Source organism: Alphaproteobacteria bacterium (assembly GCA_037146715.1).
Classification (GTDB): domain Bacteria; phylum Pseudomonadota; class Alphaproteobacteria; order UBA7879; family UBA5542; genus JBAWWO01.
In genome coordinates this window covers 1-57,671 of record JBAWWO010000005.1, presented here as the reverse complement: position 1 = coordinate 57,671, position 57,671 = coordinate 1, and the positions used below count along the sequence as shown (strand labels likewise).

Below are 57,671 nucleotides of genomic sequence, written 5' to 3'. Positions count from 1 at the left end.
CACCTTATTTAAGGTAGGTTTTGGTCTTTTGATTGGGGCGATGCTTTATACGTTTTGGAATGATTTAGAAAGATTCAAAATCATTCGGTTTATAACAGAAACTTATCAGAAATTTTTTTAAGAAAAACTGGGCTATAAAAACCTAAAAATGGGCTTTTAAAGTAAAGTCTATTCAGTTATCTTGGGGAATCATAAAATTAGAGGATGGTATGTTAATCAGATTTTTTCTTGGTGTATTCTTATTTTTAGGGCTTTTTCTTAACCTTCAGGCGTCCCCCGTGTCAGCTGTTACAGTACAGGGAAATCAGCGCATTGAGACAGGTACAGTTTTAAGTCATGCGCCCTCTTTAAAAGTAGGGAAGGTTGCATCCGCCAAGGAAATTAACGATGCCTTAAAAGATCTTTATAAATCTGAATATTTTTCTGATGTAAATATAAAGCGCAATGGATCTGTTCTTATTGTGGAAGTGGTTGAAAACCCTAGCATTAATCGTATTGCCTTTGAAGGAAATAAAAAAGTTTCAGACAAAATTTTGCATACGGAAATGAAAATTCAACCTCGGCAGCTGTTGAACAAGGCAAAGACGCAGCATGAAGTAGAGCGCATCTTGGCTATTTATCGGGCTAAAGGCTGCTTTGGCGCCAAAGTTATTCCCCAAATTATTAAGCGGGACCAAAACAGAGTTGATATCATCTTTGAGATAACGGAAGGCAAGATTGCCGAAATCAAGAAGATTCTTTTCATAGGGAACAAAAAATTCTCAGACGATCAGCTTAGATCTTTGATGATGATTAAGGAATCCAAATGGTGGCGATTCTTTAGCAGCAGCGATGTATATGATCCAGATCGTTTGGAAGTTGATAAAGACAACTTGCGGAAATTCTATCTTTCTAAGGGGTACGCAGATTTTAAAGTGATTGCTGCAACGGCTGAATTGGTTCCTAACAAAGACGGTTTTATCATTACATTCTCAGTAGACGAAGGCGAAAGATATCGTTTTAACAAGGCGGAGATCAAAACAGAAATTCCCACGCTAAAATTGGACCAAATTCAAGACAAAATTAAGGCCCAAAAGGGTGACTGGTACTCATCCTTGACCATTGAACGGGATACAGAAGTTATTACAGCGATTGCAGGGGATTATGGCTACGCTTTCGTGGATGTGCGCCCCATTCCCAAAAAGAATGAACAGTTGAAAACGGTTGATATTGTCTATTACATTGAAAAAGCCCCTAAGGTTTTCATTAACCAAATTAAGATTTTGGGAAACACTCGAACCATTGATGCGGTGGTGCGTCGGCAGTTGTTGGTGGCTGAGGGTGACGCCTTTAACGCAACAAAATTGCGGGCTTCTGACCGAAATGTTGAAAACCTTGGCTTCTTTAAAAAGGTTGATATGAAGCATGTTCCTGTTCCTTCTGATCCAGAAAAAGCCAACATCGATGTTGAGGTCGAAGAACAATCTACGGGGGAAATTAACTTCTCTATGGGGTATAACACATCGGGTGGTCCTTTTGGTATGATTAAGCTTTTAGAACGGAACCTCTTTGGTCGGGCCTATCAGTTCAATTCGACCCTTTACTATGGTAAAAAATCAAAGAACTTGGATATTTCCTTGGAAAATCCATACTTCTTGGACAAAGATTTACTTGTGGGTCTAGGGTTTGTTAGGGGTGAAGAAAACCAGGAATCTGAAAGCTCTTATAACCATACAGTTACGGGTGTTAGAACGTGGATGGGATATAGTTTGGCAGAATTTTTGACTCAACAATGGTCTTACAGTTTGATGGAAGATCGTATTGGATCTATTGCCTCTAACGCGTCAACCCAAGTTAGGGCGCAAGCGGGGCAAAGAACGGCGTCCATTGTTGGTCATGCGTTGACCTATGATAAAAGAGACTTTAAGTTCAGCCCTACCGAGGGTTATGTTACTACCATGCATAACAATGTTGCGGGTGTTGGCGGTAACGTGAAGTATTTCAAAAACACTGTAGGGGGTGCCTATTATCACACATTATTTGATGATTTGACGTTAAGTGCGGAGTCTGAAGTTGGGGCCATTCAGCCTTTGGGCGGCCAACAACTGCGTATCGTGGACAAGTTCGTTTTGGGCGGAACATCGCTGCGCGGGTTTGAATTTGCCGGTGTGGGCCCTCGTGCAATTGGCGGAAATGCCGACTCTTTGGGTGGTGACCGCATGTTTACAACTTCGTTCCAGGGAACATTCCCCTTGGGGGCTTCGAAAGAAATAGGCCTGAAAGGGGAAGTTTTCTTAGACATGGGAACCGCATGGGATACAAAGTTAGCCGCAAGCAACAGCACCTATAACTATAAAGCTCTTCGTATGGCCTCAGGATTTGGGCTTTCTTGGGCTAGCCCTTTTGGTCTTATTCGTCTCGACTTTGGTTTCCCCATCGTCAAAAAGCCGGGGGATAAAACCAGCGTCATCTTGCTGAACTTTGGTACAGGAAGGTTCTAGTGCGGCAAAAATCTTATCTAGCGCTTGCAAGCCTTGTCCTTTTAGGGGTGGTAGGTTTCCTGTGGCACCATTCTGAGAAAACAACAGTTCAATTTTCCCAGGTGGCTGTGGTGGATTGGGATAAAATCTTGACAGATTTGCCAGGCATGCAAATTTTTAAAAAGAATCTGAACGACACCTTTCAAGCCTATCAAAAAGAGTTTCAAGAAAAAGAACAAAAGCTAAGGGCCGAGCATCAATCTATTGTCGATCTGCAGGAGCGCCTTGATGGAGCCGACAAACAGAAGTCGATTGATTTAGAGAAACGAAGAGAAGTTTTTAGCGATAAAGTTCTACAAGTTCAAAAAGAAGCAGAAGCCTATCAAGAGATGCTCAACACTTTTCACCGGGAAAGTCTGGAAAAATTCCATAAAGAAGTAAACGAAAAAATTAAGATTTTCGCCAAAGAACATAAGATTCATCTTATTGTGCCCAAAGATAAAACATTGTTTGTGGATTCTTCAATTGATTTGACAGATGATCTAATGAAGGTGCTATCATCAGTTGAGCTACCCGTTTTTGTGAAGGAATAGTAATCTAATGGCTTTATCAAAATTTTATCATCCAAAGGGCCCTTTTTCTTTAAAGGTTTTGCTGGAAAAAATTGGGATTGAGGCTGTAGATAAAAAATTAGGTGAAATTCAAATCCACAACATTGACTCTCTTCAACAGGCAGAAAAAGGGGAATTGAGTTTTGTTTACTCAAAGCAAACGGCTGAAACGTTGAAGGCGTCGAAGGCCTCAGCTTGTTTGGTTTCAAAAGATCTTGTAGCCTGTGCTGACTATCAAAACGTTATTGAGGTTCCAGATGCCCATTTGGCCCATGTTCTTATTGCCCAAATTTTTTATCCAGATTTTCAAGATTGTGTCCTGACTAAGGGGGCTGCCCATGTGGATTCCACCGCTCAAGTGCACGCATCTGCCCAGATTGGGAAAGGGGCAAAAATCGGGGCTCACACAAAAATTGGCCCCAATGTCTTGATTGGCGACGGTGTGGAAATCGGTGATTACTGCAATATTCACGCTAATGTGACCATTTCGAATACTCTTATGGGGCATCATGTAAGCATTCACCCCGGCGCTGCTATAGGGCAGCCTGGATTTGGGTTTATTGTGGATAAAGATAAGCGCATTGATATGCCTCATTTAGGCTGCGTAGTGATTGAAGACCACGTCAGAATAGGGGCAAACACCACCATTGACCGAGGCGTTCTTAGCAATACAGTTATTGGGGCCTGGTGTCGGATTGATAACTTGGTTCAAATTGCTCACAATGTTGTTTTGGGCAAAGGCTGCGTCATTGTGTCACAAGTGGGCATTGCTGGAAGCACAACTGTTGGAGACCACAGTATGCTCGCTGGTCAAGTGGGGGTTGCAGATCATCTAAAAATAGGTAAAGGTGTAAAGGTTGCTGCCCAAAGTGGTGTTTCAAGAAATCTTGAAGATGGTATTATCGTGGGGGGTAGCCCCGCTGTACCCATTAGGGATTGGCATAGGCAAATATTTTTGCTAAATAAACTTATTAAGAAGAGAGAAGAATAATGTCGACATCTATTACAATTCAGGAAATTGAAAAATTAATTCCCCATCGTTTTCCCATGCTTTTGGTTGATAAAATTGTGGAATATACTTTGCATGAAGAAGCTGTGGGCATCAAAAATGTGACCATGAATGAATGGTTTTTTCAGGGGCATTTTCCAGGTCACCCCGTTATGCCGGGAGTGTTGATTGTTGAAGCCATGGCCCAAACGGCGGGTATTCTGGTGATGAAGTCCACAGGCAAAACGGCCGCTAATCAGCTGGTTTATTTCATGTCAATTGACGAAGCTCGCTTCCGCAAGCCGGTTGTTCCAGGGGACACTATGAAAATATGCGTGAAAAAAGATAAGGCGAGGGATCCTATCTGGAAATTTTCAGGAAAAGTTTATGTGGGCGACATACTGGTGGCTGAGTCCATTTTTTCGGCCATCATTATGAATAAACCGGAAAGCAACTAATATGACATCTCAAGTTCACCCCACAGCAATCGTTGATAAAGGGGCTGTTTTAGGCAAAAACGTCAAGATTGGCGCTTATGCTCAAATTGGTTCCCATGTGGTTTTGGAAGATGGGGTGGAAATATTCCCCCATGCCATTGTCACAGGTCACACGCGTGTGGGGGAAAACACAAAGATTTTCTCTTTTGCTTGCCTTGGGTATATGCCCCAAGTTACGGGTTTTCAGGAAGTAGATACAAAAATTGAAATCGGCACTAATAATCTTATTCGCGAATATGTGACTGTTCACCCAGGTACTCCTAAGGGGGGCGGCATTACCCGTATCGGAAATAACTGTATGGTTATGGTGGCCTGTCATATCGGCCATGATTGTCAGGTTGGCAACAATGTGACCATGGCGAATAATGCAACCCTTGGCGGGCACGTCATTGTGGGAGATTTTGCGATCATTGGGGGGCTTAGCGGCATTCACCAATACGTTGAGTTGGGGCACGGCTGCATTATTGGGGGCCTTTCGGGGGTTGAGGGGCACGTGGTTCCTTATGGATCCGTTATGGGAAACAGAGCCCGGCTTTCAGGGCTTAACCTGGTGGGACTGAAACGTCGAGATCTTTCCAGAACCACTATTCACGCATTAAGAACAGCTTACCGCCTTTTATTTGCCAATGAGGGCACCTTGTTAGAGCGTATGGATGATGTGCAAGAAATGTTTTCTGAAGAGGCAGAAGTTATGGAAATTATTGCCTTTTTAAGAAAAAATAATGGGGGTATTCGCCCCTTGTGTTTACCGTAAATGAAAAAGACCCTGGGCATCATTGCAGGCGGGGGCGATCTTCCCAAAACCTTGGCAGAATTCTGCCAGAAAGAGGGGCGGGGGTATTATGTTATTGCCATTGAAGGCTGTGCGGCCCCTGAATGGGTGGAAAACCATCCCCACCACTGGAATGCCTTGGGTCAGATAGGATCTTTATTAACGCTTCTAAAAGACAAAAAGATTTCCCAACTTGTATTTGCGGGGGCTGTAAAGCGCCCTTCTTTCAAAACCCTGAAAATGGACGCGCAAGCCTTGAAATGGATTGCTAAAATTGGCATGAAAGCTTTCGGGGATGATGGTCTTTTTAAAGGCTTGATTCAACAGTTTGAAAAAGAGGGCTTCGAAATTGTGGGGGCTCATGATGTTTTAGGCTCTATCCTAATGCCCAAAGGGGTTTTAGGGCGTGTAAGCCCTACAGCTGAAGATTTACAAGACATTCAAAAGGGATTTCAGGTGGCCAAAGCTTTAGGCGGACAAGACATTGGTCAGGCCGTTATTGTGGAAGACGGGGTTGTGTTGTCTGTTGAGGGGACAGAAGGCACCGAACAATTATTGTGCCGGACAAAATCTTTAAAACACCATAAAAATGCAGGGGTATTGGTTAAGGTTTCCAAGCCTCATCAGGAATTGCGGGTTGATTTGCCGACCATTGGACCTGATACAGTGAAATCAGCGGCTGAGGCTGGTCTTAGGGGTATTGCTCTTGAAAAAGGAAAAGGCCTTATTTTGCACCAACACCAATGCATTGAACTGGCGAATGGGTTGGGTCTGTTCTTATTTGGCGTGGAATGAAAAAGAAGCTGAAAATTTTCCTTATAGCGGGGGAGCCCTCAGGTGATTTTTTGGGGGCTCAGCTTATGAAAGCTTTAAAGCGCAGATCTAAACAAGACCTACAGTTTCATGGGGTAGGGGGGGCGCAGATGGCAGCAGAGGGGCTTGAAACGCTTATTCCTCTGTCAGCACTATCCGCTATGGGTATTGTGGAAATAGTCACAAAAATACCAAAACTTTTGGGGTACATTAATACAGTTTACAAGACCATCAAACATACTAAGCCTGACGTGGTCGTGACCATCGATTTTCCAGGATTCAATTTTCGGTTGGGACAAAAGATTAAGCCCTTAGGGATTCCCTTGGTGCATTTTGTGGCGCCAACTGTGTGGGCTTGGAAGCAGTGGCGGGCGGAAAAAATTTCCCATTTTGTGACCCATTTATTGACCCTGTTTCAGTTTGAACCCCCATACTTTGAAAAGTATGGGCTGCCTACAACCTGCGTGGGACATCCCTTGGTGGAAATAGGATTGGATCAGGGGGAGGGAGCCAAGTTTCGGGACAAATATCATATTCCTGAAAAGAGCCCTGTTTTGCTATTTCTGCCGGGCAGTCGGTCCTCTGAACTATATCATCATGTGCCTGTGTTTTTAAAGACAGCAGAGATTCTGGCACAAAAGTTGCCAGATCTTCGAATCGTGGTCCCAACGTTACCAGATCTAAGTGATTATCTGCAGAATATATGGAATACCTCAGCGGAAACTATTTTTATAATAGACCAAGAAGATAAAAAAAATGCTTATGCGGCAAGTTCTTTGGCTTTGGCAGCCTCTGGCACGGTGACTTTAGAGTTGGCATTAGCAAACGTTCCCACAGTCATGACCTATAAGGTTTCTAAGTTAACCGAGTGGATTGCCCGAAGATTTATTAAGATCAAATACGCCTGTATGATTAATATTTTATTGGACGAAGCTGTGATTCCTGAACTGCTGCAACAAGATTGTAACGCGGACACCCTAAGCAAAGAAATTCTGAAGCTCTTAAATTCAAAAGGAAAAAGAGATCTACAAAAAGAAGCCTTTGCGAAAATTAAAAAGCTATTGCACCCGCATAAGGAAAGCCCCAGCACTTGCGCGGCTGAGGTTATAGCTAAGTTTCTATAAGAAGATGCTCCCTATTGTCTTCCTCGGGCCTCGTATCCTTAAAGTAATCTAGCTATGGTGACCTAGAGTTTCGAATAAGTTTGAATCATGTAGGAATTTTCTCTATTAGCCTTGTCAAACACGAACAAGTTTTTCTTAATGGTTGAAAAAGCTATTTTGTCCCCAACCTTCACTGGTTCGCGATGAAGCTTATCTGCGGGAATGACCGCAAAGTCTCTATCAAAGGCTTTTTCAACATTATTGGCACTTTTAATGCTGCCAATAATAGCTCCTCTCTCTGGATCTGCAACTTCAACAGTTCCCACATAGCCTTCGGCAGGCAAAGATCCAGCCGAAGCTTCGTGTGTTGTTGTTGGGGCTGGAGTCGCGGCGTGAGAAGGGGAACTGGCGCCTTGAGAGTGTTGTAGATTTTCTCTTTCTATCACACCTAGTTGCTCTAAAGCGGCGTTCGCAGGGACAATGTTATTGTACCTGGCTTCCTCTAGCCATTTCTTTGCTTCATCAAGGTTTTTTGCAACGCCTTCGCCCTTCATATACATTATCCCTAGTTCATATTGGGCTTGTCCATTATTTTTTTTTGCCTTTGAAAAAACCTCATCAAATAAAGGCTTAGCTTTGTTTATTTGGGGGGTTTCAGCTAATTTGCGCAAAGCTTCTTTAGCAGGCTCAAATCCTTGAGCCGCTGCTTTTTGGAACCATTCTTTTGCTGCTTCAAGATTTTTGAGAACTCCTTTTCCTTGATAGTATCTTGCGCCCAGGTTGTACTGGGCTTTCAGATTGCCGGTTTCTGCCATTTTCAGAAGTTCGTTAAAAGGCAGTTCAGATAGTTTAAGGGATGCAGGGCCATGGGCTGGAGGAGGAGCCATAGGTGTGCCGTGCGCTGGGGAGGCGTGTTCTGATGCAGGCTCGTGGGTGGCCGTAGGTGTTTCATGTCCTGCCCCAGGCACATGAACAGGTTCTTCATGTTTCAATTTTTCTTCTTCCTCAGAAAATGCCTCTTCATCGGGCTCATTTGCCCTTGCTTCTTGCTCTTCAAAACCCTCATCTATATGGGCAAGCTGTCTTTTGGACTCTTCTAGATTTTCATGAGTTTTTTCATAAACAGCTTTTAAATAAGTGTGTTCCATCACCCGTTGACGAATGCGGGCTTCTGTTTGATAGATCATATCGGGTCGCCGGTGTTGTATCCATATTCGCAAAGCATTCTCCAAGGCTACAATGTGGGGTTTGTAGACGTCAAGCAATCCTTTAATCCCCTTTAATCGGGCAAGATCTTTTTTGATCATCTCTTCCAATTCTTCTTTAGTAAGGGGGTTGTAATCATCACCGTAGACCTGCTCCTGATCTGGGTCTTCCTGGCTGGCATTTCCTAAAAATGCCCAGCTGATTAGCAACAGGCATAGGGCAGCAAAAAGTCTGAAATAATTTCTTTTAAGGTCTATCATTATAAAATTCCCTCTAATTTCTATTTTTAATTTTTTCTTATTTCTTTTAATTCTTCTTCTAAGCACATGAGTTGAGATTCAACGCGTCGGATATTTTCTTTAGATCGTGCTATTTTTTCCTTGTTGTTGCGGGTGGTCCATTCTTCTAAAGCCTCTTTAGCAGATCTTAGAACGCCATTTCTGCGTTCCATATCTTCAGAGATTATTAAAATTTTCTGTTCCTTGTTAGCTGTAGCATAAGAGTTTCTCAAAAGCCCTAGAACATCCTGACATGTTTTGGAGGATAAGCGAGAAACAGGTGCTTTGAATGGCACAATGGCTGAAGAAATAGGTGAAGATTCTCCTGGAGATGCTAGGTCATAACCTTGTGCTGTTGCCATTGCGGGCGTTATTTGAGATGATACTGTATTCCTCGCAGCCTTTCTGGCAGCTATAATCTGACGCCATTTATCAAATGATTTGCGCTGCAGTCCCTGTACTTCTTGTTCAGATTTTGGTTTAGAGGCAGATAGAAGCTTTCCGCCTATAATACGCACTCTTGATCTGGCTGCTGCGTCCAGAATATCTTTTTCTAAGGTTACTTGCCCGATTTGCATTTTAGGGGTGGCAGTACGAGCTTGTTTTTCTTTTTCAATTAGAGATTGTTCTAATTCAATCAGGGCATCAATCTGAGTAGTTGTGATTTTTTTGGCCTCAAGAGACCGAAAAGCTGCTCGGTCATTCTCTGTTTCTCTTGAGTCAGCATTGTAAAGAGTTCTTAAAGCCATTAAATTCTTCAGAACAAAACGATGGGTTCCAAAGATTGACCCATTATCATAGATAAGGGGCAATCCAACTTTGCTTTCTAGCAAAATTTTGGGTGTTTTTCTGAAGGTAGAGGCTGCAGGAGTATCCGGGGATCCTAAAGAATTTGAAATTAAAGAAACAAAAGCCAAAGCAAACAAGATATATGATAATTTTCTCATGATTCTCCCTGTATATTTTTTTAAATGCTATCATAATATTTTTGACTTTGGAAATTCTTTTTTCTATGATGATCCATTAGAGAAATTATGAAACAAGCCAAAGAAAAACAAGAATTTCACGTGGGTCAAAGCACCCCCGTTAACCGAGAGGCTGAACAAGCTTTGCTGGGTGGGCTTTTGCACAACAATTTTGCTCTTGAAAAGGTCATTGATTTCCTGAAAGCTGAGCATTTTTCTGAATCCATTCATGGTCAAACCTATAATGCCATTTGCAAAACAGTTGAACAGGGGAATGTAGCAGACCCCATTACACTGAAAGATTTGTTTGAAAAGAACGAGTCGTTTGAGTCCGTTGGCGGTTCAAAGTATTTGGTTGAGTTAGCGGATTCCGTTGTTTCTTTAGGGAATATTCAGCATTACGGTAAGGTGATCTACGATCTTTTCTTGCGTCGTGAGCTTATGAATATTGGAGAAGAAATTGTTGGGGACGCGAAAAACTTTGTTCTAGAGAATCAAGCGACAGATCAGATTGAAGGGGCCGAACACAAGCTTTTTGAGCTTTCTATGAGGGGAGGACAGCAGTCCCGTATGCAAAGCTTTGAAGCATCTTTGTCGGATGCCCTGAAAATTGCCGAAGTTGCCTATAAGCGGGACAGTAAAGTTGTTGGGGTTACAACGGGGCTGCGGGATATGGATAAATGGCTAGGTGGGTTGCACCCCTCAGACTTGGTTATTATCGCTGGTCGGCCTTCTATGGGAAAAACAGCTTTGGCCACCAACATTGCCTTCAATGCAGCTTTGGCTCGTGCTAAAGACCCTAACGAAGGTGGAAATGTGGTTATATTTTCCCTGGAAATGTCAGCAGATCAATTGGCCACCCGTATTTTGGCCCAAGAAGCCCATATTTCCTCAGACCGTATTCGGCGTGGAGACCTTAAAAGCGATGATTTTCCCTCATTGATTGAGGCCAGTCGTCGCATCAGCAACATTCCTTTATACATTGACGATACGCCTTCTTTAAACATTGCAGCCCTTAGAACTCGGGCCCGTCGCTTGAAACGGCAAAAGGGACTGGATCTCATTGTGATTGACTATTTGCAACTTCTGCAAGGAAGCAACGATATGGAAAATCGGGTGCAAGAAATTTCCCAAATCACCCGAGGGTTGAAAGCGTTGGCTAAGGAACTTGGGGTGCCTGTAATTGCGGCCTCACAGCTTTCTCGTGCCGTTGAACAGCGGGATGACAAACATCCTCAGCTGGCGGATTTGCGTGAATCTGGGTCTATTGAGCAAGATGCTGACGTGGTAATTTTCTTGTATCGTGAAGAGTATTATGAATCCAGAAAAGAGCCCGAACCCGGCACAGAAAAATATGCCCTCTGGCAGGAAAAAATGGAATCCATTCAAAATCAGGCTGAAGCTATTATTGCTAAGCAGCGTCATGGCCCCGTTGGAACAGTGCGACTATTCTTTGAATCGCGCTTTACGAAATTTGGCGATCTTGCAAAAAATGTATAGGACGACATGCTTACAAAACAACAATTAAATCTTTTGAGCTTTATGAAGAAATATAAGGAAAAAGAAGGCATTCCTCCGTCTTATGATGAAATGCGGCAGGGGCTGGGCATTAAGTCTAAGTCAGGGATTCACGCTTTAATTTCATCCCTTGAAGAAAGAGGTTTTTTAAAACGGTTACATCATAGGGCCCGAGCCATAGAAATTATAAAAATACCCGAGATATTGCAGTCTGGGCCTGTATTCGTGGCTCGAGAAGAAATGACTTCTGGTGCAAAAACATCTGCTCCTACAGAAAACCCGGGAAGTGTTCGTGTACCCTTTTTTGGTAAAATTCCCACAGTTATTCCTATGGTCCACTTTTTGCAACCTAAAGAAGTTTTAAGAGTGCCTCAATTTTTTATCAACTCCTTTGCGCCCGAAAAGGCATCTCATTATCTAGCCCTAGAAGTTGCGGGTGATTTTCTGAAAGATTCTGGCATTTTGGATGGGGATGTTGTGATTTTGGAAGAATCAAAAGATTTTAAAGAAAATGAAATCTGCCTGGCCATCATTGATCAAAACGAAGTTTATTTAAAGAAAATAAGTCGGCACGATGGCAAAATTCAACTGACAGCCAGCAATAAATATATGATGCCCCTTGTTTTTGAGGCGGAACGCGTAACCCCTAAAGCTTATGTTGTGGGTCTTATAAGGAAGTACTAGCGCTCACTCCCGTCTCAGTCTTGGACCCCACACCGGCTCAGGTCCGAGGAGGATTCCTTCGTCGGGGCTACGCCCCATCCTCTCAACGACGTAAAGAGAAACTAATCCTTCTTACTCAAAACCGCGTGTTGGTAGAATTTGGTGAGGCAGAACATGAGTATGGCTCCCGTAATCTCAACAGAAAAAGCCATAAGTGTTGTAAAAGTCATAAGTGTTGTAAGAGAGCCTGAAAGCAAAGGTTCAGACAAAGGCTTAGAAACGAATGGAATCCATAAAAAGGGTGACATGACCATAAGCATATCTATGCCCCAAAGAACAATAAACAAACCAAAAAGGCGAGCGGAAAAACCCTTTGTTTGCCGCCAAGACAGCTTGAATCCAGTCGCTTCCCCCAAAGAAATAGCAGGCCACATAAATAAGGTTCTAATAATAAAGAGAAAGAGAGGCCAGTAAAATATTGGGAGAATGGCTACAGCTCCTGTTGCCCCAACGAAAAATTTCCTCACAAAAGTTGCTGTTGCACCAGGGAAAAATTTTTCCGCTGTAAAAGATCCTATAAAAACGAACAAGAAACTTACGAGCATACATGCTACAAACACAAGCATCGCAAGCAGTGCCCAAAGTAATGTATATCCCAAAAACTTCCTCTGGATAGAGCCAAGTTCGAAGAGTTTGACTTCTTTTGAAGGGGTGACACAGTGCTGAATCCATTGTGTTCTCCAGCTGCTGTAGGCAAGAAAACCGCCCAATATTCCTAAAGAAATAACGCACAAGTTGAAAGGGGCGGGCAAGAATATGCCGATTACTTGCAATACGGCAAACAAAACCGGCACTACTATCAACTTCCCTAACACTTTCTTATGAGAAAACGTAAAGGCAACAGATTCCTTGAGAACTTTCCAGATAGATAGGTGTTCCATTTTTTTCCCCTAAAAAAATATGGTCGGCCGAAAGCGGGGGTTAAACTAACCCTGGCGCGCTTTGAAGCGTGGCTTAAGCTTGTTGATAACGTACAGACGCCCCTTGCGACGGATGATCCGGCAATTTTTATCGCGGGCTTTCAAAGACTTTAAAGAACTTACAACTTTCATTTTTTTTCACCAAATCTAGGTCTTTCTTTTAACAAGAGGGAAGGCCCCTGTCAACAGCTTTCGCTCATGTTTTTCATTTTTTTCTTCCTTGCAACACTAAAGTGCGTTAAAACCAAGTTATGACAAGGTATATCTCTTTAATTCTAGTTTTACTAGCGCTTACCACCTGTGAGCGCTCAATTCCCGATGATGGGGCCCAAAAAGATTCCATCATTGTGCAGGAAAAAACAGACTTTGGGCAAGGTTTTTATGACCCGGTCACCACCTATTGTGATGTAGATTGCAAACGGTGCGGCTTTAACCCCAATCAATGCTTGAAAGTGTTGAAAGAAAATTTAAGCACTTTATGCAACAACGATGATAAAAATTGTTATCTTATGTGGTTGAAATATGCGGAAGATTGCGCCAATGTGTGTGGGCCGTCCCATAGGACTCTTATTAACGGAAACACTATTATTAACGATCGGGTGCCATGACTTTAACAAATTTACCACAGCATATTAAAGGCCAAGTCCTTGTGACAGGGGCTGCGGGTTTCATTGGTTTTCATGTGACAAAACAGTTGCTTGAGGCAGGCGTTTCTGTTGTGGGGATTGATTGTTTTTCTGATTATTATGACGTCAGTTTAAAAGAAAATCGTACGGCTCTGCTGCAGGCGAAATTCCCCCATACTTATAAACTGTTCAGAGTTCGTCTGGAGGATAAAGAGGCCATGCAGAAAGTTTGGGCTCAGTCTAAAATTTCCCATGTGGTGCATTTGGCGGCCCAGGCGGGGGTGCGTTATTCTATGGTAAACCCTTATGAATATGTGACCTCTAATGTGATGGGGCAGGTGGTCTTGCTGGAATGCATTCGTCATGCCGCTGAACCTGTTGTAAACTTTGTGTATGCAAGCACGTCATCTGTTTATGGGGCGAACCCTAATCTGCCCTTTAAAGAAAGTGACGCAACGGATACTCCTATGTCTTTGTATGCAGCAACGAAGAAAAGTGACGAGTTGATGACCCAGTCTTATTCTCATTTGTTCCGTATCCCAGCCATTGCCTTGCGATTTTTTACAGTTTATGGTCCCTGGGGACGCCCCGATATGGCCTTGTTCATGTTCACTAAAAATATTTTAGCGGGCAAATCTATTCCTGTTTTCAATCATGGCAAAATGAAGCGAGACTTCACCTATGTGGAAGATATCGTACAGGGCATTTTGAAGGCTTTGATTCACCCACCCGTTGACAAGGGCCAGTATGCTCCCCACCGGGTTTATAACCTGGGCAACAGTAAAGCAGAATCTTTGATGACATATATTGAAGAAATCGAAAAACAATTAGGAAAAAAGGCGGAAATGAATTTTTTGCCTATGCAAAAGGCTGACGTACCAGAAACATTGGCTGATGTTACACGTGCCCGCGAAGAACTGGGGTACAGCCCAAAAACGAGCATTGCGGAAGGCATCGCCAACTTTATCGAATGGTACCGAGGGTATTACGGCTAATACTTAATGTGCCCCTAGTGCGGCTCAGGCCCTAGGATTTTGTAAAGAAATCGGTGTCGGGTTGAGCCCTCTACTGTATGAACGTTGAGAAAAAATCTAAAAATGGCGGCAACCCTATTGCTTCCGTCATTATGAACCCCGCAGGGGCATCGTGATCCAGCTTCCTTTTTTCTTTTTCATACAACATGGCGTTCCGCCATGGGTGCTTCGCAACAGCTGGACGTCGGCTTTTCAGGTTTCCCCTAGAGGTTGCCTGGTTTAGGGCGGTAAGTATTTTGAAGAATCGCCCTCATCGCATTCAGTTCGACCCCTTGTGTTTCTTTCCGTGCTTCAGCCTCTTGATAAAGACTAAGAGCTTCAGTGACACAAGCAGCTCTTTGGGCAGCGGGTATCTGATTTAAAATCTTTATAGTATTAGTAGAATAGTTATCTTTATAAGCATGTCCTGGCGTAATAAGGCGGGTAGCAAAAGCAGCCACACTGGCCCTTTCATCAACAGGGGTCTCGTGTAAATCATTTATGATAGTGGTAATATTAAAACTAACATCAAAAAGTTTTAGGCTCTCAGTGAAAGCGCCCGAAAAATCATCTTTATAAGATGTTTGTAGTTTCAAATCAATAAGCTCATTTGGCCATTGCGCAGAGATAAGTTGTTCAAGAGAAGTAAAAAAACTTCCTCTATTACCAGTAGTCTCATCTCTTAGCATAGATACGAGGTAGACAAGGCTCCACCCATGAACTGCTGGATTCGCTAGTTTTTCAACAAGTTTAAGTACACTATCTCTCTCATCAATAGGAGTTTTTTCAATTGCGTACAAAAAGGCGCGATCTGCAGGGGGTTCGCATCTTTCTTTTAAAGAGCCAGAGAGGCTTTGAACAGAAACTGGATAGGTTCCCCAACAAGCCCCAAACGCAAATGGTGTGCCTATTAAAATGATGCTTACCAAAACAAAAAAGATCTGTTTGAATTTTGTCACTGTTACTTCTCTTTTATTTGTATCCCACAAATGTGAGAAATCCTATAACCGAATAATATGCACTACAACCAAAGGTTTTTTAGAGATTTTTCTATCCAAGAAATTCACCAAAGATTTTTTAAGGGTGTTTTCAATATTGCCATCATCATTCCGTTGAGGAACGGAAAGGGATTCAAAGGCATCCAGCGTCAGGCTTTCCAAATCTTTTCCGGTTTTCTCATCAAAGGAAAGACCCAACTTTTTGATGTCGGGTTCTTCGTGAAGCTCATTTTCCTCGTTTAACAAAAGGCTTAAAGACAAAACTCCATCATTACCCAGATAGTGACGTGTTCTAAAGATGGGATCATTGAAAGAAAGCAATTGTGTTCCATCCAGAGCCAATTTTCCAGTTGGCACTTCATCAATAATTGTTGCCCCTGTTTTGGTAATTTCAACGATGGTTCCATTTTCTGGAATTACGATATTCGGAATGCCCTGCTTTTTCCCCAGCTTCCCTTGTTCAACCATGTGAATGAGCTCTCCATGAACGGGAATAAGGGTTTGGGGGCGAATCCATTCGTACATCTTGACCAAATCATTGCGGCTGGGGTGCCCAGATACGTGAATATCTTCGGAATGTTTGAAGATAACATTGACGCCCAACTTAATGATTTTGCTTTTTAAGTTGTTAATAGATTTTTCGTTCCCAGGAATAATACGGGACGAGAAAATCACCACATCTCCTTCCTTCATTTTAACGTCAGGGTGAGTCCCAGAGGAGATGCGGCTTAGAGCTGCGCGGCTTTCCCCCTGGCTTCCAGAACAAATATATAAAACTTTCTGGCGAGCTATACTGCCTGCGGCCCGTGCTTCTGTGAACTGACCGACATTTTTCAGATATCCAAACTTTTGAGAAATTTCATTAATATTGTGGAACCCACGACCAAGCAATACGACTTTACGACCATGCTTTTGTCCAGCAAGAGCAATGGACTGCAAGCGCGCTACGTTTGAGGCGAAGCAGGTGACGAAAACTGCACCCTTAGTGTAGCTGCCAATCAATGTATCTAGATTGTCGCGAACGGTTTCTTCCGATCCTGAATCTCCCTCGTGAAAGACATTGGTCGAGTCAGAAATCATGGCCAAAATACCCTGGTCTCCAATTTTTCTAAGCTCTTGATCTTGAATGGGTTTGCCAATAAGAGGAGCATGATCTATTTTCCAATCCCCTGTATGAAAAATGTTGCCAACGGGGGTGCGCAGTATAATACCACTGGGTTCGGGAATTGAGTGGGTTAACGTGACCATTTCGATTTCAAAATCCCCAATTTTCTGGGAAGCCTTCAAAGGAATAACATTAAGAGATGATTCGAAATCAAGTCCCGTTTCCTTCATCTTTTTGCGAATCATTTCGATGGTAAAAGGGGTTGCATAAAGCTGCGGTTTTCCTAACTTCTCCCAAAGGTAGGGCAGGGCCCCAATATGATCTTCATGGGCATGAGTCAGCACGATGGCTTCTAATTTATCTAGCTTATCCTGTAGGAATGAAATGTTAGGCATCAGAACCTCAACACCCACACGGTCGTGGAAAGTAATGCCACAGTCAACCATCAACCAGCGGTTTTTGTATCCATACAGGTTAAGGTTCATTCCGATTTCACCCGACCCACCTAGGGGTAGGAAATACACGCTATCTTCTTTAAATTTCATTGATCTAATTCCTTATTTACAAATATGTCGCCCGAGGCCAAGCGCCAGTTAGTACCATTTTTTTCTATAAGTATCAAGTTTCCATTTTCGTCAATATCCTGAAACACCCCTTCTTTGGGGGTAGGTAGTATACGAACGGAGATGGTTTCTTTCAGTCGAAAGGCTCGTTTCAACCAAGCGCTACGAATAACGCCAAAAGATTCTTTTTTCCAAATATCTAGCCACTTTGTAAGAAAGGGCATCAGGCATTTGATCAATTCATGGGGAGAAAATTCCAGCCCATAGTCTTTCAAACAGGTGGCGGGCAAATCTTCAGGAAAAGAGTTTATATTCAGGCCGATACCAATTAGGGTGGTTTGCTCAAAGGGTTCCAACAAAATGCCGCCAGCCTTTTTCCCTGCCAATAAAATGTCATTGGGCCATTTGTATTGTAAGGGAAGGCTATTATTCAAAACAAGCAATATATCCCCCAGGGCAACAGCCATCAAGAAAGAAAGTTGACTCAATTCCGCTACAGAGAAGTGAAAAGGCAAAATTAAGGTGACATACAAATTGCCTTTTGGAGAGCTCCAATAACTTCCCGGTTTACCGCGTCCTTGAGTTTGCTGATCTGCCTGAATGATGTGAATTTGGGGAGATGCTGGATTATTCAAAACCCAATCTTTTGCGGCATCCATGGTGCTGGTGCAGCTTTCGAGATGAGTAATTTTATAAGTCACTTTTTAAAGCCTCTCGAACCAGATTGAAAACAAGACTCTGAATACCAATAAACCCCAGAACCATCAAAGGAACCAAGGACCAAAGGGTTTTCCAGTTATAAGAGCTATTTATTTGATGTTGCCCATCTTTAAGATAAATATTTTTGATAATCCTCAAATAATAAAAACAGCTAATCAGGCTAAAAAACAAAAGGGTTCCCACAACCCAGAAATTGTTATTTTCAATCAAGCTAAAGAATGTGAAAAGTTTGGGCCAGAAACCTGCCAAAGGAGGCAAGGTAGCAAGAGATAAAAGCAGGCTTGCCATTAAAAAACTTTGGATTGGATGTTGTTTATAGAGCCCTCGGATATCTTGAACAGTTTCAAGGTTTTGGTCGTTAAAATTCAACGTAGCCCAAAAAAAGAAGAAAGCAACGGTTGTCAGCGTATAAACAAACAAATAGCTTAAGGCTGCTACAAATCCGGAAAGCAATCCTGTACTGAATCCTACCATAACAAGCCCCAATTGACTTACGCTGGTATAGGCAAAAAGTCGTCGAATATTTGTTTGAAACAAAGCCCCTAATGTTCCCCAAACAACGGATAACATGCCAACGGCCATGAGTATAGGTTTCCATAAATCGATAAGACTATGAAAGGGTTTTAGCAAAAGGCGACAAAGCAAAATAACGATAGACACCTTGATGACAGAAGAAAAGATAGAAACCTGCGTTAAGGTAGCGCCTTCATAAACATCGGCAAGCCACAAATGAAAAGGAACTAAAGCTATTTTAAAGAAAATACCAGCCAAAACTAGGCAAAACCCTATCTCGAACCACAGCAGTGTTTGGGGATCATGGATGATCCACTCACTTGTTTTGTAAATTTCTTCAAAGCTAAGGGTTCCACTGGCCCCAAAAATAAAGCCAATTCCTAACAACAGAAATGCAGAGCTGACAATTGTACCAATAAAATATTTTAAGGATGCTTCAAGGGACCTATCCACATCACGACGCAAGGCAATGGCTGTGCATAATGGAATGGCTTGAATTTCCAGCCCCAAATACATTACAAGGAAATGATGGGCGGAAACAGCAATATAGGCGCCGATAAGCACAAACAGGAAAAGAGATGGGTATTCATAGTGCACATAGTCATCACGTTTTAAGGATCGGCTTAGGGGAGATTGGGAAAGGCCAAACCACCCAATTCCCAGACATAACATAAAGGTTTTTGATAGAATGGTTAGCCTATCAGCCGTTAAAAACCCATGAAAAGCGATACCATGAGAAGTATAGGTTATCCAGGAAAAGGTGAAGAAAAGCAGAATGAGACCAAGCAACACGTGGTAAAGATGCTGGTGTAAGAAAACAATGGGCAAAAAAGCGGAATCTTGATTCTTCTTTTGAAATACATTCAAGAATAGAAAGCCTATAGCAAAGACAAGCAAACAAAATTCTGGAGCAAACATTAAGGTAGCTAGATTCAACATGATGGGGACTGTTTTAAAACTTTAGAAAAAGTGTGGTCACCAAGTCGTAAAATAGATTTGGGGAAAAGACCAATCCCCACCATAAAAAAGGCAAAAATAATTAAAATAGATTTTTCCCTTATATCCAAATCTTTCAAACCTAAGATAATGGTTCCTGTGATACGGCTGAAGAAAACATTCTTATAAAGATTCATCATATAAATAGCTGTAAAAATCATGCTTATGCCAACCCCAAAAGCCCATAAGATGTGATGTTTGAATGTTCCCATCAATATTAAGAATTCCCCCACAAAACCGCTGGTTCCGGGGACCCCTATGGCCCCCATTGAGAATAGAAAAAACAGAATGGAAAATACGGGCATAACCCGGGCAAGTCCACCAAAGTCTTCGATGTTGCGAGAATGGACCTGACCATAGAGAATGCCAACCGAGAAAAAAAGGCCCGCTGCAATAAATCCATGGCTGATAAGGTATATCAAAGCTCCATTTAGGCTTTCAATAGTGCCAGTTATGACGCCCAAAAAAACTAACCCCATATGGGCAATAGAGGAACAGGCGATTATTTTTTTAATATCTTGTTGTGAGAAAATTAACCAAGAAGTGTAAACAATAGATATCAGAACCCAAATACCAAAATAGAAAGAGTATCGATTTAGAAACTCAGGAAACAAGGTGGGGAAAAAGCGCAAAAATCCATACCCCGCAATCTTTAATAAAACGCCTGCTAAAAGCATAGAAACGGGGGCGGGTGCCTGAACGTGGGCCAAGGGGAGCCAGGTATGCAAAGGAACGATGGGCATCTTAATCGCAAAAGAAACTAAAAACAAACTACCTATTAATGTTTGCATTTTGGGGTCAAGAAGGGTTTGAGATAAATGTTCAAGATCAAATGTGTTTGTTTCACTATAAAAAACTAAACTGCCTGCAAGCAAAAAGATAGACCCTAGAAATGTATATAGAAAAAAGTTAAGCGCTGCTCTGGTCCGGTTTTCCGCACCCCATAGGCCAATTAAAAAGTACATTGGAATTAAGCAGCCTTCCAGACATATGAAAAAAAACAAAAGATTCAAACTGGTAAAGGTGCCTAATAGAAAGGACTCAAGGGCTAATATAAGACTTGCGTAAAACTTTAGGTTTGTTTTGATGCTCTCCCAGCCCGCTAGGATCACTAAAGGAAAAATGAGGGTTGTGAGCAGAACGCAGCTTAAAGATAAGCCATCAACGCCAACTTTATATTCTAATGAGAAATAAGGCAATAAAGTAAGACGGTCTATAAATTGGTGACTGGGATTTTTAATATCAAAAAATATCCACAACAAAAGACTTAAAAATAAAGTTACAAGGGATGTCCAAAGAGCTACGTATTTTGCATTTGCCTGTCCAACGGATTTATTAATAAGGGATATAAAAATTGCCCCAAACAAAGGCAATAAAGTGACAACAGATAAAAGAGGAAAATTTTCAAAATTCATTTTACAAACAAATATCCCATAAACAGGATGATCCCAAGCGCAAGGGCCAGAAGGTAATGCATAAGATTTCCTGACTGAATATAAACGATTCCATCATTGCATTTTTTTATGCCTCGGGCTAGACCATTAATACACACATTATTAATAAACTCTTCATCAACTTGGTTTGACAGAAATTTGGAAACCTTTTGATAAGAGGTCACAAAAACAACCTGATAAGCGGTATCTATGTACCAACCACTCCTGAAAAATAGATATATTTTTTCTAAAGAAAATAGCATTTGAGAGATAAGTTTTGGGTACTGGGTGTATAAAATCACGCCCCCCCCAAAGCCCATCAAATTGAAAGCAAGGCTGCTCATAAGTAGAAAATTTTGAGTGCTGCCTAGCAGGAACAGGGGAATTTTTTGGTCAAAATAGGGAATCAGAATAACACCCAAACCAATGGCCCCCAAGGCCAAGACTCCCATGGCGCCGTATGCAATCCAAGAAAACTGTTTTAGAGGTTCTTGAGGCTTTTTTTTGGTCTTTTTATGAAAAGTTACAAACACAAGCCGGGCGCTGTAACAGATAGTCAAAAAGAAAAGAATTTCCAGACAAATGAATAAGAGATGACATGGGAATAACTTTGAATGAAAAGCCGTTTCCAAGATTTTTTCCTTTGCAAAAAAACCAGACAGAAATGGAAAGCCACACAGGGACAAAAGGCCAATCCATAGACCTGCGTAGGGGAGGGGTAAAACAAATTTAAACTTGGGCATCTCAAAAATGTTTTGCTCTCCATCGGCGGCATGGATTATGGATCCTGCGCACAAGAAAAGCAGAGCTTTAGAGAAGGCATGGGCAAGCAAAAATAAGAAGGCTGTAACATAAAGACCCAAACCAATAGAAACCATCATAAAACCCAGTTGGCTTATTGTTGAAAAGGCTAAAATCCTTTTGATATTTGTTTCCATAAGGGCAGCCGTTGCCCCTAACAGAGAGGTCAGCAAACCAATACCGAGTAAAATATGTTTAATAAGAGGTGTTTGATCTAATAGGGGGGACAGGCGAATCAACAAAAAAACGCCAGCGGTCACAAGGGTTGCAGAATGAAGAAGAGCTGACACGGGTGTGGGCGCCTCCATAGCATCTGGTAGCCAAGTGTGGAAGCCAAATTGAGCAGATTTTGCTAGCGCTGCAATTACGAATAAGGCACTGGCTAACGTGATGCTCGAAAATTCTAAACTAGCCACAGAAATGACAGGGTGCAGCGGAAAGGATAGGGGGGCAAAAATTGTTTGTAGGGATGAGGTGTGAAAAGAAAAAAGCAAGGTCAAGACGCCACCAATAAGGGCTACATCTCCAATGCGATTAATGACAAGACTTTTATAAGCAGCTTTCACGGCAGCGGGCCGATCATACCAAAAGCTGATGAGCAGGAAGGAGCAAAGGCCAATGAATTCCCATCCAAACAATAGTTGCAGTGTGGATTCAGCTGTCACAAATAGGGCCATGGACGTGACAAAAAAGCTAAGATAAATGTAGAACCGAGATCGTGAGGAATCCTGGGCCATATAGCTGGTGCTGTACAGGTAAATAAGGAACGATAAAACATTCAAAAGGCATAAGAACCATAGGCTGATTTTGTCGAGCCTTAGGGCCCACTGCACGGTTAAAAATGAAGTATGAATCCACTTAAAAAGAGGAATGGCTAAGGGAATTGGATTGTACAGAAAGTGAATCAACAGGCCTAGGGAAATAAGGGTAACCAAGCCTTGAATCGCAATAGTTATGATCTGAACTTTTTCATCATTGAGTTTGCTCAGGCTGAAAAACAAAGAAAGGCCGCTTACAAAAGGCAGAAAAACACACAGAATGGCGGCCAAGGAAATCATCTTTTTAAGGTCATCAGATTTTTGAGGGAAAGACTATGATAGTGGCGGAAATACAGAATAAGAAGTGAAATACCCACAGCTAATTTAGTGGCAGAAAGGGTTAAAATCACAAGGGCAAACACAAGGCCATCGATGTTATGATAAAGTTTTGCAAAGCAAATAAAAACCAGCAGGCATCCAAGCAGCATAACTTCAACTCCCATCAACATAATTAACAAGTTTCGGGGGTGTGCCAAAAGGACTGCAAATCCCAGGCAAAAAATAATAATACTGAGTATTAAATAATGTTCTAATGATATGAGCATATTTATATTTGTAAATGTAGCCTTTTTTATGGTTTGGCACAAGGTAGAAGTGCTTTAGTGCAGTAAACCCTTACTAGCAGTTTCAATCGATTTTTCTAAAGCGCTCATGAACTCTTTTTCTTCCATGCCCGGTTGCAGGGGGGGCAAAAATTTTAGTACAATTTCCCCAGGATATTTTAAAAACGTCCGGCGAGGCCAATAGACGCCCGAATTTAAGGCAACGGGAACCACAGGCGTATCCAAACGCTTATACAAAGTGTAAATACCTTTCTTATAGGGGTTTTGGGTTCCGGGGGCTGAACGGGTGCCTTCAGGAAAAATAATAATGGAATAGCCTTCTTCAAGGCGCTTTTTAGACAAAGAAATCATATTTTTGAGCGATGCTACAGTTCCGCGGCGATCTAAGGGAATCATACCTGCCTTTTTTAGATAAAGACCAAAGGGAAAAATATAGGTCAGTTCTTTTTTTAGAATATAGGCGGGTGCTTTTATAATGTGATTCAAAGCAATGGTTTCCCAGGCAGATTGATGCTTTATAGCCATTAGGACAGGTGTTTTGGGCATATATTCTTTGCCCTCAATTCTATAGGTAACCCCAACAATGGTCCTTAAGACCCATGAAACCCAGGTACTCCACGCATGGGGAATCCATCGATACATAGCTTTTGGCATCAGCAATAGGGGGCACAAGACAGTAAGGCCAATGGTGGTTCCCCCATAAAAAATAATGTTAAAAAGTATCGAGCGAAAAACAATCATAGGAATTTGGACTCAATCCATACCACAAGATATTTATTATACTCTAAAAATAAAATCTTTATGTTATAGGGGTTTAGCCACCAAAACCGGGACCGAAAGGTTGAAGAAATCACAGGGTAGGGGATCAAGCGCACATTAGGCAAAGCCTTTTCCAATTCAAGTAAACTGCGGGGAATGTGGTAATGAGACGTCACTACTTTCAGAGAGCTAAGTTTTTCAAACTCCTTGGCCCATTCTTTGGTTTCCTTGGCGTTTTCCCGGGTTGAATTGGCCTCATACCCCAGGGTGATTTTGTCATGATAGTCAGAATAGGGGGCAATTTCATCCAGATGAGTCTGTTTGTGAGCCCCGGAAATCAATACCGTTGAATCAGGACTTTTTTGCAGCAGTTGCAACCCCGCTTGAATGCGCCCCTTTCCCCCCGTCAGAATAACAATAGCATCCGCAGGGTCTTGGGAAATAGGGGTGAAATATATTTTGACTAAAAAAAGAATAAAACCCAAAAGCCAAATAGAGAATATAGCCTCTAAAACAATCAGTGTTTTTTTAAGCCAGTTTTCATACATGTGCATCTTTACACCATGTATTTCAAGGTCAATCTGACAGTTGCCCGGGCTGACAGCATCATGAAGAATGTAACGAACAAAGGCACAACAAGGCTCACCCCCCATAACCCAATGTTAGACAAAAGGGGGTTCAAAATCTGAATATTCATATTTTTGGCCAAGAAGTTCAGCAAAAAGAAAGTCAGCAAGGAAAAGATAAATCCGTAAATTCCACCCTTTGCGCCAATCCGCAAGGTGTGATTTTGGAATTGTTTGGCAATATAGCGATCTGTGGCGCCCATCAGGTACAGAACCTCAATGATGTGGCGGTGAATGATCAGGCTGGTTTGTGATGTGAATGCAATGGTTCCCATAGTGGCCGCAATAATAATTCCCAGAATCAAAAAGCTGATAATCTGGGTGGATTGGGCTAGTTCAAAGAGCCCCTCTTTCCAATCCAGGTGATCCTCAACAATAATATCGGATGAAATCATCCTTAAATTTTCCTTAAGTTGAGCCAAAGCCACGTCATTTCTTTGAACAATTTCAATGTCAATCAGACGGGGTAAGAATTGATCATCCATCACATCAAAATTGGTGGATGTATTTAGGTTTTTCAGAATTTCATGGGCAGAAAGAATCTTTATTTTTCCGACTTCAGGGATTTTTTCCAACAGAGCAATGGTGTCTTGAATAACTTGATCTTGGAGCGCCGACCCGGGATTCGCCATAGGGTTGCTGGGAATTTCAATGGTAATATGGCTTTGAAACCCTGTTTCCCATTGTTGGATCAGGGAGCTAACAGAAAAGGCAATCACCAAGGACAGGGTCGCCAAATAAACCATCAGTGCCACAATCCAGGGCAAAAAGCGATTAGCAGGATCTGACTTTAGGGGCAAATCATTATACAGCATTAGTTCCCCCTTGGTTTGCAGGATGAATCAAATAGCTTTTCCCTTTTTGCAGAAAAATTTCAGAGTGGTTAAACTGTTTGGCCAAAGACCTGTTGTGGGTTGCCAAAATAACCGTTGTTCCTGCCTTGTGCATTTCTTCGAACAGGTACAAAATTCTTAGGGCGGCAGCATCATCCACGTTTCCAGTGGGTTCGTCCGCCAGCAATAGTTTGGGGCGCGCAATAACGGCGCGGGCAATGGCCACCCGTTGCTGTTGTCCGCCAGAAAGAGTGTGGGGCAGGTGATCCAGAAAATCCTCCAAGCCAACCCAGGCTAGTAATTCAGCAGCTTGTTTCCTTGATTTTTTTGAAGAAACACCCCGAATTTTAAGAGGCAAAGAGACATTATCCAGAACATTCAGATGAGAAACCAAACGAAAGTCCTGAAATACAATGCCCATCTGACGGCGCATATAGGCCACATCATTCAAAGAAAGGTTTTTCGTGTTTTCCCCAAAGACGGAAATGTGCCCCCCCGTTTGACCGCAGGCAAGGTAAATCATCTTTAGCAGGGTAGATTTTCCAGCCCCGCTGATGCCTGTTAGAAAGTAAAAGTTCCCACTTTCAATTTGTAGGTTGAGTTTTGAGAAAAGTTTACTATCCCCATCAAAAGCTAGGTCCACATTGTGAAAGGAAACAATTTCTTTAAGATTCGCCTGTTTGTCCATGTTTTTGTATCATAGAATATTTTTTGTCCAAAAAAAAGCAGAATATTGGGGAAAGAGGTGTGTTTTGAGGTTGAAAGAAAGTTAACCTCATGGATCCGAACAAATCAGAAAAATATACTTTCTTTTATGGAGAAATACTGTTGACTTTTAGCGCGGGCAAGAAGAAAGTACTCAAAACTAATATCAATGGAGAGAAAATATGAAACCTAATTTTAAAAAACACATTCTTATATTCGCGTCTTTCATAGCTTTAAATAGCTATGGTGCCGTACGTAGTCTAGACGAAGACGGAAGATTTAGTGTGCACACCTTAGAGGGGGATGCTTTATCTATAACCGTTACAGAAAATATGCTGAAAGAAGCTAGAGCCATTGTCCGCTTAAGAGAACACGTTAGGGAGTTTTCGGTCATGGGTTTAACTCAACCTACAGAAACTCAACAGGCTCTTAAAAGACTTTTTGGAGAACGGTGTGCTGTAGTCAACGTTTCAGGCGCTATAGAAAAACTTTGGACCTCTACAAGGATTTTTACAATTTCAGAAACCGCGGGAAGTCTTGGAGCACTTAAAAATAGACTTTCTAGATTCGAAAATATTTCTGAAAGGTTTGAAATTCTGAAGCTACATGGGGATATCAGTAATACTTTATTGAAATCTCTTTTACAGCTTCACACTCAAAATGAAGAATTATGGAATTTTGTGGTAAAAGATGATTACCGCAGAGGCGTTCTATCCATTTTTGGAACATATCTAGAAAATATTACAATTTCTAGAGTATGTGAAGCTTATGAGGACTTTTCTGGAAGCATTCATACCATTTTTCCAAAGTATCTAGAAAGCTGTCCAATGGATGGAGATAAACCTTACGACGACTTTCTTGGGTATAGTCCGGAGGATTCTAAAATCATAATCTTTAAGAATCTTATAGCTGAAGAAAATAGCCGCTTTAAAAAACTCAGACTTGAAGCTGAGAAAAACAAGAAAGGAATTCTTAGGGATCTTTTTGGAGAAGAGATGGAAAGACAGGAGAGGCGATATAGTAACCTCTCACTAAATGAGCAGGCGTCTGAACGGGCGATGAGGCGCGGTTTTTAGTTATAGCTACTAACCAAAAATGGAGTCCTCGGGCTTGACTCGGGGACCCCGCCTTACTTATGGGGATTTTGATTCAATATCTTGAAAAACCAGCCTAATTCAGCTTGACAGCCCCTATTAAGGATGTCATCTCTTTTTAAAAAGGAGAAAAAACGTGAAAAATTCAATTGTCGGAGCCATTTGTCTGATCGGATCGATTATTCCAAATATTTTGAATGCAGCTGCTGCTGAGGTTGATGTGGCGCCAACTTCAAAACCCAAAAATTGTTTGCAGACGACTCAAGTATTATTTAATGACCCGTCTCTTCTTGAGGCCGAAAAAAGATCATTATCAGTTTGTCTTCTTAAGCTCAACGAAGAATTAGGCAAGAGAGATCTTTTAATGAGAGAGCCTGAAAAGATGGCGGAATTCTTAAAAACAATTGATTGGATCAATAGAAAAGAAGTTGTGAGGGCTGTTTGTACTGTTATGCCCCCGAAAACTTTCGGAATGGATTTTAAGTTTTATAATCTTCAACCCTTGTTTGATCGAATTATTAATATTGTGCCGGGCGATCTAGAGACGGTATTGGAGCGTGCGCAAGCTGAGATTTCTAGCAAAGAAAAAATAAAAGGGCGCACGCTTTCGTCAAGTGCTCGAGCTACGATTATTCAAGCAGCAGCAGAAAAAACTTATTTGTGAAGAATGACTAGAGAATTTTTTGTGCTTGGGGGCGTGCTCTCCCTAGGGCAGAGGGAAAGAAATTTTTTGTTCCTAGGCTAATAATACCCCAAACTCTTTTTTGACTCTGGTAATACGGCCATAGGTTTTCCTTTTTTAAGCGATCTTAAGATCAATTAGGAGAGGTATTTTGTCACTAAGGCCAAATCCTCAGGCGTGTCAACGCCAGCTAAGAAAGATTCTGTGAAATAAACCCCAATTTTATAGCCCATTTCAAGGGCGCGCAGTTGTTCTAAACTTTCTTGCTTTTCAAGACCAGATTGGGGTGCTTTCACAAAAGAATCCAGGGCAAATCGACGATAGGCATAAATGCCCGCATGATGAAAGTGAGGGCCGCTGCCATAGGGAACAGGAGACCGGCTAAAGTAAATGCCATCCCCCCGGTTATCACGAAAGTCAGCAATCACTGCTTTGACCACATTTCGGTTGGTCAGTTCATCCGGTGAATTCAAAGGGGTCACCAGGGTTGAAATTTGAAATTTGTCAGATTCTTTCAGGGGAATAAGAACTTTTTGAACGTCGGCGGATGTTATGGTGGGTAAATCCCCTTGTAAATTAATCACAACATCATGATTCCCATGGGGATCAAAGGTTTGCAACGCTTCATAAATACGATCTGATCCGGTGGCGTGATCAAAGCGGGTTGACACGGCAATGCCGCCCGCTTGTTCAACCAAATCTATAATTTCTTGGTTGGGGGTTGCAACTATTACAGGCCCCACCTTGGCATTCATAGCATTTTCCAGAACATGGATAATCATGGGTTTTCCATGGATTAAAGCCAAAGGTTTTTGGGGGAAGCGGGTTGCTTCTAAGCGAGAGGGAATAATAATGACAGGATTCATAATAACCTACTTTCTGGCTGGCAATAACAAAAGAATACCCAAAAAGATGGCGCTGAAGGTCATCAAATAAAGGCTGGGAATCAAAAACACTTCATTGTTTGTACTGGTTTGCATAGATGCTGTTAATAGGAAAGGCGTAAGCCCCCCCATAATACCAACGCCAACACTATAGCTAAAGGAAATGCCTGTGTAGCGGTCTTGAGCAGGGAAAAGAGCTTGAGAAAACAAAGGCTGCACGCCAATAATGCTGGCAACTAATAGGCCCAATAAAATATGGCCGCCCAGTACTGAAAACTCAGGGGTTGATGTGATTGCCATGAAGGCGGGAACGGTTAGCCCTAAAATCAGGAAACAGGCGACTACTAGAGTTTCCTTTGCCCCGTATTTATCAGCATAATAGCCAAAGAAAGGGCACCCCAACATACAGGCGAGCATACCAAAAAAGCCATTAAAGGTTGCGTTGCTGACCGAGTGGTTCAAGGTATTTACAAGATACACATTCAGAAAGCTGACCAGTGTGTAGGTTAAGGCCCCATCAAAAGCTGCAATAGCTAGGACGAATAGGCAGGACCGCCAGTGGGTAACTAAGGCTGTTTTCAAAGGAGAGGGAACAATCTGATCTTTCTTTTGAATCTCTTTAAAGATGGGACTTTCGTCTATTTCTCGGCGCAGATAAAGGCCCCCTAAGCTGAAAAGGCCCCCTAATAAAAAGGCTCCTCTCCAAGCCCAACCAGGAAAAATATCAGTTGTCAAAAAAGATACAATAATTGAAGCGAACAATGACCCCAAAAGGCAAGAGCCTACAATCGCACCCCCCACAAAACCGGGCTGTTTTTTCCCCAGGTGTTCAAGAGCGAAGATGGTGGCGCCGTTGAATTCACCCCCAGCACAAATTCCTTGCAAAAAGCGACACAAAATTAAGGCTATTGGCGCCCAGATGCCAATCTCCTCATACACAGGCAAAAATGCGATCGCAGTGGTTGGTATCCCCATAAATAGAATGGACAGGGTCAATGCCTTTTTTCTGCCAATTTTATCGCCAATATGACCAAATAGGATAGCACCCAAAGGACGCACAAAGAAAGAAACACCAAAGGCCAAAAGGCTAATCAATAAAGATAGGGCAGGTGTTTTTGCTGGAAAATAAAGGGCAGCAAACACAGGAGTTAGCGCTCCATACAAGGTTAGGTTGTAAAACTCTAAAGCATTTCCCAGAATGCTTGCAATTGTAATACGGGCGGCGTGACGCATTAGATATCTTTCCTTGTTTTCTGAGGGGGTTCAACAATACGAATGTGAACTTCCTCTAATTGTTTTTTTGAAACAACAGCTGGGGCACCCATCAATAGGTCTTCCGCCTGTTGAGTCATGGGGAAAGCAATAACTTCTCGAATATTGGGTTCATCTGCCAGAAGCATAACCATTCGGTCAATGCCTGGGGCACAGCCCCCATGGGGTGGGGCACCATAGGTCAAGGCTTTCAACATGCCGCCGAATTTTTCTTCCATGTCTTTGCGGGAATATCCCGCAATAGCAAAGGCTTTTTCCATCACATCAGGAAGATGGTTTCTGATGGCACCACTGCACAACTCAATTCCGTTACACACGATGTCATATTGGAAGGCTTTTATGGTTAAAGGATCCTTGTTCATCAAGGCGCCTAGCCCTCCTTGAGGCATAGAGAAAGGATTGTGGCTAAATTCAACCAGTCCCGTTTTTTCATCTATTTCATACATGGGAAAGTCAATAACCCAGCAGAACTCAAAGGCATCTTTCTTAACTAAGTCAAGTTCTTCTGCTATTTTATGGCGGGCTAGAGAAGAGAGCTTTTGGGCCGCTTTTAAAGGTGAGCACACAAAAAAGACAGAATCATTATCTTTTAAGTTAGCCAGTTCTTTCAACAATTTCAGTTGTTCTGGGTTTAAAAACTTGGCAATGGGGCCTTTAGCTTCGTTATTTTGAAAGGTAATATATCCAAGTCCTGGTGCGCCTTGTTCTTGGGCCCAACCGTTTAGTTTGTCAAAGAAGCTGCGGGGTTGGTTGGCCGCATTAGGGGCGGGAATGGCGCGTACCACTTGTCCCTTTTTAACATTATTCGCAAAAATGGAAAACCCGGAATCTTTAAAAACAGCGCTTACATCAGAAATCAGCAAGGGATTTCTTAGGTCTGGTTTGTCAGACCCATAAAGCAACATGGCATCATCATAGGTGATTCTTGGAAAAGGGGAGGGGGAAACGGTTTTTTTGTCTTTAAATTCTTCAAACAATCCATGCAAGACGGGTTCAATGGCTTGAAAAACATCTTCTTGCGTGACGAAAGACATTTCCATGTCCAGTTGATAAAATTCGCCGGGGGATCTATCTGCTCGGGCATCTTCATCCCGGAAGCATGGGGCGATTTGGAAATACCGGTCAAACCCAGAAATCATCAATAATTGTTTAAACTGTTGGGGAGCCTGGGGAAGGGCATAAAATTTTCCAGGATGTAAACGGCTGGGCACCAAATAGTCCCGTGCTCCTTCAGGAGAACTAGCCGTTAGAATAGGCGTTTGGAACTCCATAAACCCTGATTTGATCATACGCTGGCGAATGCTCGCAATAATCTGGTTTCGCAATACAATGTTTCTGTGCAACTTTTGACGCCGTAAATCTAAGAAACGGTATTTCAGGCGCAGCTCTTCCGATGTGTCGGCAGCGCTGTTGACCTGCAAAGGAAGCATAGCCGCGGCAGATTCCACATGGATGCTAAGCATATGCACCTCAATTTGCCCCGTAGGGAGCTGAGGATTCACCGTTTCAGGGGTGCGGGCAATGACCTTTCCCGTCAGAGTAATCACACTTTCTAAGGGTGCTTTTTCTGCGATATTGAACAGAACGTTCGATTGGTCAATGACGCATTGAATCAACCCGTAGTGGTCGCGCAAGTCAACAAACAGCAGATTGCCGTGATCACGTTTGCAATGAATCCAGCCAGATAGACGAACAACTTCATTGATATGAGTCGTATTGAGCTCTCCACAAGTATGGGTGCGATAAGGGTGCATAAATTTCCTTCTTTAAACTTTCTACAGCTATAGCTGATTCCTTATAAAAGGAGTACATCGTTACTCGTCGCTAACCTAGATTTACTAGGCGTCGCTCCTCGTGCCTCGTATCCTTTTAAAGTAATCTAGCTATATAATAGGCAGCCGCTCTCAAGTTGCAAGTATTTTTGCAAAATCTAGATAAGTTTTTTTGATTTCAGAAGGCCAATGACGGTTTTGGGGTCAATTTTTCCTTTGGAATCTGTGACCAAAGGATACATATTTTCTTTGTAATTTAAAGAGGGAGTTTTCAGAAACAACCCAACGCTCGGTTTTCCAAGGATTGCCGCAAAGTTCAGCATGCCCGTGTCATTGCCCACAAACAAATCGCATAAACTTAAAAATCCCAGGGATTCTTGGATGGAAAGGTGGGTGAGGGGGATAATTCTTGAAGTCAGATTAACGACCCCCAGCTGGGCAATCAGCTTAGCCTCCTCTTCCTCTTGTTTTCCCGCAAATACAAACACAGTGCCATAGTCTTCTAAGTATCTGGCAAGGCTGGCAAAAGATTCTAGAGGCCACTTCTTAAAAGACTCACTTCCTCCAATGCCCAGGGCGATCCAAGGCTTTGGAAAACCCCCTAAACGTTCTTCTATTGTTTCCATCTCGTTCTTATTTGCTTGGAACAAATTTCCTGTAGGCTTTAAGCCATGCTTCTGAATTAAATGGTCTGCTCTCTTAATGGGGTGAGAATGAAACTCGTGTCTGGTCAAGCGAGGGTTTTGTAAAAAGAAATGCCCTAAATGGCGCCCATAGCCGTAAACAACCTTAATGCCAGCCAGTTTGCAGGCAATCGTATATCGCCAGCTGTGGTGTAAAATCCACACTTCTGTGAAAGATCTAGATTTCAGTAAGCGAACCAGACTGAAAAGACTCGTTTTTTTCGCTACCAAGACTTCTTTAATATAGGGTGACCCTTGAAAAATCTGGGGGGCGATTGCCGGCTTTGTCAGTAAGGTGATCTTTTTATCTGACGCCCGGTCTGCTATGGCCGTCATGTGCTCGTGAAACCAGGCCAGATCTCCTAGACCAGGTAAGGGTTGTATCACAAGGATGTTTTCTTGGGTCATGTTATTTTACTTTCCATTCAGCGTCTTCGCGAGCCCCACAGGGGCGTGGCGATCCAGCTTATTTTCTCTATAACAAAAGGTATGCAATTGGCTTTCTTCAGTCAACACTAAAGAAAATATGAAACTGACTAAAGACCAGAGGCAGGGTGTTGCAAAGACATATAGGGAAAAGATGAAGGAGAATCCTGTTCTTTTGAAAGAGTTTAGGGAAAAGCGCAGTGCGTCTCAAGATAAGTATAAAGAAAAACGATGGAAACCTTATCAGCAGTAGGAGGAGACGCTGCACAGATTCAAGACAGTTGCAAAGAGTCAGCATCTGATATGACCGGAGCGTCTGCAGAATAAAACTTCCTTGTCCAAAGGGTAGTAGAGCTGACCTCATAAACACAGAACCGTTCCACAGTAACTTTCTAGGCGTTAAGTTGAGGGCCACCTTTGTCATGGGTGGGTTACACCTCAATTGCAACAGCCAGGGCTTCTCCTCCGCCGATGCAGATGGCCGCGATGCCGCGCTTTCCGCCCGTGCGTTCCAGAACATTCAGCAAAGTAACCACAATGCGGGCCCCTGAGGCGCCGATGGGGTGCCCCAAAGCGCAAGCCCCTCCATGAATGTTCACTTTCGCAGGGTCAAGCTTCAAGTCTTTTATGGCCACCATAGCAACTACGGCAAAGGCCTCGTTAATTTCAAAGGCGTCTACCGAGTCTTTAGACCATCCTGTTTTTTCAAGCAACTTCTGAATGGCGTGGATGGGTGCCGTGGCGAACCATTTTGATTCATGAGCATGGTGGCTAAAGCCCACAATTTTTGCTCGTGCGGCTAATCCCAGTGCTTTGGCATGGCTTTCTGTGCTGATCATTAGCACTGCTGCTCCATCGGATATGCCGCTAGAGCTTGCCGCCGTAATAGTTCCATTTTCTCCAAAAGCTGGTTTTAGTAAGGGGATTTTTTCAATTTTTGCGCGATCCAAAGTCCCATCCTCAGTCACCTCTACTGTTTCTGTGGGTGTTTTAATGACAACGGAGGCAATTTCTCGTTCAAACCATTTTTCTGCGGTGGCTTGCTTTGCGCGGCGCACAGATTCGGTTGCATAAGCATCTTGTTCGGCCCGCGTAAACCCATAATGCTTTGATGTTGCTTCTGCAAACATTCCCATCAGAGTTCCTTTTGAGTAGGCATCTTCTAGGCCATCCAAAAACAAATGGTCTGCATAATGCTCTGCCACAGGTTGTTCCCCCTTGGCTGGGCGTCGTTTCAGCAAAGGGGCGTTTGACATGCTTTCCATCCCCCCCGTCAAAAGCAGTTTGCTGTGACCGGCCATCAGTTGGCTCATGCCTATAATCATGGCTCGCATGCCTGACCCACAAACTTTATTGACAGTTGTGGCCGCAACACCTTCGGGCAGTCCAGACTTTAAGGCAACTTGGCGGGCAGGAGCTTGGCCTAATCCTGCAGGAAGAACACACCCCATAATCACTTCATCAATTTCTTTTGTATCCACGTTCGTCAGGGCTAACAAGCTGCGGGTAGCTACGGTCCCCAGCTCTACAGCCGATAGACGGGAAAGGTTGCCCTGAAAGGACCCCAGGGGTGTGCGTACCCCCTCAATAATAATGATTGAATCTTTGGGCATAAAAAAACTCCTAAATAATAAACATATGGGCCAGCCACAGGAATGAGGCAAACCCTAAAATATCTGTGGTAGCGCCCAGCAAAGGGCCAGAGCTTAAGGCTGGATCAAGACCAAATCGGGCAATGAAGAATGGGAACAAAACCCCCCCAAAAGCGGCCCAACACATATTAAAAATCAAGGATGCAGGCAAAATCAAAGCCATCTTCACATCCCCTAGCCACAACAACACAATCAGACTTAAAACCACAGAAAAAAACAAAGAATTTGTGATTGCAATAGAAAGCTCTTTCGCAAACATTTTCCAGGGGTTAATGGTCTGGAAAAGCCGTGTGGCAAAAGTTCGAATAGTGACGGTTACAACTTGAGTTCCTGCAGCACTTCCCATGGCTGCCACAATGGTCATTAGGGCGGCGAGAGAGGGAATCTGTTCAATCGTTGCCTGATAGTGGTTAATGACAAAAGCCGCAATCAGAGCATTAATCAAGCTGACGATCAGCCACCCCATGCGCCGACTTGAAGTCACCAAAAGGGGCGCCGTCAAATCCGTTTCACCCACACCCGTGATCTGAAAGATGTCTTTTTCTGCTTCTTCCGCCATGGCTTCTGCCACGTCATCCCCTGTAATCATGCCGATAATAGATCCTGATTCATCTTCAACGGGGGCCGAAACCAAGTGATAGCGACGAAACAAATACACAACCTCTTCCTGGCCAAGGCTAGCGGATATTTTTTTAATATCCTGCTTCATAATGTCTTTCAGGGGCATGCTGCTGCTGTGTTGCAGTAGCTTATCAAGGGTCACGCTTCCCAAAATTTTATATTTGGGATTAATAATGTAAACTTCATAAAAATGATCGGGCAGCAGCTTTTCTTTTTGAAAATGTTTCAACAAATCCCCCACTTTCCAAAAGGAGGGAACGGCCACAAGCTCCTGTTGCATCAGACGGGCAGCGCTGTCTTCTGGATAGGCAGAAACAATTTCAAAGCTGGCGCGTGCCGCAGCGGGAATCATGGCTAAAATGGCATGACGCTGTTTAGCCGTCAGCTCGTCAATCAAGCAGAAAGCGTCATCACTATCCAGTTCATGCAGGCGCTTGGCCAAGGTTTTGATGCCAATCATCTGAACCATGGCTTGACGGCGATGATCAGAAAGCTCTAACAGAACGTCAAAATGGAAGCTAATATTGGAAAGACGGATAAAATTTTTCAGATCATCCAGATCTAAGTTCTCTAAAACACTGGCCAAGTCAGCAGGATCAACATCTTTAATAACCTCAATAAGAGGATCTTTTTTGTTCCTTTGAACAAGGTCTTGGATTTGATCAAAAAGCCGATCAGAGATTTGGGCAAAGTTTTCAGCCAGAGCTAAGCTTGCAAATTCAGGGTGTTCTGGGGCGTCGATTATTTTTCCCATGTCTTTCCTTTCCTGGCTCAGCCCAAAAGCTGCCTGTCATGCGTGTATTTTACCTATATTATTTCCCAAAGTATATATTTAATAAAAAACTGGTGCGGTCGAGAAGACTCGAACTTCCACAGTGTTTCCACCACAGCGACCTCAACGCTGCGCGTCTACCAATTTCGCCACGACCGCCTGTTTTCTAGTAAGATTTGAATATCAGATGTTAGATCAGATATCAAGTGAATCAAAGAAAATTTCTAAGCTTCTTTCTTTTTAAGGCGATCTAAAAATACAAACCCACAGGCGCCAATGATTAAGCCTATAATAATCGTAGAAAAGGCAATTTTATAGGCAAAAGGAGAGTAGATACGTACCTCATTCACCAGGGCTCCCTCCCAACACATATCTAACAAGAATCCAATGATAGGCAGATAAACAAGCCCACTGAGCATATTAATGGTATTAACAGACCCCACCATAACTCCGCTGAGTTTTTTCGGGATGTTCGCGGTGACTAAGGCAAAGACTAGAATTTGATAGGAACAGAAAATACCCACAACAAAAAGGAATGTCACTAAAGCAGGGTAAGAAAAGTTGATAAACATAATCATTAACAGGGCCAAGGCCATTATTGCGCCAGACAGAGCAATGATTTTTCTGTATAAATCACGTTGAGTGCCCAAAATAGCCAAGACAGGCCCGCCCGTTGCCATGCCCACATAGATCATCGAGCACGCTTCCGCCGCATCTGGTTTTGTCAGTCCATAGACATGAACTAAATAAGACACACCCCAAACATCCGCAAAGGCGCATAGAGGGCCCGTTAGTAAGGCTCCGAAGAAAGCTACCCACAGAATGTTTTCTTTGACCATTAAGCGACCAAAATTTTTCAAAAATCCTTTTTCTAAAATTTCAAACTTTGCTCCCTGATCATGGGGTGTGTTCTGAACACAGGCATAAATGAACACAGAAATCAAAAATAGGGCAAGGCATATAAACAATAGGGTGTTTTGCCAACCATAGTGTTGGACCCATTCAGCTGTGGGTTTTCCGCCCGCAAAAGCTCCTAACAAGCCAACTGTTACAGTACAAGCCATAAAAAGAGAAAAATGCTTTTCCGGAAACCACAAGCGCAAGACTTTAGAAGCTGAGATAAAAGCAGCGGAAGAGCCCATCCCAATCATCAGCCGGGAAAGCAAGGCCAAAACCCAATCGTCCGTATAGGCAAACAATATACCTCCTAGGGCACAAAGCAAGGCTCCTGCCGCCGCAATGTACCGCGGTCCGTACATATCCAGCAACAACCCAATAGGAATTTGCATGCCAGCATACCCCATGTAGTACAAAGACATAAGCAAGCCAAAGCTGGTCGCATTAATTTCAAAGTGATTTAAAATGTCGTCGGCCATTACGTTGGGGGATACCCGCAACATAAACTGCAGAAAGAAAAAAGCTACCAGAGGTAACCACATAAAGAAAATTCGTATAAATTTATTCATAGTTTTAACCGCTTTCTCAGAAATGCAAGATCTCACAGTTTTGCGAAATAATCGTTCATTTATGGGGAAGCTATAACAAAATAATTTGCGCTGAGCAATAATAATGATACAGTCCAATGCTGAGCAATAATAATGATACAGTCCAATGCTGAGCAATAATAATGATACAGTCCAATAAGGGGAGGTTGTCGTGCGTAAAGTCTTCATTTCTTTATCTCTTATGGGATGCCTAGTTTTTCAAGCTAATGCAGCTCAAAAAACAGATTTCTCCGAACCCTATGAAAAAATCCATTTAGATGCTGTAGATCTGGATGCTCTTGACTTTCATAATGGGCGCTCTGCTCAGTATAAACTACAATTTCCAAAAGCGCCCATAATCCACACCTATAATCCCACAGATCAAAAAGATGATAAAAGCATTTCGACAACGGGTTTGGGGGTTCCTGTTATCTTGCTTAATGCTAAAATCCCCAATGAATTTCGAAAGGGATTACCTGATGTGCTAAAAACCCCAGCAGAAAAAAAACAAGAGTTGGATCAGCTAGATTTATTTTGGATTGTGCAAAATAATCCTTGGAACAAGGGGGCCGCTCTTTTGATGCGCCCTCACTATTGGACGGATCCTGATGCACCTTATGAGGGAATCTATAGCAAATCTCATCAACTCTATGGGTTTATTGCAGATGCTGATGGGGACTTCCGCTTAGCCAGCCCAAAATTTTCCATTTCCGTTCATCCTGCGGATCAAAAAATGATTGTTTCATCCCCTGCAGGCCCTGCGATTGTTGGATCTATTCCCGTTGAGGAAAATTTCAGTTTTTGGTCGCTTCTTGAAAATGGTCCTCGCACAGCTATCACCCTCCATTGGATTTTAAAAGACGAAGAATTTGATTTTCTGAAAAGTCGCATAGCTGACCAAACTTGCCTAGATGCCCTTTTTCAAGATTTATTAGAATCCCCCTTGAAAGAATTCTCAGGTTTTAAAAAACTTGCTGTATTTTTGGGTATCACGAAAAAAGAAGTTGCAGCTTCTGCTGAACCAAGCGGAGGAGAAGCTTAAACTATTTAAAAAGGATATTTTATGAAAAATAATTTGAAAAATAGTACAAATAAATCCCCGTTGTTTTGGTTGTTTCTAGCTCTTATTTTTGGAATTCCTTTTCTGGGGCAGGGGGCTTTAGAAGATGAAGCAATCGCAAAATCCCCTGCTAAGGAGGTATCTTTAGATGTCGATGCCCTTTCTACACTTCTTGCGTCGCAATCAATCAATAAAGTTATGAAATTCAGTTCTTATAAATCAGAACCTATGATTCTTCCTGAAATTAACCCTAGAACTTGCAAAAAAATTCCCGTTTTTAAAGAAAATAATGATGTTGTTTTTATTGTGACCCCCTTTACTTTAAGTTTGCAGTCAACAACTAAACAAATAACGATTTCGATGGACTCAAAGAAAGTTATCGATCGCGTTGAAGTAGCCGGTGTTCTGAAAAATCCGATTTTGAAGTCGGCTGATCAGATAATTCTTGGTTTTTTTGATATACCAAAAAAAAATCAGATTGGAGAAAAATTCTATCTGGAATCATATTTAGGTGGGATTGCTCAAGAGTCTTCTGAATTTTTTTGGAAATCCCCCCGATCTCTGATACCAGAAGATCAAGTTTTCTTTAATTCTTATGGGGATAAGATCTTTTTTTATGATTTTAAAGAGAACTCTATAAAGGTTATGGATTATAATGCTATGCCTACTAAAATTTTTAATGCTTATAGATTGCCCAAAGAAACTAATCCAGACAAAGTGCTTGCAGACGTTTTGCCTCTAGTAAGCAAAATCCTTTTTCGCGAAACTACGGAACAGCTATTGTTTATAGTTCGCCAACCATCAAAAAAAAGTGGCTATTTTATGGCGCTCAACGTCAATAGCCTTCAATGTACCTGCATCCACGAAAAGAATTTCTATCGTTATTCCCCAGTCGTTTTAAGTGATGATTACGAAAAAATCGTTTTAATGTCACCCCTTGAAAAAAGATTGATTATAATGGACCTAACACAAAAGAAATTTCTTCAGAAAATTGAGCTTGGAAAAACGCCTTCATTAGCCCTATTTAGCCATGATGGTCAGCATTTATTCGTTTCAACGCCAAACACTGTTGAAGTTATTAATATTAAAACAGGAGAAAACGACTCAATTGTTACAGATTGTCTCTTAAACTATATGACTTTAAGCAAAGACGATCATTACCTTTTGGTGATTTTAAAAACTCTAAACTATCCTATTTATAAGATTACCCTTAATTGGGACTAGTATAGTCTGTCTGAAAATTAATACTTCAAAATCTTATTCTGATAGTTCACGTCTGTATTCAGTAAGAGTCCGAAAGCAATCATCAGGGTGATCATAGACGTTCCCCCATAGGAAATCAGGGGCATGGGGACCCCCACAACCGGCACTAATCCCAAAACCATACACAGATTAATGGATAGATAAATAAAAATAGTCATGGTAATGCCAAAACTAAGCAATTGACCAAATTTTGTTTTATTTTTTAAGGCGATTTTTACCCCCATGGACAATAATAAAACATATAAAGTAATAAGAACCAAAGATCCCATCAGGCCAAATTCCTCAGAAAAAAGTGTGAAGATGAAATCTGTCTGTTTTTCTGGCAAAAAGTTCAGATATCCTTGGGTTCCCTTCAAATAGCCTTTCCCCAAAATCCCCCCCGATCCAATGGCAATTTTCGATTGCATGATGTGATACCCCGTTCCTTGAGGGTCTTTCTCAGGGTTTAAAAAAGTTAAAACGCGATTGCGCTGATAGTCCTTCAAAAAAGCCCAAGCAAAGGGGAGGCTGACTAAAAGGCCTATGCCAAGGGACAAAAAATACCACATGCGGACACCGGCAACGAATAGAATAGTTAGTCCAATTAAAACCAGCAAAATGGTGGTTCCCAAGTCTGGCTGCTTTAGCACGAAAAGAGCAGGCAAAAAAATCATACCCAAAGGAACAATCAGTTGGGTAGGTTTATATACGTCATCCGTGTTGAGGCGATGGAAATAGGTGGCAAGAGCTAAAACTAAGGACAGCTTGATTAATTCAGAAGGCTGCAGTTTAAAAAGATACAAATCAAGCCAACGTTGGGCACCCATCCCAACTTTTCCAAACAATTCAACGGCAACCAAACAGCAAAGGGCTGCTCCATAAAACAGATAAGAGGCATTAAACCACCACTGCAAATTGCTGATGGCAATTAGAATCATCAAGATAAATCCAAAAAGAAAACGTAGAATCTGAGGCAGAGCCCAGGGAAAGAAAGCGCCGCCAGCTGCAGAATATAGAGTCATAAACCCGATGCAAGACAGTAAGGTAATAACTAAAATCAATCGAATATTTAGGTTTTTAAGGCGATCGATAGGACTTAATAGATCATAATACATGGGCGTCTCCCGCATCTATGGTTTGGGCTCGTTTTTCTTTTTCTGTCATAAGTTCTTGAGTTTTTAAAAGAATATCTCGGGTTTTTGAAGCCGCAAAGCCAGAGCCCCAGCCTTCATGTTCTCCGATAACTATTGAAGCATACCGAGGAGCATGAGTAGGTGCAAAGGCCACAAAAATTGAAGTGTCGCGCAGATGCCAGGGAATTTGGCTGTCTGAGCGAAGGCCGGCCTGTCGTTCCGCCATGGTAATATGGCGCACCTGAGCCGTTGATGTTTTTCCACCCATTTCAAATTCAGGTATTTTAATGCGTGACCCATAGGCTGTTCCGTGGGGGTCATTCACGGCTTTTCCAAGGGCATTCATGACAAATTCCAGATGTTCAGGAGAAATATTTAAGGTGTCCTCTGAGGGGGCTTCAGCTGCTTCCATCGCCAGGTGAGGACGAATTCGGTGTCCCCCATTAGCAACCATAGCAATCATCGTGACCAGCTGCAGGGGTGACATCAAAACATACCCTTGACCAATGGATGTTAAAATTGTGTCACCCGGGTACCAGGCTTCTTTCTTAACGCGCTTCTTCCATTCCGGGTCTGCAATAAAGCCCGCGCGCTCAGCTGGGAGATCAATGCCCGTTTTTTCTTTTATGCCAAACAGTTTAGCCATTTCAAGCATAGGTTTTTCTTTTATTTTTAGGGCAGTTTCATAAAAATAAACGTCACAGGATTCATACAAGGCCCGTTCCATGTCCACATAGCCATGACCATTTTGCTTCCAGCGCCAGCAATGGAATTTGTGCTTTCCCAGCATCATATGGCCAGGGCAGTAGACCTTGTCCTTTGGATTAATGCCCGCCTTTAAGGCCGCTAGTGCAATCAAGATTTTAAAAGATGATCCCGGGCTGTAAAGACCTGAAATCGCCTTGTTAGTCATGGGGGAAAGAGGGTCATTGATAAGGGTATTCCATTTGTCTCTTGAAATGCCGTGGAAAAAGGCGCTGGGGTCGTATCCAGGAGTTGAAACCATGGTCAAGATTTCCCCTGTTTTAATGTCTAACACAACAGCGGCTGAGCTTTTATAGGGGGCTAGTAAGTCACCAGTGAATTTCTGCAAATCGTAGTCAATGGTCAGTTTCAAGGGTTGGCCTGATTGGGATGGAATGGTGGAAAGCTCTCGGATAGATCTACCTCGCGAATTGACTTCGATAATTTTCTGTCCTGAAACACCTCTTAAGCTTGATTCATACTGATATTCTAAGCCATTTTTTCCAATTTTAGCACCGGGAGAGATGAGTATTTTATCTTTTTGAACATCTTGTTGGTTGGGAGTGGAAATGTATCCCACAATTTGAGACGCCTCATGTTTTAAAAGATAGTTCCTAGCGTGTCCCTCTTGGGCATAAACCCCGGGGAGTTCTGTGTTGTAAAGCTCTAATTTTGACAGTTCCTCCCAACTGATGTCTTCTTTCAAAAGGGTTGGAAAAAATTTGGGACGTTTCTTTATATTTTTCAGAACTTCTTCCTGGGCCCAGGGGGAAAGATTCAAAATGCCTGAAACGGCTTTAACCATTTTGGGAATATCTGGAATGATGTCGGGCACAATATAGGCGTCATAGCTTCGAATGTTGGTGACTAGGGGGACACCCCAGCGGTCTAGCATTTCACCCCGATTAGCAAATTGAGGCCGGATCCGGGTTCGGTTGTCTTCTGCTAAAATTTTGTAATGGTTCCAATAGATAACCTGTAGAAAGAATAACCGCAGCAAAACCACAGCCAAGATGACAAACTGAATGCCGATCAGAAATCGAATACGTGTAAAAATCGATGATTGACTATGCTGGATCAACGGAACCTTTGCTTTATAATAAGTTTTTTAAGTAGAAGGTAAATAAAGGGGTAAACAAGAAAAGTTTTTCCACTGGCTTCAAAAACAGGCCCTATGGACAGCAATGTTTGGCTGAACAGGCAGGAAAAAAACCAGACAATTAGTTCAAATACGGTGATGCAAAATCCCAGGTATACCCATTGAATAGATAAATCGCTTTGGGTTAAGAACTTTTTATTTTGATCTATCAGCATGTAAAAAACCAGAAGTGCAAAAGTACTTTGCCCAAGGGGAGCCCCACTTAAAGAATCATTTAAAAGGCCAGCAAAAAAAACAAACCAAATAGGAAGAGACTCTTCAGAATACATCAGTATAAAAAATAATACGGCCAAGGTAATATCAATTTCTATAGGGAGAAAGCGCAATCCTTGGAAACGATCTAAGAAAACAGATATAAGCAAAAGAATAGAATTTTTTATGTGGGAAGTTTTTTCTGAGTAACTTCTAATTAGAACCATTTATGAAACCCGTAAAAATTGAGTGTCAGGGGCGGGCAGGGTAATGGAAACAAAGCTTAAGCTATCAAGGGTAACAAAGGGTTTGATGGAAATTTTTTCGTCCCCTATTTCGGCAACCTTACCTACGGGAATGCCTGCGGGAAATAAACCTCCAATACCTGATGTTTCAACAAGATCTCCCGGTTTTATTTTTGTGTTTTTTGGATAATACCTTAGATAAGGAGGATTATCATTATCGCCCACAAGGATGGCATGTTCATCTGCAGATCTAATCAGTACAGGAATTTTTGAGTTAAAGTCTGTTAGCAACAAAATACGGGTTGAAAAATGCCCTACATCTAAGGTGCGTCCCACAAGGCCTCGCTCTGTGACGACAGGTTGTTGGGGGGTAATGCCATCCTTGGTGCCGCTGCTGACCAAAATACTTTTGGCAAAAGGCGCGCCGGGGTAAGTGATGACTCGGGCTGTTGTGAAGGATTTTGCTTGTCCATCTTTAACATTGAGTAATTTTCTCAGTTCATTGTTTTCGCGTTGAAGGGAATTTAATAGAGGTTTTAGGGACTTTAATTCTTGATTTTCTTTTTCCAGCACCCTTAAGCGACTGTATGTTAACCCCCAATCTCGCACATGATTTTTGAAGCTTTCAAAGGCATCAAAGGGAATTAAAATAACCTCCATAACCGGAGTTGTAGCATCAGCCGTCAAAGAGCGGACTTTCCTGGTAAAAGGTGTGTCTGTATAGGTTGTTAACAGTAAAATGATAGACAGTAGAAAGAAAAAACAAACGAAAATGAAATTGCGATAGGCGTGAAACGTAAAACTGATCTTTTTTATCAGCGTTTTTCTTACATGAAATTTTGACGTATGCTCTTCAGAAAACAACCGATTATCCCTATTGCGGTTAAGCTTGTGAAATTAAAACATTCTTTAGTGTGTCAATATGTTCCAAAGTATATCCTGTGCCCAAGGCTACGCATGATAAAGGATCTTCTGCAATAGATACGGGCAAATGAGTTGCTGCCCGTAATACTTGATCAAGATCCCTTAACAATGACCCGCCCCCTGTTAGGACGATGCCTCGGTCCACAATATCTGCTGACAATTCTGGCGGCGTATTTTCCAAAGCTAATTTAACGGCTTCGATAATAGCAGCTACAGGCTCAGCTAAACTTTCTGCAATGTTCTTAGATGTGAGTGTAATTTCCTTAGGAATACCATTCATAAGGTCGCGCCCCTTAATTTTCATGCTTTTTTCTAAAGAAGGCTTACTTGCAGCAGATCCAATTTCTTTTTTGATACGTTCTGCGCTGGCTTCCCCAATTAACAAATTATGGTTGCGGCGAATGTAAGAAATAATAGCTTCATCCATTTTGTCGCCCCCAACACGGACAGATCTTGCAAACACAATGCCGCCCAAGGCGATAATAGCAACTTCCGTGGTGCCACCCCCAATATCAACCACCATAGATCCGGTCGGTTCTGTAACGGGAAGGCCAGCCCCAATGGCAGCTGCCATGCCTTCTTCAATCAGATACACGGCCCGGGCGCCCGCACTTTCGGCAGATTCTTGAATGGCGCGGCGCTCAACAGCTGTGGAGCCGGAAGGCACACAGATAATCACCTGAGGGCGAGCTAAAGTCATGCGATTGTTAATTTTGCGAATGAAGTGTTTGATCATTTCTTCAGCCACATCAAAGTCAGCGATCACACCATCTTGCAAAGGCCGAATGGCTTGAATGTGGCCAGGGGTGCGTCCTACCATAAGTTTGGCTTCTTCTCCCACGGCTAAAACTTGCTTTCTGCCCCCAAAATTAGACACAGCAACGACAGAGGGTTCATTTAAGACAATTCCCTTGCCATGCACATAAACTAAGGTATTAGCCGTCCCCAAATCAATGGCAATGTCAGATGAAAAATACTTAAAAAATTTTGATAAAAAAGACATCGTTAGCCCTCGTGCTACTTTTAGTGTTCTTTATATTTATAACGAATGGGGGTAGTGCTGTCGAGGATTTTGTTATGTCTTTTTTAGAAATTAAAAGTGGGGTCTGATTTTATAAATCGGTTCTCTAAAATCCAAGAATCCAAAGCTTATTTCATCAAAGCAGCAACACCGGGAAGGGTTTTACCCTCCATCCATTCTAAAAAGGCGCCGCCGGCCATGGATACATAGGTGAATTTTTCAAGCAAATGAAGATGTTCCAGGATAGAAGCCGTATCACCCCCGCCGCCCACACTCATTAGATGATGGGTTTCTGTGCGCTGAACAATATGTTGAGCCAGAGCTTTGGTGCCCCGGTCAAAAGGATGGATTTCTGCCAGACCAACGGGGCCGTTCCATACAAGGGTTTGGGCTGTGTCTATAGCATCATTTATAACCTGAATGGTCTTGGGGCCCAGATCCAAAATCATTTGATTTTCGGAGACATGACCCACGGAAACAGTCGTATGTTCTTTGCCGTCAGTTGCGGGGGCAATCACAACATCTGTGGGCAATATAAGGGTGCATCCCTTTTTGTGGGCTTTTTCCAAAATGCGCAAACACTCGGGCACCAGGGCTGGTTCCGCTAGGGACTTGCCAATAGGCTGTTTCTGGGCTAACAGGAAGGTATTCGCCATGCCGCCCCCCAAAGCAATCACATCCATTTTGTCTATTAAATTTTCGATCAGTTTTAGTTTTGTTGACACTTTTGCTCCCCCTAAAATAGCCATGACGGGGCGTTTGGGGTGAGTCAGTAAACTTTCCAGAACATGGACTTCTTTTTCAAATAGCCGCCCAGCACAATGGGGCAGCAGGCGGGGTAGGGCCTCAACCGACGCATGGGGCCGGTGGGAAACGGAAAAGGCATCGTTCACATAAATATCGCCTAACTGGGCCAGAGTCTTGGCAAATTTTGGGTCGTTGGATTCTTCCTCTGGATGAAAACGAATATTTTCTAGAAACAGAATTTCTTGGACCTTCAAGGTGTGGGACAATTTTTCAACCTGGGGTCCCACAGTTTCTGGGCAGAAATGTAGCGCAATTTTACCAGGAAGCAGCTTTTTAAATTCCTCAAAGACGGGACGCAAGGAAAGGGTTGGGTCTGGTTTTCCCTCGGGTCGTCCTAAGTGAGATAGAATAATAATCTTAGCGTGTTTCGCAAGCAGTTCTTGAATAGTCGGTAACACGGCCTTGATCCTGCTGTTATCAGCGACTGTATTATGGGGCCCCATGGGCACGTTGAAATCAACTCGTAATAGCACTGTTTTATCGGCAAAATCAAAAGAATCTAGGGTAGGGATTTTTTGTGTCATAGGTTGTTTGTCAAAAGTTTAATAATACTAAAAATAACAAGGGCAACCAATAAAAAGGGCAGTAGAGCTTTCCAACATAGGGACATCAGCTGATCATACCGCAAACGGGGAAGGGTAGCTCGAATCCAAATTGTTAAAAATAACAGGATAGACATTTTAAGGGCAAACCATACATACCCGGGCAGAATGATCATGTTCGCAAACACAGCATTCCAGCCCCCTAGAAATAACAAGGTGGTGAAAGCGCTTAGGAACAAAAGATGAAGGTATTCTCCCAAAAAGAAAAACCCAAACCCCATGGATGAATATTCCACGTGATAGCCCGCAACAAGCTCTGACTCAGCCTCGGGAAGATCAAAGGGCAGGCGGTTGGATTCTGCCAAGCCGGCAATCAAAAATACTACGAAAAAGGGGAACAGGGGCACAATGAACCACAGGTGTTCTTGCTCTTTCACGATGGCGGATAAGTTAAAGGTTCCTGACCACATGACGACAGTTAACAGCACAAAACCCAGGACAATTTCATAGGAAATAAATTGGGAAATAGCCCGAATGGTGCCTAAAAAGGCATATTTGGAACCGCTCGACCACCCAGCAATGAAAATGCCATAGACGGATAGGGCCATGACCACCATCAGGTAAAGGATGCCCATGTTTAGGTCAGCAAAGACTTTGCCTGAGTCGATCGGAATAACAGCCCAGACTGATAGGGAAAGGACCAGGGTGACGAAAGGGGCTGCCAAAAACAAAAATCTGTCAGCATTTTTGGGGGTAATATGTTCTTTTCGCAGAAGCTTGATGGCATCCGCAATGGGTTGTAATAGGCCGAAAAAACCCACCGTATTGGGGCCCTTACGCAACTGCATAGAAGCAATGATCTTGCGTTCAAAATACGTCAAATAAGCCACAGTTAAAAGTAGCCCGATGACGACACCCCCCATGCATACGAAGGTTTTAAATATGGAAAAAAGAACTGATACCATTGTGGTTAAAGTATTGCTGAGCTTTCAGGAATTGTAAACAATTTGGGATAAACTTTTTTTTAAACTTGTGAAAAGCACCAATCCCGTTTAAATTTTAGAAATGTCTTCTGCCACTGATAAAAAAACCTATACCATGAATTTTGGCCCGCAACATCCCGGCTCTCATGGAATATTGCGTTTAATTTTGGAACTGAATGGGGAAGTGATTGAGCGCACAGATCCTCACATTGGCCTATTGCATCGGGGCAAAGAAAAGCTGATTGAGCATAAAACCTATTTGCAGGCGCTGCCCTATTTTGATCGGTTGGATTATGTTTCCCCCATGTGTCAAGAACATGCTTTTGCTTTGGCGGTTGAGAAACTGTTGGGGATTGAGGCCCCTCTGCGCGCCCAATATATTCGGGTTATGTTTGCGGAACTGACCCGCATTGGAAATCACCTTTTGAATATTACAACTTTGGCCTTAGATCTGGGGGCTACTACGCCCATGCTCTGGGGGTTTGAGGAACGGGAAAAGATTATGGAGTTTTCTGAGAGGGTTTCTGGGGGGCGGCTCCATGCCTCTTATTTCAGGCCCGGTGGGGTTTCTAAAGATCTGCCTGAAGGGTTATTGAGGGATATCGAAAAATTCCTTCTTAAGCTTGGAAAAACCGTTAAGGATATTGAAAGACTTTTAACGGATAACGTGATTTTTCGTAAGCGCACCATGGGCGTGGGGGAAATTACGGCAGAAGAAGCCCAAGATTGGGGGCTTTCGGGGCCTTTGCTGCGGGCCGCAGGCGTTGTTTGGGACTTGCGCCGCCATCAACCCTATGATGTTTATGACCAGATGGAGTTTCAAATTCCCGTGGGTAAAACAGGAGATTCCTTTGACCGCTACTTGGTGCGGATTGAAGAGATTTACCAAAGTATTTCTATGGTCAGCCAATGTATTGAAAAAATGCCTCAGGGCAACATATCTGTGGATAATCACAAAATTACGCCCCCTAAGCGCTCAGACATGCATGAATCCATGGAATCTTTGATTCATCACTTTAAATTGTTTGCTGAGGGCTATAAGGTCCCAAAAGGGACAACTTATTGCGCGGTTGAGGCACCCAAAGGAGAGTTCGCCGTATACTTGGTGGCGGATGGCACTAGCCACCCTTATCGATGTAAAATTCGCAGTCCTGGGTTTGCAGCCTTGCAGGCTTTAGATTTTATCTCAAAGGGACATAGGCTTTCAGATATGAATGCGATTCTGGGCTCTTTGGATATTGTTATGGGAGAGGTTGATCGATGACAACTATTCCCGCAAAACGGTTTGTTTTTAGCAAAGAGGCAGCTGAAAAAGTTGCCCAAATTCAAAAGAAATATCCAATGGATCACAAGCAAGCAGCTTTGTTAGAGGTATTGATTCTGGCCCAAGAACAAAATCAGGGCTGGCTTTCTGTGCCCATTCTAGAGCATGTATCCCAAATTTTAGATGTTTCCTTTGTGAAAATATGGGAAGTGGTTACGTTTCATACGATGTTTCATACAAAACCTGTGGGCACTTTTTGCGTGCAAGTTTGTACCACAACGCCCTGTGGGTTAAGGGGTAGTTCCCAAGTCATGCGGGCCTGTCAACGATGGCTGGGCATAAAAGCGGATCAAACAACGGTGGATGGTATGTTTACGTTGAAAGAGGTAGACTGCTTGGGCGCTTGCGCGAATGCCCCCGTTATGAGGGTGAATGAAGATTACTATGAAGATTTGGATGAAGGCACAACGTTGGAAGTCTTAGAAGCTTTGGTTGATAAGAAAAAGAAGCTTGTGAAGGGATCTCAAAAAGGCCGCAAGTCATCGGAAGGTCAAGATGCTTAAAAAGAAAGATCGTATTTTCACGAATCTTCATGGGGCTGAGTCCTATAACTTGGCCGCAGCTTTGAAGCGGGGCGATTGGGATGATACCAAAAAATATATCCAAAAGGGCCATGATTGGCTGATTCAGGAAATCGAAAACTCAGGCTTGCGGGGGCGCGGTGGGGCTGGGTTTCCCACGGCTAAAAAATGGTCTTTCATTCATAAAGATTTGGGTAAGCCCATTTATTTGGTGGTGAATGCAGATGAAAGCGAACCAGGAACTTGCAAAGACAGGGAAATTCTGCGAAATGAACCCCATAAATTAATCGAAGGATCTTTAATCGCCGCGGCGGCTATTGGAGCCCGTACGGGATATATTTATGTGCGGGGGGAATATGGGGCTGAAGCCAAAATTTTGGAAGAAACTATTGCAGAGGCCTATGAGAAAAAGTTTTTAGGACAAGATAGTAAATTGGGTTGGGATTTTGATTTGCATGTGCACCGAGGAGCCGGGGCCTATATTTGTGGAGAAGAAACAGCTTTGTTGGAAAGTTTAGAAGGAAAACGAGGCATGCCCCGAGTGAAGCCCCCTTTTCCGGCCGTGAGTGGTTTATTCGGATGTCCTACCTTGATCAATAATGTGGAAACCCTAGCTATGGTGCCTACCATCCTGAGACGAGGGGCAGACTGGTTCGCGGGATTGGGTGTAGGCGACAGCAAAGGCACCAAGATTTTTTGTTTGTCAGGACACGTGAATAAGCCCTGTACAGTTGAAGAGGAACTGGGCATTCCCATGAAAGACCTGATCGAAAAGCATGGCGGTGGCGTTATTGGTGGTTGGGATAATCTGCAGGCAGTGATTCCTGGGGGATCGTCTGTTTCTTTGTTGCCCAAGGATATTTGCGACACGGTTACGATGGATTTTGAGGCTTTATCAGCGGCGGGGTCTGGCCTTGGGACAGGCGGCGTGATTGTCATGGATCAATCAACTGATATTGTGAAAGCCATTACTAGGTTAGCCAAGTTTTATAAGGAAGAAAGTTGTGGTCAGTGTACGCCTTGTCGGGAGGGAACGGGCTGGGTGTGGCGCCTGCTAGAGCGCATGTGTTCGGGTAATGCTACCGTGCAAGAAATTGACCAATTAGAACAAATCACCCGCCATATGGAAGGCCACACGATTTGCGCCTTTGGAGAGGCAGCTGCCTGGCCGGTGCAAGGTTTGATCCGCCATTTCAGACCAGAAATAGAAAAACGGATTCAGATGTACCATGGGGTTGTGGGGAGCAAGAATGCTTAAAGATATAGAAAAAACCAAAAAAATATCTATAACCATTAATGGAAAAGTCGTTAAGTGTGACAAAGGGGCATCAATCCTTCAGGCCTGTCAACAAGAAGAAATTCCGATTCCTGTTTTGTGTTATCACGAAAAGCTAAAGGTAGCTGGTAATTGCCGTATGTGCTTGGTTGAGGTTGCAGGGTGCCATAAGCTGGTGGCTTCTTGCGCAACCCCTGCTACAGACAAAATGGAAATTTTCACAGAAAGTCCCGTTGTTAAAGATTCCCAAAAGGGGAATTTGGAATTTCTGCTGATCAATCACCCCTTGGATTGTCCCGTTTGTGACCGAGGAGGCGATTGTGATTTGCAAGATGCTAGCATGGATTTCGGTCTGGATCGAGGGAGTTTTTGGGAACCCAAACATGCGGTTCTTCATAAGGATTTTGGCCCCCTGATTGGAACAGCTATGGAAAGATGCATCCACTGTAATCGCTGTGTGCGCTTTGCTCAAGACATTGCGGGGGTGTCAGAAATCGGGGTTTTTGGCCGGGGGGAAACTTTAGAAATCAATACGGTTTTGGGACAAGTGGTGACCTCAGAACTTTCAGGCAACATGATTGACCTGTGTCCCGTGGGGGCCTTGAATTCAAAGCCTTATGGCAGCAGAGCCCGCCCGTGGGAATTGACACACTATCCATCTATTGATGTGACGGACGCTGTGGGGTCTCATGTTAATCTGCATGTTAAAAATGACGAGGTTATGCGTGTGGTTCCCCGCCTTAAAGAAGAAATCAACGAAGAGTGGATCTCAGATAAAGCCCGATTTTCCTATGATGGATTTAATATTCAGCGGTTAGATACTCCCTATATTCGAAAGGAGGGGGTTTTATACCCTGTCAGTTGGATTGATGCCCTAAAAACGGTGGTGAAGAAGTTAACTTCTATTGCCCCCCATGAAATTGGCGTGATTGCGGGGAATTTGATGGATGTGGAGACATTGTTTTTAATGAGGCAATTGCTTGACAGTATGGGGGTAATTCATCGGGACTGTCGCCAAGAAATGGGTTTTCTTCCGATGACCGAACGGGGGGATTACCTGTTCAATACTACCATTCAAGGCATTGAAGATTCGGATGCCTGTTTACTGGTGGGGACGAACCCAAGATTGGAAGCTAGCCTGATCAATGTGCGTTTGAAAAAGCGCTCTATGCAGGGGGATTTTTCTGTGGGATTAGTGGGCCCGCACGTTGATTTGACTTATGCCTATGAGCATCTATCGGACACAGCAGCGGTTTTAAATGATATTTTAGCCAATAAACATCCCTTCTCTAAGGTTTTGAAGAAGGCCAAACGACCTATGTTGATACTAGGGCAGGGGGCCTTAACCAGTTTAGAAGGGGAAGCCATTTACAAAACGTGCCGGGCCATTGCTCAAGAGTTTGGGTTGATTCAAGAAGATTGGAACGGATTTAACGTGCTGCATACGGCCGCGGGGAGAGTTGGAGGCCTGGAAGTAGGCTTTGTGCCCAAGGATGATGGATATGATGTGGCTAACATGTTAAAAGCAGCTCGGGCAGGGCGCTTACAGGTTATTTATTTGCTGGGGGCTGACGAAGTTCCTTTACAAACTTTGGGGGATGCTTTTGTTATTTATCAGGGGCATCATGGGGACGCGGGCGCCAACAGGGCGGACGTTATTTTTCCTGGGGCGGCCTCAATAGAAAAGGATGCTCTGTATGTGAATACGGAGGGGCGCGCTCAAGAGGCCTTGCGCGTCAGAGAACCCTTGGGAGAAGCCCGAGAGGACTGGAAAATTATTCGGGGATTATCGGAAGTTATTGGACGCAAATTGCCCTATAATACACGGGAAGAAATTTTGAAAGATCTTCAGAAAATGTACCCTGTTTTTTCCAAAATCGGTGACGTATTTCCTGGAGAATGCACGGCTATGCATGAGCCTAAGAAAATTAGTTCAGGGTTTTTGAAACCATTTATTACTAACTTTTACATGACAGATGTGATAGGGCGGTGTTCGCCCGTTATGGCGTCTTGTAAGCAGTGAGTGCTTCCGTTAAATAGTATTTGACAAAAATAAGCACTAGTTATACCAATCATAGTAAGCAGGAGGGGCCTGTAGTTCAGTTGGTTAGAACTCACCGCTCATAACGGTGCTGTCGCAGGTTCGAGTCCTGCCGGGCCCACCAGTTTCCCTTTAAATGCTCTTTATATTAGCTTCTAGCTGACCTTCTCTTGACATATGGGTGTTTATGGGTGTATTTTTGGGTGTGGGGAAATAAAATGCTCAAAACTGAATCAATAATAATTACTCCAGAGATGCTATCTCTTATCTCTGAAATCGATGAATTTAAAGGCTCTTGGAAAGCTCTTGGAACTTTGGCTCCTGAACGATTAAATGCCTTAAGGAAGATTGCAACTATTGAAAGTGTTGGATCCTCGACTCGAATAGAGGGAAGCAGATTATCAGACAAAGAAGTTGAGCTTCTTCTTTCTAATTTAAAAATAAAGTCATTTGGAAGCAGAGATGAACAGGAAGTCGCCGGATATGCAGATATCATGGAAACTATATTTGAGTCCTGGAAAGAGATTCGGATAACTGAAAATTTTATCCGTCAGTTGCATCGAGACTTGCTTGCATATGGCGAGAAAGATGAATGGCATCGAGGCGCCTACAAGACTTCATCTAATCGAGTGGCTGCCTTTAATGAAAAGGGGGAAGAAGTTGGAACAATTTTTGAAACGGCCACTCCATTTGAGACTCCTCATCGGATGAATGAGCTTCTAACTTGGTATAGTCATGCGGAAAAAGAAAAGAAGCTTCACCCCTTATTGGTGACGGGTATTTTTATCGTTGTATTTCTAGAAATTCATCCCTTTCAAGATGGAAATGGCAGATTGAGCCGAATTCTTACAACCCTTCTTTTAATGCAACATGGGTATACCTATGTTCCTTACAGCTCTCTTGAAAGCATTATCGAACAAAGCAAAAAAGGCTATTATTTAGCTCTTCCGCAAACTCAGCAAACGATAAGGACAAAGGTTCCTAATTGGAATCCTTGGCTTCTTTTTTTGCTGAAAGCTCTACAACAACAAATGCGTCGATTGGCCCAAAAAATGGAAAAGGAAAAAATTATCCTTGTTTCTCTTTCCTCCTTGTCTATTACGATTTTAGATTATGCAAAACAACACGGACGACTGACGATGAAAGACATGATAAAAATAACGAATGCTAGCCGTAATACATTAAAAGATCATTTTAAACGGCTTGTGATTTCAAACTATCTGAAAAAACATGGGGAAGGGAAGGGGACCTGGTATAGTGTTCTATAAGCGTTCTGTTGGTTAAAGCTCGCCGCTCATAACGGTGCTGTCGCAGGTTCGAGTCCTGCCGGGCCCACCAGTTTCCTTTCAATTTCAACAAATTTTTTAAGTCAAGAAAAAATGATTTAATTTTTTTTAAAAAGTTTGTTGACACTGTGGATAAGTCCGTATAGTTTTTCCATTAGTTTTACAAAATAAGGTTTTAAAAATATGGCTAATCATCAATCTGCTAAAAAAAGAGCACTACAGACAGTAACATGCACAGCGCGTAATAAATCAACATTAAGTCGCATGCGTAACTTGGTGAAAAAAGTCGAAGAACAAATTAAAGCCAAGGACGCAACCAAGGCTACGGAGCTTTTTAACATGGCGCAGTCTGTCGTTATGAAGACAGCGCAAAAAGGTATTATTCATAAGAATAATGCTGGACGTAAGCTTTCACGGCTTGTGTCACGTATTAAGAAAATATAAGAAATCAAGCTTTTTCCGTCATCTAGACAGGGTAGATGGTGGTAAATTTAGGTAACAATAATCCTTTTTAGGGGTTCAATTGACAGATCAATACAAAGCATGGTCACATGTGCAGTCTGAATTTCCGGTGATTTTCGGGGAAACGGCCTGCAAAGGGTGGCTTAAATTTTTAAAGTTTGAAGAAGACGTAGGGGGAAAAGTTATTCTTTCCGTGCCTTCTCGCTTTATCAAGGATTGGATCAGTACCCGTTACCTTCCCAGAATTTTAGAGTTATGGCGTCAGCAGGCCCCCACTATTTATGGCATCGACATTGTGACTAACCTGCCCACAGAATCTGTGGCCGCAACGGTTATTGAAAACAGCTCAACCACTCGCTACACCATGGATAGCTTAACAGCGGGTTTGGATCCTCGATTTACATTTGATAATTTTATTGTGGGCAAGCCTAATGAACTGGCCTATGCAGCAGCCCGTCGTGTGGCTGAGGCAGACCAAGTTTATTTCAACCCTCTTTTTCTTTATGGGGGCGTGGGCTTAGGTAAAACCCACTTGATGCATGCGGTTGCTTGGCAATTGCACCAATCTCACCCGGAACGTAAAGTTATTTACATGTCGGCTGAAAAGTTCATGTATCAATTCATTCGGGCTTTGCGCCAAAAGGATATGATGAGCTTCCGTGATCAATTTCGATCTGTTGATGTGTTGATGATTGATGATGTTCAGTTTATCAGTGGAAAAGACTCAACCCAGGAAGAATTTTTCCATACGTTTAATGCGTTGATTGACCAAAAGCGTCAAATTATTCTGTCGGCGGATAAATCACCTGCAGAACTGCGCGGTATTGAAGAACGTATGCGGTCGCGGCTAGGCTGGGGGCTGGTGGCTGATATTCATCCCACAACCTATGAACTGCGGTTGGGCATTTTGCAGTCTAAGGCGGAAAGCCTGCCTTTTAAGATTCAGGACGAGGTTTTGGAATTTCTGGCCCATAAAATTACATCCAACATTCGCGAGCTTGAAGGCGCCTTGAATCGCATTGTGGCCCATGCCACTCTGGTGGGGGGCGATATCAACTTAGAGACAACCCAAGAGGCCCTGCGAGATCTTTTAAGAGCAAACGAAAAACATATTACGGTTGAAGAGATTCAACGCATTGTGTCCCAGCATTTTAATCTGAAAATTGCTGACATGCATTCAAACAAGCGCTTGCGAACCATGGCACGCCCAAGGCAAATTGCCATGTACCTGTCAAAAGACCTAACATCTAAATCCTTGCCAGAAATTGGTCGTAAATTTGGGGGCAGGGACCACACAACGGTTATTCATGCGGTCAAGACAGTGCAGGCTTTGATGAAGGATGATCCCAGTTTCCGCGACGATGTGCAACATCTTCACAGAATGTTGGGGCGCTCTTCTTAGATGAATCTATTGCTTTAAAGCATATTTTTCATTATAAAAAGGAACGATTTTTTATTTAAGAAAGGTTAGTTATGACAGAAAAAACCAACAAAGGGGCATCGAGTCAAAAAGTTGCCATTGATACCGGGGCAATTACGACTCTGGCCGAGCTTCTTAAAAAAACGGATTTAACGGATATAGAGTATGAGTCTCATGGCTGCCGTATTCGAGTATCTCGCCATATTTCTGTTGTGTCTCATGCAGCGCCTGTTCATGCAGCGCCTGTTCATGCAACGCCTGTGGTTCACGCCGCTTCTGGGGCAGCGCCTGAACGTAAAGACCATATGGATATAGACAACCATCCCGGCCTTGTCAAATCATTGATGGTGGGGACTTTTTATCTTTCCCCTAAACCAGGCTCCCCTGCATTTGTCGAGGTGGGAACCGTTGTGAAAGAAGGGCAAACTTTGGGCATTATTGAGGCCATGAAAGTGATGAACCCTTTGAAATCACCTCGTTCTGGAAAGGTCACAACTATTCTGGTGGAAGATGCTCACCCCGTTGAGTACGATCAACCTCTCTTTATCATTGAGTAATTCGGAATGAAAATCAAAAAAGTATTGATAGCCAACCGCGGAGAAATTGCTTTACGCATTCTGCGGGCCTGTCGAGAAATGGGAATTTTAACGGTTGCAGTTCATTCTAAGGCCGATGGAGATGCCATGCATGTGCGTCTAGCGGATGAACGAGTTTGCATAGGGCCTGCCTCTGCCAAGGAAAGCTATTTGAATATTCCAGCCATACTGGCTGCTGCTGAAGTGACAGGGGCTGACGCCATCCATCCTGGGTATGGATTTCTGGCAGAAAATGCGGTCTTTGCCCGTATGGTTGAAGAACACGGTATGATTTTTATTGGGCCCACGCCCGAACATATTGCCTTGATGGGTGATAAAATTACGGGCAAAACCATGGTTAAAGAGTTGGGTCTTCCCGTGGTTCCTGGTTCTGACGGAGCTGTGACTTCGGGTGAAAAGGCCTTAAAAACAGCCCAGGCTATGGGATATCCTATTCTTATAAAAGCTACAGCTGGTGGTGGTGGTAAGGGTATGAAAGTGGCACACTCGGACGATGAGTTGCTGGAAGCTATTGATGTAGCCCGTATGGAAGCTAAATCAAACTTTGGAAATGAAGATGTATTTATGGAAAAATACCTTCAAAAACCCCGCCACATTGAAGTTCAGATTTTAGCGGATCAGCATGGAAATGTCGTTCACTTGGGTGAACGGGATTGCTCAATTCAAAGACGCCATCAAAAAGTATGGGAAGAAGCTTTATCCCCTGCGCTAACCGAAGCTGAACGCAATGATATTGGCATGAAAGCGGCCAATGCTATGAAAAAGTTGGGATACCGGGGGCTGGGAACCATTGAATTTTTGTATGAAGATGGGAACTTCTACTTCATTGAAATGAATACGCGTGTTCAGGTAGAACACCCTGTGACTGAGTTAGTTACAGGCATTGACTTGGTGCAACAGCAGATTCGTGTGGCGGGGGGCGAAAAACTACCTTTCACCCAGAAAGACATTAAGTTTACGGGGCACGCCATTGAATGCCGCATTAATGCCGAGCATCCAGAAACCTTTATGCCGTCTCCTGGAAAAATAGATTATTACCATGCTCCTGGAGGGTTTGGGGTGCGGGTTGATAGCGCTGTTTATGCGGGGTATAAAATCCCTCCTTATTATGATAGTTTGATCTCCAAGTTGATTGTCCACGGGAAAGACCGCCAAGACTGTCTGGATCGCCTAAAACGGGCTCTAGACGAATATGTGATTTCAGGAATTCAAACAAATCTGCCTCTCCATCGCAAGTTAGTGGTGCACCCAGATATGCGGCGTGGGGATTATAACATCCATTGGTTGGAACGGGTTTTCCTAAAAAATTAGTCCCCTTTCTTTTAGTCTATCTTCCATAATGTGTAAAAATGGAGAAGGTGGAGATTTAAATTTGGGGCTGAAGTAGCTAAGACCTAAAAGAGGGTCTATAATAGCTAGAATGTAT

At 42.9% G+C, this 57,671-nt stretch carries 54 protein-coding genes and 2 tRNA genes (1 of these 56 running past the window's edge); 26 read left to right on the top strand and 30 right to left on the bottom strand.

Annotated elements, in window-relative coordinates:
- From rseP to lpxB, 8 genes are all read left to right on the top strand, one after another.
- Positions 1–121, top strand: the end of a protein-coding gene (gene rseP, locus WCG05_02940) for an RIP metalloprotease RseP (protein MEI8320951.1). Its footprint begins 1,013 nt before the window's first position; 121 of the gene's 1,134 nt are visible here — the last part of the coding sequence; its start codon lies off the left edge, out of view; the stop codon is at positions 119–121.
- 88 nt (positions 122–209) lie between these two features.
- Entirely contained in the window at positions 210–2,480 is a 2,271-nt protein-coding gene (bamA, locus tag WCG05_02935) for an outer membrane protein assembly factor BamA (GenBank protein ID MEI8320950.1), read from the top strand.
- Positions 2,480–3,052: an OmpH family outer membrane protein gene (locus WCG05_02930; protein ID MEI8320949.1), complete on the top strand. Its 573-nt coding sequence runs from the start codon at positions 2,480–2,482 to the stop codon at positions 3,050–3,052. Before bamA ends, WCG05_02930 begins: the two co-directional genes overlap by 1 nt.
- Positions 3,053–3,059: 7 nt before the next feature.
- Positions 3,060–4,061 (top strand): UDP-3-O-(3-hydroxymyristoyl)glucosamine N-acyltransferase, encoded by a 1,002-nt coding sequence (gene lpxD / locus WCG05_02925; GenBank protein ID MEI8320948.1) that lies wholly within the window; start codon positions 3,060–3,062, stop codon positions 4,059–4,061.
- Entirely contained in the window at positions 4,061–4,516 is a 456-nt protein-coding gene (gene fabZ / locus WCG05_02920; protein MEI8320947.1) for a 3-hydroxyacyl-ACP dehydratase FabZ, read from the top strand. Before lpxD ends, fabZ begins: the two co-directional genes overlap by 1 nt.
- A 1-nt stretch (position 4,517) precedes the next feature.
- Positions 4,518–5,309, top strand: coding sequence for an acyl-ACP--UDP-N-acetylglucosamine O-acyltransferase (gene lpxA, locus WCG05_02915; protein MEI8320946.1), 792 nt, complete (start codon positions 4,518–4,520; stop codon positions 5,307–5,309).
- Positions 5,310–6,122, top strand: coding sequence for a UDP-2,3-diacylglucosamine diphosphatase LpxI (lpxI, locus tag WCG05_02910; GenBank protein ID MEI8320945.1), 813 nt, complete (start codon positions 5,310–5,312; stop codon positions 6,120–6,122).
- Positions 6,119–7,264 (top strand): lipid-A-disaccharide synthase, encoded by a 1,146-nt coding sequence (gene lpxB, locus WCG05_02905; protein ID MEI8320944.1) that lies wholly within the window; start codon positions 6,119–6,121, stop codon positions 7,262–7,264. The genes lpxI and lpxB overlap by 4 nt, the downstream gene beginning before the upstream one ends.
- Before the next feature lie 62 nt (positions 7,265–7,326).
- On the opposite strand, the gene WCG05_02900 is transcribed toward lpxB, so the two are convergent.
- A complete protein-coding gene (locus WCG05_02900; GenBank protein MEI8320943.1) occupies positions 7,327–8,709 on the bottom strand; it encodes a tetratricopeptide repeat protein in 1,383 nt (460 codons plus the stop codon).
- A 26-nt stretch (positions 8,710–8,735) separates the two neighbouring features.
- Positions 8,736–9,674, bottom strand: a complete 939-nt coding sequence (locus tag WCG05_02895; protein ID MEI8320942.1) for a hypothetical protein — start codon at positions 9,672–9,674, stop codon at positions 8,736–8,738.
- Positions 9,675–9,761: 87 nt separating this feature from the next.
- On the opposite strand from WCG05_02895, the gene WCG05_02890 reads away from it, so the two are divergent.
- Entirely contained in the window at positions 9,762–11,192 is a 1,431-nt protein-coding gene (locus tag WCG05_02890; GenBank protein ID MEI8320941.1) for a replicative DNA helicase, read from the top strand.
- A 6-nt stretch (positions 11,193–11,198) separates the two neighbouring features.
- The gene (gene lexA, locus WCG05_02885) at positions 11,199–11,894 is read left to right on the top strand and encodes a transcriptional repressor LexA (protein MEI8320940.1); all 696 of its coding nucleotides are present in this window, start codon (positions 11,199–11,201) and stop codon (positions 11,892–11,894) included.
- 101 nt (positions 11,895–11,995) lie between these two features.
- Here lexA and WCG05_02880 read toward each other — a convergent pair whose 3' ends face one another.
- Together WCG05_02880 and ykgO are read right to left on the bottom strand one after the other, a co-directional pair.
- Positions 11,996–12,814: a hypothetical protein gene (locus tag WCG05_02880; GenBank protein MEI8320939.1), complete on the bottom strand. Its 819-nt coding sequence runs from the start codon at positions 12,812–12,814 to the stop codon at positions 11,996–11,998.
- 45 nt (positions 12,815–12,859) lie between these two features.
- On the bottom strand, positions 12,860–12,985 hold the full coding sequence (gene ykgO / locus WCG05_02875; GenBank protein ID MEI8320938.1) for a type B 50S ribosomal protein L36: 126 nt from the start codon (positions 12,983–12,985) through the stop codon (positions 12,860–12,862).
- Positions 12,986–13,104: 119 nt separating this feature from the next.
- Here ykgO and WCG05_02870 point away from each other — a divergent pair, with 119 nt between their 5' ends.
- Positions 13,105–13,461: a hypothetical protein gene (locus WCG05_02870; protein MEI8320937.1), complete on the top strand. Its 357-nt coding sequence runs from the start codon at positions 13,105–13,107 to the stop codon at positions 13,459–13,461.
- Positions 13,458–14,474 carry a GDP-mannose 4,6-dehydratase gene (locus tag WCG05_02865; GenBank protein ID MEI8320936.1) on the top strand — a complete coding sequence of 339 codons (1,017 nt, stop codon included), beginning with the start codon at positions 13,458–13,460 and terminating at the stop codon, positions 14,472–14,474. The genes WCG05_02870 and WCG05_02865 overlap by 4 nt, the downstream gene beginning before the upstream one ends.
- A 242-nt stretch (positions 14,475–14,716) precedes the next feature.
- Here the strand turns inward: WCG05_02865 and WCG05_02860 are convergent, their stop codons facing one another.
- The 11 genes from WCG05_02860 to WCG05_02810 are packed head-to-tail and all read right to left on the bottom strand — an operon-like array spanning position 14,717 to position 25,908.
- A complete protein-coding gene (locus tag WCG05_02860; protein ID MEI8320935.1) occupies positions 14,717–15,451 on the bottom strand; it encodes a hypothetical protein in 735 nt (244 codons plus the stop codon).
- Positions 15,452–15,493: 42 nt separating this feature from the next.
- Positions 15,494–17,140 carry a ribonuclease J gene (locus tag WCG05_02855; protein ID MEI8320934.1) on the bottom strand — a complete coding sequence of 549 codons (1,647 nt, stop codon included), beginning with the start codon at positions 17,138–17,140 and terminating at the stop codon, positions 15,494–15,496.
- The gene (locus tag WCG05_02850) at positions 17,137–17,859 is read right to left on the bottom strand and encodes a biotin--[acetyl-CoA-carboxylase] ligase (protein ID MEI8320933.1); all 723 of its coding nucleotides are present in this window, start codon (positions 17,857–17,859) and stop codon (positions 17,137–17,139) included. Before WCG05_02850 ends, WCG05_02855 begins: the two co-directional genes overlap by 4 nt.
- Positions 17,849–19,330, bottom strand: a complete 1,482-nt coding sequence (locus tag WCG05_02845; protein ID MEI8320932.1) for an NADH-quinone oxidoreductase subunit N — start codon at positions 19,328–19,330, stop codon at positions 17,849–17,851. Before WCG05_02845 ends, WCG05_02850 begins: the two co-directional genes overlap by 11 nt.
- Positions 19,324–20,802 (bottom strand): NADH-quinone oxidoreductase subunit M, encoded by a 1,479-nt coding sequence (locus WCG05_02840; GenBank protein ID MEI8320931.1) that lies wholly within the window; start codon positions 20,800–20,802, stop codon positions 19,324–19,326. The genes WCG05_02845 and WCG05_02840 overlap by 7 nt, the downstream gene beginning before the upstream one ends.
- Positions 20,799–22,679, bottom strand: a complete 1,881-nt coding sequence (locus WCG05_02835) for an NADH-quinone oxidoreductase subunit L (protein ID MEI8320930.1) — start codon at positions 22,677–22,679, stop codon at positions 20,799–20,801. The genes WCG05_02840 and WCG05_02835 overlap by 4 nt, the downstream gene beginning before the upstream one ends.
- Positions 22,676–22,984 (bottom strand): NADH-quinone oxidoreductase subunit NuoK, encoded by a 309-nt coding sequence (gene nuoK / locus WCG05_02830; protein ID MEI8320929.1) that lies wholly within the window; start codon positions 22,982–22,984, stop codon positions 22,676–22,678. Before nuoK ends, WCG05_02835 begins: the two co-directional genes overlap by 4 nt.
- Positions 22,985–23,038: 54 nt before the next feature.
- Complete coding sequence (locus WCG05_02825) at positions 23,039–23,743, bottom strand: lysophospholipid acyltransferase family protein (GenBank protein MEI8320928.1); 705 nt, start codon at positions 23,741–23,743, stop codon at positions 23,039–23,041.
- Positions 23,740–24,315: a YdcF family protein gene (locus tag WCG05_02820; protein MEI8320927.1), complete on the bottom strand. Its 576-nt coding sequence runs from the start codon at positions 24,313–24,315 to the stop codon at positions 23,740–23,742. Before WCG05_02820 ends, WCG05_02825 begins: the two co-directional genes overlap by 4 nt.
- 2 nt (positions 24,316–24,317) lie before the next feature.
- Positions 24,318–25,202 (bottom strand): hypothetical protein, encoded by an 885-nt coding sequence (locus tag WCG05_02815; GenBank protein ID MEI8320926.1) that lies wholly within the window; start codon positions 25,200–25,202, stop codon positions 24,318–24,320.
- On the bottom strand, positions 25,192–25,908 hold the full coding sequence (locus tag WCG05_02810) for an ATP-binding cassette domain-containing protein (GenBank protein ID MEI8320925.1): 717 nt from the start codon (positions 25,906–25,908) through the stop codon (positions 25,192–25,194). The genes WCG05_02815 and WCG05_02810 overlap by 11 nt, the downstream gene beginning before the upstream one ends.
- A 199-nt stretch (positions 25,909–26,107) precedes the next feature.
- Between WCG05_02810 and WCG05_02805 the strand changes: the two genes are divergently transcribed.
- Together WCG05_02805 and WCG05_02800 are read left to right on the top strand one after the other, a co-directional pair.
- On the top strand, positions 26,108–27,001 hold the full coding sequence (locus WCG05_02805) for a hypothetical protein (GenBank protein MEI8320924.1): 894 nt from the start codon (positions 26,108–26,110) through the stop codon (positions 26,999–27,001).
- Between the two features lie 154 nt (positions 27,002–27,155).
- Entirely contained in the window at positions 27,156–27,683 is a 528-nt protein-coding gene (locus WCG05_02800; protein MEI8320923.1) for a hypothetical protein, read from the top strand.
- 155 nt (positions 27,684–27,838) lie between these two features.
- Here WCG05_02800 and WCG05_02795 read toward each other — a convergent pair whose 3' ends face one another.
- The 8 genes from WCG05_02795 to WCG05_02760 all read right to left on the bottom strand — a co-directional run bounded on the left by WCG05_02795 (position 27,839) and on the right by WCG05_02760 (position 37,249).
- Positions 27,839–28,567 (bottom strand): 3-deoxy-manno-octulosonate cytidylyltransferase, encoded by a 729-nt coding sequence (locus WCG05_02795; GenBank protein ID MEI8320922.1) that lies wholly within the window; start codon positions 28,565–28,567, stop codon positions 27,839–27,841.
- Between the two features lie 6 nt (positions 28,568–28,573).
- The gene (locus tag WCG05_02790) at positions 28,574–29,818 is read right to left on the bottom strand and encodes an MFS transporter (GenBank protein MEI8320921.1); all 1,245 of its coding nucleotides are present in this window, start codon (positions 29,816–29,818) and stop codon (positions 28,574–28,576) included.
- Positions 29,818–31,611: an aspartate--tRNA ligase gene (aspS, locus tag WCG05_02785; protein ID MEI8320920.1), complete on the bottom strand. Its 1,794-nt coding sequence runs from the start codon at positions 31,609–31,611 to the stop codon at positions 29,818–29,820. The genes WCG05_02790 and aspS overlap by 1 nt, the downstream gene beginning before the upstream one ends.
- A gap of 176 nt (positions 31,612–31,787) precedes the next feature.
- Entirely contained in the window at positions 31,788–32,720 is a 933-nt protein-coding gene (locus WCG05_02780) for a glycosyltransferase family 9 protein (GenBank protein ID MEI8320919.1), read from the bottom strand.
- A 449-nt stretch (positions 32,721–33,169) separates the two neighbouring features.
- Positions 33,170–34,351, bottom strand: a complete 1,182-nt coding sequence (locus WCG05_02775) for a thiolase family protein (GenBank protein MEI8320918.1) — start codon at positions 34,349–34,351, stop codon at positions 33,170–33,172.
- Positions 34,352–34,361: 10 nt separating this feature from the next.
- Positions 34,362–35,765, bottom strand: coding sequence for a magnesium transporter (gene mgtE, locus WCG05_02770; protein MEI8320917.1), 1,404 nt, complete (start codon positions 35,763–35,765; stop codon positions 34,362–34,364).
- Positions 35,766–35,855: 90 nt separating this feature from the next.
- Positions 35,856–35,942 (bottom strand) — tRNA-Leu (locus WCG05_02765).
- Between the two features lie 65 nt (positions 35,943–36,007).
- Positions 36,008–37,249: an MFS transporter gene (locus tag WCG05_02760; GenBank protein ID MEI8320916.1), complete on the bottom strand. Its 1,242-nt coding sequence runs from the start codon at positions 37,247–37,249 to the stop codon at positions 36,008–36,010.
- A 190-nt stretch (positions 37,250–37,439) separates the two neighbouring features.
- Here WCG05_02760 and WCG05_02755 point away from each other — a divergent pair, with 190 nt between their 5' ends.
- Together WCG05_02755 and WCG05_02750 are read left to right on the top strand one after the other, a co-directional pair.
- Positions 37,440–38,309 carry a hypothetical protein gene (locus WCG05_02755; GenBank protein MEI8320915.1) on the top strand — a complete coding sequence of 290 codons (870 nt, stop codon included), beginning with the start codon at positions 37,440–37,442 and terminating at the stop codon, positions 38,307–38,309.
- A gap of 21 nt (positions 38,310–38,330) precedes the next feature.
- Complete coding sequence (locus WCG05_02750; protein MEI8320914.1) at positions 38,331–39,551, top strand: hypothetical protein; 1,221 nt, start codon at positions 38,331–38,333, stop codon at positions 39,549–39,551.
- Between the two features lie 17 nt (positions 39,552–39,568).
- Here the strand turns inward: WCG05_02750 and rodA are convergent, their stop codons facing one another.
- The 7 genes from rodA to nuoH all read right to left on the bottom strand — a co-directional run bounded on the left by rodA (position 39,569) and on the right by nuoH (position 47,259).
- Complete coding sequence (gene rodA / locus WCG05_02745; protein MEI8320913.1) at positions 39,569–40,684, bottom strand: rod shape-determining protein RodA; 1,116 nt, start codon at positions 40,682–40,684, stop codon at positions 39,569–39,571.
- Positions 40,674–42,527, bottom strand: a complete 1,854-nt coding sequence (gene mrdA / locus WCG05_02740; protein ID MEI8320912.1) for a penicillin-binding protein 2 — start codon at positions 42,525–42,527, stop codon at positions 40,674–40,676. Before mrdA ends, rodA begins: the two co-directional genes overlap by 11 nt.
- Positions 42,524–43,024 (bottom strand): rod shape-determining protein MreD, encoded by a 501-nt coding sequence (gene mreD / locus WCG05_02735; protein MEI8320911.1) that lies wholly within the window; start codon positions 43,022–43,024, stop codon positions 42,524–42,526. The genes mrdA and mreD overlap by 4 nt, the downstream gene beginning before the upstream one ends.
- Entirely contained in the window at positions 43,025–43,906 is an 882-nt protein-coding gene (mreC, locus tag WCG05_02730; GenBank protein MEI8320910.1) for a rod shape-determining protein MreC, read from the bottom strand.
- Positions 43,907–43,925: 19 nt separating this feature from the next.
- A complete protein-coding gene (locus WCG05_02725) occupies positions 43,926–44,969 on the bottom strand; it encodes a rod shape-determining protein (protein ID MEI8320909.1) in 1,044 nt (347 codons plus the stop codon).
- A 146-nt stretch (positions 44,970–45,115) separates the two neighbouring features.
- A complete protein-coding gene (locus WCG05_02720; protein MEI8320908.1) occupies positions 45,116–46,318 on the bottom strand; it encodes a phosphoglycerate kinase in 1,203 nt (400 codons plus the stop codon).
- Positions 46,315–47,259: an NADH-quinone oxidoreductase subunit NuoH gene (nuoH, locus tag WCG05_02715; protein MEI8320907.1), complete on the bottom strand. Its 945-nt coding sequence runs from the start codon at positions 47,257–47,259 to the stop codon at positions 46,315–46,317. Before nuoH ends, WCG05_02720 begins: the two co-directional genes overlap by 4 nt.
- A 142-nt stretch (positions 47,260–47,401) precedes the next feature.
- On the opposite strand from nuoH, the gene WCG05_02710 reads away from it, so the two are divergent.
- From WCG05_02710 to accC, 10 genes are all read left to right on the top strand, one after another.
- Entirely contained in the window at positions 47,402–48,583 is a 1,182-nt protein-coding gene (locus WCG05_02710) for an NADH-quinone oxidoreductase subunit D (protein ID MEI8320906.1), read from the top strand.
- On the top strand, positions 48,580–49,146 hold the full coding sequence (locus tag WCG05_02705) for an NAD(P)H-dependent oxidoreductase subunit E (protein ID MEI8320905.1): 567 nt from the start codon (positions 48,580–48,582) through the stop codon (positions 49,144–49,146). Before WCG05_02710 ends, WCG05_02705 begins: the two co-directional genes overlap by 4 nt.
- Positions 49,139–50,422, top strand: coding sequence for an NADH-quinone oxidoreductase subunit NuoF (gene nuoF, locus WCG05_02700; GenBank protein MEI8320904.1), 1,284 nt, complete (start codon positions 49,139–49,141; stop codon positions 50,420–50,422). Before WCG05_02705 ends, nuoF begins: the two co-directional genes overlap by 8 nt.
- On the top strand, positions 50,415–52,463 hold the full coding sequence (gene nuoG / locus WCG05_02695) for an NADH-quinone oxidoreductase subunit NuoG (GenBank protein MEI8320903.1): 2,049 nt from the start codon (positions 50,415–50,417) through the stop codon (positions 52,461–52,463). The genes nuoF and nuoG overlap by 8 nt, the downstream gene beginning before the upstream one ends.
- 65 nt (positions 52,464–52,528) lie before the next feature.
- Positions 52,529–52,605 (top strand) — tRNA-Ile (locus WCG05_02690).
- A gap of 94 nt (positions 52,606–52,699) precedes the next feature.
- Complete coding sequence (locus tag WCG05_02685) at positions 52,700–53,749, top strand: Fic family protein (GenBank protein MEI8320902.1); 1,050 nt, start codon at positions 52,700–52,702, stop codon at positions 53,747–53,749.
- Between the two features lie 201 nt (positions 53,750–53,950).
- Entirely contained in the window at positions 53,951–54,211 is a 261-nt protein-coding gene (gene rpsT, locus WCG05_02680) for a 30S ribosomal protein S20 (GenBank protein MEI8320901.1), read from the top strand.
- Between the two features lie 79 nt (positions 54,212–54,290).
- The gene (dnaA, locus tag WCG05_02675; protein ID MEI8320900.1) at positions 54,291–55,631 is read left to right on the top strand and encodes a chromosomal replication initiator protein DnaA; all 1,341 of its coding nucleotides are present in this window, start codon (positions 54,291–54,293) and stop codon (positions 55,629–55,631) included.
- Positions 55,632–55,702: 71 nt separating this feature from the next.
- A complete protein-coding gene (gene accB, locus WCG05_02670; GenBank protein ID MEI8320899.1) occupies positions 55,703–56,206 on the top strand; it encodes an acetyl-CoA carboxylase biotin carboxyl carrier protein in 504 nt (167 codons plus the stop codon).
- Positions 56,207–56,212: 6 nt separating this feature from the next.
- Entirely contained in the window at positions 56,213–57,556 is a 1,344-nt protein-coding gene (accC, locus tag WCG05_02665; protein MEI8320898.1) for an acetyl-CoA carboxylase biotin carboxylase subunit, read from the top strand.
- Positions 57,557–57,671 lie beyond the last annotated feature (115 nt).

What these genes read in the sequence shown, in the direction of transcription:
- WCG05_02855 (MEI8320934.1), bottom strand. Translation starts at nt 17,140, where the DNA reads ATGAAATTTAAAGAAGATAGCGTGTATTTCCTACCCCTAGGTGGGTCG.
- WCG05_02820 (MEI8320927.1), bottom strand. Translation starts at nt 24,315, where the DNA reads ATGCACATGTATGAAAACTGGCTTAAAAAAACACTGATTGTTTTAGAG.
- nuoH (MEI8320907.1), bottom strand. Translation starts at nt 47,259, where the DNA reads ATGGGGGGTGTCGTCATCGGGCTACTTTTAACTGTGGCTTATTTGACG.
- nuoF (MEI8320904.1), top strand. Translation starts at nt 49,139, where the DNA reads ATGCTTAAAAAGAAAGATCGTATTTTCACGAATCTTCATGGGGCTGAG.
- WCG05_02825 (MEI8320928.1), bottom strand. Translation starts at nt 23,743, where the DNA reads ATGATTGTTTTTCGCTCGATACTTTTTAACATTATTTTTTATGGGGGA.
- ykgO (MEI8320938.1), bottom strand. Translation starts at nt 12,985, where the DNA reads ATGAAAGTTGTAAGTTCTTTAAAGTCTTTGAAAGCCCGCGATAAAAAT.
- mreD (MEI8320911.1), bottom strand. Translation starts at nt 43,024, where the DNA reads ATGGTTCTAATTAGAAGTTACTCAGAAAAAACTTCCCACATAAAAAAT.
- WCG05_02780 (MEI8320919.1), bottom strand. Translation starts at nt 32,720, where the DNA reads ATGACCCAAGAAAACATCCTTGTGATACAACCCTTACCTGGTCTAGGA.
- rodA (MEI8320913.1), bottom strand. Translation starts at nt 40,684, where the DNA reads ATGTATTATGATCTATTAAGTCCTATCGATCGCCTTAAAAACCTAAAT.
- WCG05_02845 (MEI8320932.1), bottom strand. Translation starts at nt 19,330, where the DNA reads ATGTTGAATCTAGCTACCTTAATGTTTGCTCCAGAATTTTGTTTGCTT.
- lpxA (MEI8320946.1), top strand. Translation starts at nt 4,518, where the DNA reads ATGACATCTCAAGTTCACCCCACAGCAATCGTTGATAAAGGGGCTGTT.
- WCG05_02710 (MEI8320906.1), top strand. Translation starts at nt 47,402, where the DNA reads ATGTCTTCTGCCACTGATAAAAAAACCTATACCATGAATTTTGGCCCG.
- WCG05_02705 (MEI8320905.1), top strand. Translation starts at nt 48,580, where the DNA reads ATGACAACTATTCCCGCAAAACGGTTTGTTTTTAGCAAAGAGGCAGCT.
- WCG05_02750 (MEI8320914.1), top strand. Translation starts at nt 38,331, where the DNA reads ATGAAAAATAATTTGAAAAATAGTACAAATAAATCCCCGTTGTTTTGG.
- WCG05_02895 (MEI8320942.1), bottom strand. Translation starts at nt 9,674, where the DNA reads ATGAGAAAATTATCATATATCTTGTTTGCTTTGGCTTTTGTTTCTTTA.
- mgtE (MEI8320917.1), bottom strand. Translation starts at nt 35,765, where the DNA reads ATGGGAAAAATAATCGACGCCCCAGAACACCCTGAATTTGCAAGCTTA.
- WCG05_02795 (MEI8320922.1), bottom strand. Translation starts at nt 28,567, where the DNA reads ATGAATCCTGTCATTATTATTCCCTCTCGCTTAGAAGCAACCCGCTTC.
- WCG05_02865 (MEI8320936.1), top strand. Translation starts at nt 13,458, where the DNA reads ATGACTTTAACAAATTTACCACAGCATATTAAAGGCCAAGTCCTTGTG.
- WCG05_02720 (MEI8320908.1), bottom strand. Translation starts at nt 46,318, where the DNA reads ATGACACAAAAAATCCCTACCCTAGATTCTTTTGATTTTGCCGATAAA.
- rpsT (MEI8320901.1), top strand. Translation starts at nt 53,951, where the DNA reads ATGGCTAATCATCAATCTGCTAAAAAAAGAGCACTACAGACAGTAACA.
- WCG05_02790 (MEI8320921.1), bottom strand. Translation starts at nt 29,818, where the DNA reads ATGCGTCACGCCGCCCGTATTACAATTGCAAGCATTCTGGGAAATGCT.
- WCG05_02760 (MEI8320916.1), bottom strand. Translation starts at nt 37,249, where the DNA reads ATGAATAAATTTATACGAATTTTCTTTATGTGGTTACCTCTGGTAGCT.
- lpxD (MEI8320948.1), top strand. Translation starts at nt 3,060, where the DNA reads ATGGCTTTATCAAAATTTTATCATCCAAAGGGCCCTTTTTCTTTAAAG.
- WCG05_02805 (MEI8320924.1), top strand. Translation starts at nt 26,108, where the DNA reads ATGAAACCTAATTTTAAAAAACACATTCTTATATTCGCGTCTTTCATA.
- WCG05_02890 (MEI8320941.1), top strand. Translation starts at nt 9,762, where the DNA reads ATGAAACAAGCCAAAGAAAAACAAGAATTTCACGTGGGTCAAAGCACC.
- WCG05_02725 (MEI8320909.1), bottom strand. Translation starts at nt 44,969, where the DNA reads ATGTCTTTTTTATCAAAATTTTTTAAGTATTTTTCATCTGACATTGCC.
- nuoG (MEI8320903.1), top strand. Translation starts at nt 50,415, where the DNA reads ATGCTTAAAGATATAGAAAAAACCAAAAAAATATCTATAACCATTAAT.
- WCG05_02835 (MEI8320930.1), bottom strand. Translation starts at nt 22,679, where the DNA reads ATGATTTCCTTGGCCGCCATTCTGTGTGTTTTTCTGCCTTTTGTAAGC.
- WCG05_02880 (MEI8320939.1), bottom strand. Translation starts at nt 12,814, where the DNA reads ATGGAACACCTATCTATCTGGAAAGTTCTCAAGGAATCTGTTGCCTTT.
- WCG05_02775 (MEI8320918.1), bottom strand. Translation starts at nt 34,351, where the DNA reads ATGCCCAAAGATTCAATCATTATTATTGAGGGGGTACGCACACCCCTG.
- WCG05_02900 (MEI8320943.1), bottom strand. Translation starts at nt 8,709, where the DNA reads ATGATAGACCTTAAAAGAAATTATTTCAGACTTTTTGCTGCCCTATGC.
- lpxB (MEI8320944.1), top strand. Translation starts at nt 6,119, where the DNA reads ATGAAAAAGAAGCTGAAAATTTTCCTTATAGCGGGGGAGCCCTCAGGT.
- accC (MEI8320898.1), top strand. Translation starts at nt 56,213, where the DNA reads ATGAAAATCAAAAAAGTATTGATAGCCAACCGCGGAGAAATTGCTTTA.
- WCG05_02685 (MEI8320902.1), top strand. Translation starts at nt 52,700, where the DNA reads ATGCTCAAAACTGAATCAATAATAATTACTCCAGAGATGCTATCTCTT.
- lpxI (MEI8320945.1), top strand. Translation starts at nt 5,310, where the DNA reads ATGAAAAAGACCCTGGGCATCATTGCAGGCGGGGGCGATCTTCCCAAA.
- WCG05_02810 (MEI8320925.1), bottom strand. Translation starts at nt 25,908, where the DNA reads ATGGACAAACAGGCGAATCTTAAAGAAATTGTTTCCTTTCACAATGTG.
- WCG05_02840 (MEI8320931.1), bottom strand. Translation starts at nt 20,802, where the DNA reads ATGAATTTTGAAAATTTTCCTCTTTTATCTGTTGTCACTTTATTGCCT.
- WCG05_02870 (MEI8320937.1), top strand. Translation starts at nt 13,105, where the DNA reads ATGACAAGGTATATCTCTTTAATTCTAGTTTTACTAGCGCTTACCACC.
- aspS (MEI8320920.1), bottom strand. Translation starts at nt 31,611, where the DNA reads ATGCACCCTTATCGCACCCATACTTGTGGAGAGCTCAATACGACTCAT.
- accB (MEI8320899.1), top strand. Translation starts at nt 55,703, where the DNA reads ATGACAGAAAAAACCAACAAAGGGGCATCGAGTCAAAAAGTTGCCATT.
- bamA (MEI8320950.1), top strand. Translation starts at nt 210, where the DNA reads ATGTTAATCAGATTTTTTCTTGGTGTATTCTTATTTTTAGGGCTTTTT.
- nuoK (MEI8320929.1), bottom strand. Translation starts at nt 22,984, where the DNA reads ATGCTCATATCATTAGAACATTATTTAATACTCAGTATTATTATTTTT.
- lexA (MEI8320940.1), top strand. Translation starts at nt 11,199, where the DNA reads ATGCTTACAAAACAACAATTAAATCTTTTGAGCTTTATGAAGAAATAT.
- fabZ (MEI8320947.1), top strand. Translation starts at nt 4,061, where the DNA reads ATGTCGACATCTATTACAATTCAGGAAATTGAAAAATTAATTCCCCAT.
- WCG05_02815 (MEI8320926.1), bottom strand. Translation starts at nt 25,202, where the DNA reads ATGCTGTATAATGATTTGCCCCTAAAGTCAGATCCTGCTAATCGCTTT.